General features: G+C 39.7%; 56 protein-coding genes, 1 tRNA gene and 1 riboswitch (1 of these 58 running past the window's edge). Of the genes, 19 read left to right on the top strand and 38 right to left on the bottom strand.

All coding sequences use genetic code 11. From position 1 onward, the window contains the following. Window positions 1–145: 145 nt before the first annotated feature. The 3 genes from CE058_RS16595 to CE058_RS16605 all read right to left on the bottom strand — a co-directional run bounded on the left by CE058_RS16595 (window position 146) and on the right by CE058_RS16605 (window position 4,330). Window positions 146–868: an SDR family oxidoreductase gene (locus CE058_RS16595; RefSeq protein ID WP_048011211.1), complete on the bottom strand. Its 723-nt coding sequence runs from the start codon at window positions 866–868 to the stop codon at window positions 146–148. A gap of 38 nt (window positions 869–906) precedes the next feature. Continuing rightward, window positions 907–2,652 carry a phospho-sugar mutase gene (locus tag CE058_RS16600; protein ID WP_163144189.1) on the bottom strand — a complete coding sequence of 582 codons (1,746 nt, stop codon included), beginning with the start codon at window positions 2,650–2,652 and terminating at the stop codon, window positions 907–909. Window positions 2,653–2,827: 175 nt separating this feature from the next. Next, entirely contained in the window at window positions 2,828–4,330 is a 1,503-nt protein-coding gene (locus CE058_RS16605; protein WP_048011218.1) for a bifunctional GNAT family N-acetyltransferase/carbon-nitrogen hydrolase family protein, read from the bottom strand. 450 nt (window positions 4,331–4,780) lie between these two features. Between CE058_RS16605 and CE058_RS16610 the strand changes: the two genes are divergently transcribed. Both CE058_RS16610 and CE058_RS16615 read left to right on the top strand, forming a co-directional pair. Further along, window positions 4,781–5,221: a disulfide oxidoreductase gene (locus CE058_RS16610; RefSeq protein WP_048011212.1), complete on the top strand. Its 441-nt coding sequence runs from the start codon at window positions 4,781–4,783 to the stop codon at window positions 5,219–5,221. Next, complete coding sequence (locus CE058_RS16615) at window positions 5,221–5,691, top strand: thioredoxin family protein (RefSeq protein ID WP_048011213.1); 471 nt, start codon at window positions 5,221–5,223, stop codon at window positions 5,689–5,691. Before CE058_RS16610 ends, CE058_RS16615 begins: the two co-directional genes overlap by 1 nt. Window positions 5,692–5,722: 31 nt before the next feature. On the opposite strand, the gene CE058_RS16620 is transcribed toward CE058_RS16615, so the two are convergent. After that, entirely contained in the window at window positions 5,723–6,121 is a 399-nt protein-coding gene (locus CE058_RS16620; RefSeq protein WP_048011214.1) for a YhcU family protein, read from the bottom strand. 343 nt (window positions 6,122–6,464) lie between these two features. Between CE058_RS16620 and CE058_RS16625 the strand changes: the two genes are divergently transcribed. Continuing rightward, window positions 6,465–7,385, top strand: coding sequence for an RluA family pseudouridine synthase (locus CE058_RS16625; protein WP_163144191.1), 921 nt, complete (start codon window positions 6,465–6,467; stop codon window positions 7,383–7,385). A 106-nt stretch (window positions 7,386–7,491) separates the two neighbouring features. Here CE058_RS16625 and CE058_RS16630 read toward each other — a convergent pair whose 3' ends face one another. The 3 genes from CE058_RS16630 to helD all read right to left on the bottom strand — a co-directional run bounded on the left by CE058_RS16630 (window position 7,492) and on the right by helD (window position 11,326). Beyond that, the gene (locus tag CE058_RS16630) at window positions 7,492–7,752 is read right to left on the bottom strand and encodes a GlsB/YeaQ/YmgE family stress response membrane protein (RefSeq protein WP_035326710.1); all 261 of its coding nucleotides are present in this window, start codon (window positions 7,750–7,752) and stop codon (window positions 7,492–7,494) included. A gap of 207 nt (window positions 7,753–7,959) precedes the next feature. After that, entirely contained in the window at window positions 7,960–8,787 is an 828-nt protein-coding gene (locus tag CE058_RS16635) for an aldo/keto reductase (protein WP_163144193.1), read from the bottom strand. 271 nt (window positions 8,788–9,058) lie between these two features. Then, complete coding sequence (gene helD / locus CE058_RS16640) at window positions 9,059–11,326, bottom strand: RNA polymerase recycling motor HelD (RefSeq protein WP_163144195.1); 2,268 nt, start codon at window positions 11,324–11,326, stop codon at window positions 9,059–9,061. A 390-nt stretch (window positions 11,327–11,716) separates the two neighbouring features. Between helD and CE058_RS16645 the strand changes: the two genes are divergently transcribed. The 4 genes from CE058_RS16645 to CE058_RS16660 all read left to right on the top strand — a co-directional run bounded on the left by CE058_RS16645 (window position 11,717) and on the right by CE058_RS16660 (window position 14,579). Beyond that, window positions 11,717–11,980, top strand: a complete 264-nt coding sequence (locus CE058_RS16645; RefSeq protein WP_048011741.1) for a CD3324 family protein — start codon at window positions 11,717–11,719, stop codon at window positions 11,978–11,980. A gap of 140 nt (window positions 11,981–12,120) precedes the next feature. Beyond that, window positions 12,121–12,759, top strand: a complete 639-nt coding sequence (locus CE058_RS16650; protein WP_048011740.1) for a FusB/FusC family EF-G-binding protein — start codon at window positions 12,121–12,123, stop codon at window positions 12,757–12,759. Window positions 12,760–12,950: 191 nt separating this feature from the next. Further along, the gene (locus CE058_RS16655) at window positions 12,951–13,568 is read left to right on the top strand and encodes a DUF47 domain-containing protein (protein WP_048011739.1); all 618 of its coding nucleotides are present in this window, start codon (window positions 12,951–12,953) and stop codon (window positions 13,566–13,568) included. 12 nt (window positions 13,569–13,580) lie between these two features. Then, window positions 13,581–14,579, top strand: coding sequence for an inorganic phosphate transporter (locus CE058_RS16660; RefSeq protein ID WP_048011738.1), 999 nt, complete (start codon window positions 13,581–13,583; stop codon window positions 14,577–14,579). 34 nt (window positions 14,580–14,613) lie between these two features. Here CE058_RS16660 and CE058_RS16665 read toward each other — a convergent pair whose 3' ends face one another. Continuing rightward, entirely contained in the window at window positions 14,614–15,273 is a 660-nt protein-coding gene (locus tag CE058_RS16665) for an HAD family hydrolase (protein ID WP_163144197.1), read from the bottom strand. An 81-nt stretch (window positions 15,274–15,354) separates the two neighbouring features. Further along, entirely contained in the window at window positions 15,355–17,025 is a 1,671-nt protein-coding gene (locus CE058_RS16670; RefSeq protein ID WP_163144199.1) for a M20/M25/M40 family metallo-hydrolase, read from the bottom strand. 271 nt (window positions 17,026–17,296) lie between these two features. Between CE058_RS16670 and CE058_RS16675 the strand changes: the two genes are divergently transcribed. Then, the gene (locus CE058_RS16675) at window positions 17,297–18,598 is read left to right on the top strand and encodes an NCS2 family permease (RefSeq protein WP_048011735.1); all 1,302 of its coding nucleotides are present in this window, start codon (window positions 17,297–17,299) and stop codon (window positions 18,596–18,598) included. Window positions 18,599–18,733: 135 nt separating this feature from the next. Next, window positions 18,734–19,306: a YitT family protein gene (locus tag CE058_RS16680; RefSeq protein ID WP_048011734.1), complete on the top strand. Its 573-nt coding sequence runs from the start codon at window positions 18,734–18,736 to the stop codon at window positions 19,304–19,306. A gap of 36 nt (window positions 19,307–19,342) precedes the next feature. On the opposite strand, the gene CE058_RS16685 is transcribed toward CE058_RS16680, so the two are convergent. Together CE058_RS16685 and proC are read right to left on the bottom strand one after the other, a co-directional pair. After that, on the bottom strand, window positions 19,343–20,731 hold the full coding sequence (locus tag CE058_RS16685) for an L-cystine transporter (protein ID WP_163144201.1): 1,389 nt from the start codon (window positions 20,729–20,731) through the stop codon (window positions 19,343–19,345). 209 nt (window positions 20,732–20,940) lie between these two features. Further along, window positions 20,941–21,756, bottom strand: coding sequence for a pyrroline-5-carboxylate reductase (proC, locus tag CE058_RS16690; RefSeq protein ID WP_048011732.1), 816 nt, complete (start codon window positions 21,754–21,756; stop codon window positions 20,941–20,943). A gap of 121 nt (window positions 21,757–21,877) precedes the next feature. On the opposite strand from proC, the gene CE058_RS16695 reads away from it, so the two are divergent. The 3 genes from CE058_RS16695 to CE058_RS16705 all read left to right on the top strand — a co-directional run bounded on the left by CE058_RS16695 (window position 21,878) and on the right by CE058_RS16705 (window position 23,487). Further along, window positions 21,878–22,483 (top strand): DNA-3-methyladenine glycosylase, encoded by a 606-nt coding sequence (locus CE058_RS16695; RefSeq protein WP_163144203.1) that lies wholly within the window; start codon window positions 21,878–21,880, stop codon window positions 22,481–22,483. A gap of 143 nt (window positions 22,484–22,626) precedes the next feature. Continuing rightward, window positions 22,627–23,154: a CBO0543 family protein gene (locus CE058_RS16700; protein WP_048011730.1), complete on the top strand. Its 528-nt coding sequence runs from the start codon at window positions 22,627–22,629 to the stop codon at window positions 23,152–23,154. A gap of 138 nt (window positions 23,155–23,292) precedes the next feature. After that, complete coding sequence (locus CE058_RS16705; RefSeq protein ID WP_035326689.1) at window positions 23,293–23,487, top strand: hypothetical protein; 195 nt, start codon at window positions 23,293–23,295, stop codon at window positions 23,485–23,487. Between the two features lie 61 nt (window positions 23,488–23,548). Here the strand turns inward: CE058_RS16705 and CE058_RS16710 are convergent, their stop codons facing one another. Both CE058_RS16710 and CE058_RS16715 read right to left on the bottom strand, forming a co-directional pair. Continuing rightward, window positions 23,549–24,766, bottom strand: a complete 1,218-nt coding sequence (locus tag CE058_RS16710; protein WP_163144205.1) for a homoserine dehydrogenase — start codon at window positions 24,764–24,766, stop codon at window positions 23,549–23,551. Between the two features lie 403 nt (window positions 24,767–25,169). Next, window positions 25,170–25,271, bottom strand: a riboswitch (SAM riboswitch). A gap of 77 nt (window positions 25,272–25,348) precedes the next feature. Next, the gene (locus tag CE058_RS16715) at window positions 25,349–25,987 is read right to left on the bottom strand and encodes an NUDIX hydrolase (RefSeq protein ID WP_163144207.1); all 639 of its coding nucleotides are present in this window, start codon (window positions 25,985–25,987) and stop codon (window positions 25,349–25,351) included. A 208-nt stretch (window positions 25,988–26,195) separates the two neighbouring features. Between CE058_RS16715 and CE058_RS16720 the strand changes: the two genes are divergently transcribed. Then, the gene (locus CE058_RS16720) at window positions 26,196–26,807 is read left to right on the top strand and encodes a general stress protein (RefSeq protein WP_163144209.1); all 612 of its coding nucleotides are present in this window, start codon (window positions 26,196–26,198) and stop codon (window positions 26,805–26,807) included. 59 nt (window positions 26,808–26,866) lie between these two features. Here CE058_RS16720 and yhbH read toward each other — a convergent pair whose 3' ends face one another. Together yhbH and CE058_RS16730 are read right to left on the bottom strand one after the other, a co-directional pair. Next, complete coding sequence (gene yhbH, locus CE058_RS16725; protein ID WP_048011725.1) at window positions 26,867–28,039, bottom strand: sporulation protein YhbH; 1,173 nt, start codon at window positions 28,037–28,039, stop codon at window positions 26,867–26,869. 281 nt (window positions 28,040–28,320) lie between these two features. Beyond that, complete coding sequence (locus tag CE058_RS16730; RefSeq protein WP_163144211.1) at window positions 28,321–28,506, bottom strand: hypothetical protein; 186 nt, start codon at window positions 28,504–28,506, stop codon at window positions 28,321–28,323. A 123-nt stretch (window positions 28,507–28,629) separates the two neighbouring features. Here CE058_RS16730 and CE058_RS16735 point away from each other — a divergent pair, with 123 nt between their 5' ends. Next, window positions 28,630–28,770, top strand: a complete 141-nt coding sequence (locus tag CE058_RS16735) for a hypothetical protein (protein WP_156185216.1) — start codon at window positions 28,630–28,632, stop codon at window positions 28,768–28,770. Between the two features lie 93 nt (window positions 28,771–28,863). Here CE058_RS16735 and CE058_RS16740 read toward each other — a convergent pair whose 3' ends face one another. From CE058_RS16740 to queG, 5 genes are all read right to left on the bottom strand, one after another. Next, on the bottom strand, window positions 28,864–30,759 hold the full coding sequence (locus tag CE058_RS16740; protein ID WP_048011724.1) for a PrkA family serine protein kinase: 1,896 nt from the start codon (window positions 30,757–30,759) through the stop codon (window positions 28,864–28,866). A 395-nt stretch (window positions 30,760–31,154) separates the two neighbouring features. Further along, entirely contained in the window at window positions 31,155–31,904 is a 750-nt protein-coding gene (nfsA, locus tag CE058_RS16745; RefSeq protein WP_048011723.1) for an oxygen-insensitive NADPH nitroreductase, read from the bottom strand. A 99-nt stretch (window positions 31,905–32,003) separates the two neighbouring features. Then, complete coding sequence (gene trmL / locus CE058_RS16750; RefSeq protein WP_163144213.1) at window positions 32,004–32,477, bottom strand: tRNA (uridine(34)/cytosine(34)/5-carboxymethylaminomethyluridine(34)-2'-O)-methyltransferase TrmL; 474 nt, start codon at window positions 32,475–32,477, stop codon at window positions 32,004–32,006. Window positions 32,478–32,539: 62 nt separating this feature from the next. Next, window positions 32,540–33,418: an amidase domain-containing protein gene (locus tag CE058_RS16755; protein ID WP_048011721.1), complete on the bottom strand. Its 879-nt coding sequence runs from the start codon at window positions 33,416–33,418 to the stop codon at window positions 32,540–32,542. A gap of 151 nt (window positions 33,419–33,569) precedes the next feature. After that, window positions 33,570–34,703, bottom strand: coding sequence for a tRNA epoxyqueuosine(34) reductase QueG (queG, locus tag CE058_RS16760; RefSeq protein ID WP_163144215.1), 1,134 nt, complete (start codon window positions 34,701–34,703; stop codon window positions 33,570–33,572). Between the two features lie 108 nt (window positions 34,704–34,811). On the opposite strand from queG, the gene CE058_RS16765 reads away from it, so the two are divergent. Continuing rightward, window positions 34,812–35,480, top strand: a complete 669-nt coding sequence (locus tag CE058_RS16765) for a B3/B4 domain-containing protein (protein WP_163144218.1) — start codon at window positions 34,812–34,814, stop codon at window positions 35,478–35,480. A gap of 123 nt (window positions 35,481–35,603) precedes the next feature. On the opposite strand, the gene CE058_RS16770 is transcribed toward CE058_RS16765, so the two are convergent. The 10 genes from CE058_RS16770 to CE058_RS16815 all read right to left on the bottom strand — a co-directional run bounded on the left by CE058_RS16770 (window position 35,604) and on the right by CE058_RS16815 (window position 45,702). Further along, window positions 35,604–35,677 (bottom strand) — tRNA-Gly (locus tag CE058_RS16770). A gap of 306 nt (window positions 35,678–35,983) precedes the next feature. After that, the gene (locus CE058_RS16775; protein ID WP_048011718.1) at window positions 35,984–36,952 is read right to left on the bottom strand and encodes a sugar phosphate isomerase/epimerase family protein; all 969 of its coding nucleotides are present in this window, start codon (window positions 36,950–36,952) and stop codon (window positions 35,984–35,986) included. A gap of 21 nt (window positions 36,953–36,973) precedes the next feature. Further along, complete coding sequence (locus CE058_RS16780; protein ID WP_163144220.1) at window positions 36,974–37,999, bottom strand: Gfo/Idh/MocA family protein; 1,026 nt, start codon at window positions 37,997–37,999, stop codon at window positions 36,974–36,976. A 9-nt stretch (window positions 38,000–38,008) separates the two neighbouring features. Further along, a complete protein-coding gene (locus CE058_RS16785; protein WP_048011716.1) occupies window positions 38,009–39,037 on the bottom strand; it encodes a Gfo/Idh/MocA family protein in 1,029 nt (342 codons plus the stop codon). Between the two features lies 1 nt (window position 39,038). Then, window positions 39,039–39,779, bottom strand: a complete 741-nt coding sequence (locus CE058_RS16790; RefSeq protein WP_048011715.1) for a ThuA domain-containing protein — start codon at window positions 39,777–39,779, stop codon at window positions 39,039–39,041. 15 nt (window positions 39,780–39,794) lie between these two features. Next, the gene (locus CE058_RS16795; RefSeq protein ID WP_163144222.1) at window positions 39,795–40,523 is read right to left on the bottom strand and encodes a response regulator transcription factor; all 729 of its coding nucleotides are present in this window, start codon (window positions 40,521–40,523) and stop codon (window positions 39,795–39,797) included. Beyond that, window positions 40,501–42,315 carry a sensor histidine kinase gene (locus tag CE058_RS16800; protein ID WP_163144224.1) on the bottom strand — a complete coding sequence of 605 codons (1,815 nt, stop codon included), beginning with the start codon at window positions 42,313–42,315 and terminating at the stop codon, window positions 40,501–40,503. Before CE058_RS16800 ends, CE058_RS16795 begins: the two co-directional genes overlap by 23 nt. A gap of 264 nt (window positions 42,316–42,579) precedes the next feature. Next, the gene (locus CE058_RS16805) at window positions 42,580–43,866 is read right to left on the bottom strand and encodes an ABC transporter substrate-binding protein (RefSeq protein WP_163144226.1); all 1,287 of its coding nucleotides are present in this window, start codon (window positions 43,864–43,866) and stop codon (window positions 42,580–42,582) included. A gap of 67 nt (window positions 43,867–43,933) precedes the next feature. After that, window positions 43,934–44,761 (bottom strand): carbohydrate ABC transporter permease, encoded by an 828-nt coding sequence (locus tag CE058_RS16810; protein WP_048012034.1) that lies wholly within the window; start codon window positions 44,759–44,761, stop codon window positions 43,934–43,936. Beyond that, window positions 44,761–45,702: a carbohydrate ABC transporter permease gene (locus tag CE058_RS16815; RefSeq protein WP_163144228.1), complete on the bottom strand. Its 942-nt coding sequence runs from the start codon at window positions 45,700–45,702 to the stop codon at window positions 44,761–44,763. Before CE058_RS16815 ends, CE058_RS16810 begins: the two co-directional genes overlap by 1 nt. Window positions 45,703–45,948: 246 nt before the next feature. On the opposite strand from CE058_RS16815, the gene CE058_RS16820 reads away from it, so the two are divergent. Then, window positions 45,949–46,797, top strand: a complete 849-nt coding sequence (locus CE058_RS16820) for a nuclease-related domain-containing protein (RefSeq protein WP_286168039.1) — start codon at window positions 45,949–45,951, stop codon at window positions 46,795–46,797. An 885-nt stretch (window positions 46,798–47,682) separates the two neighbouring features. On the opposite strand, the gene CE058_RS16825 is transcribed toward CE058_RS16820, so the two are convergent. Then, the gene (locus CE058_RS16825) at window positions 47,683–48,081 is read right to left on the bottom strand and encodes a hypothetical protein (protein WP_163144233.1); all 399 of its coding nucleotides are present in this window, start codon (window positions 48,079–48,081) and stop codon (window positions 47,683–47,685) included. 86 nt (window positions 48,082–48,167) lie between these two features. Between CE058_RS16825 and CE058_RS16830 the strand changes: the two genes are divergently transcribed. Continuing rightward, window positions 48,168–48,656 (top strand): hypothetical protein, encoded by a 489-nt coding sequence (locus CE058_RS16830; protein ID WP_163144235.1) that lies wholly within the window; start codon window positions 48,168–48,170, stop codon window positions 48,654–48,656. A 101-nt stretch (window positions 48,657–48,757) separates the two neighbouring features. Here CE058_RS16830 and CE058_RS24815 read toward each other — a convergent pair whose 3' ends face one another. Next, window positions 48,758–49,336: a GIY-YIG nuclease family protein gene (locus tag CE058_RS24815; protein ID WP_204260549.1), complete on the bottom strand. Its 579-nt coding sequence runs from the start codon at window positions 49,334–49,336 to the stop codon at window positions 48,758–48,760. A 677-nt stretch (window positions 49,337–50,013) separates the two neighbouring features. Between CE058_RS24815 and CE058_RS16840 the strand changes: the two genes are divergently transcribed. Then, window positions 50,014–50,715: a hypothetical protein gene (locus tag CE058_RS16840; protein WP_163144236.1), complete on the top strand. Its 702-nt coding sequence runs from the start codon at window positions 50,014–50,016 to the stop codon at window positions 50,713–50,715. 4 nt (window positions 50,716–50,719) lie between these two features. Next, on the top strand, window positions 50,720–51,223 hold the full coding sequence (locus tag CE058_RS16845) for a Pycsar system effector family protein (protein WP_163144238.1): 504 nt from the start codon (window positions 50,720–50,722) through the stop codon (window positions 51,221–51,223). Between the two features lie 25 nt (window positions 51,224–51,248). Here the strand turns inward: CE058_RS16845 and CE058_RS16850 are convergent, their stop codons facing one another. From CE058_RS16850 to CE058_RS16875, 6 genes are all read right to left on the bottom strand, one after another. Continuing rightward, window positions 51,249–52,565, bottom strand: a complete 1,317-nt coding sequence (locus CE058_RS16850) for an adenylate/guanylate cyclase domain-containing protein (RefSeq protein ID WP_163144240.1) — start codon at window positions 52,563–52,565, stop codon at window positions 51,249–51,251. A 462-nt stretch (window positions 52,566–53,027) separates the two neighbouring features. Beyond that, complete coding sequence (locus tag CE058_RS16855; protein ID WP_163144242.1) at window positions 53,028–53,249, bottom strand: hypothetical protein; 222 nt, start codon at window positions 53,247–53,249, stop codon at window positions 53,028–53,030. A 62-nt stretch (window positions 53,250–53,311) separates the two neighbouring features. Then, window positions 53,312–53,731: a phage major tail protein, TP901-1 family gene (locus tag CE058_RS16860; protein ID WP_163144243.1), complete on the bottom strand. Its 420-nt coding sequence runs from the start codon at window positions 53,729–53,731 to the stop codon at window positions 53,312–53,314. Window positions 53,732–54,612: 881 nt separating this feature from the next. Further along, entirely contained in the window at window positions 54,613–56,262 is a 1,650-nt protein-coding gene (locus CE058_RS16865; protein ID WP_163144245.1) for a phage major capsid protein, read from the bottom strand. Window positions 56,263–56,268: 6 nt separating this feature from the next. Next, window positions 56,269–56,442, bottom strand: coding sequence for a hypothetical protein (locus tag CE058_RS16870; protein WP_163144247.1), 174 nt, complete (start codon window positions 56,440–56,442; stop codon window positions 56,269–56,271). An 848-nt stretch (window positions 56,443–57,290) separates the two neighbouring features. Continuing rightward, on the bottom strand, window positions 57,291–57,671 hold the final stretch of the coding sequence (locus CE058_RS16875; RefSeq protein ID WP_163144249.1) for a DEAD/DEAH box helicase. The gene runs 1,050 nt beyond the window's last position; the window shows 381 of its 1,431 coding nt (coding positions 1,051–1,431); its start codon lies beyond the right edge, outside the window — the gene reads right to left on this strand; its stop codon occupies window positions 57,291–57,293.

Genomic DNA, 57,671 nt, shown 5'->3' on the forward strand with positions numbered 1-57,671 from the left:
TGCCGACGCGCAGGCAGAGGCTTAGTTGAACCAATCGGGTTCGTAGTGTCGATTGATCGAAGCGCTAGCGGAGATCTTAGCGACACTAGAACGCGACTAACAATCAGTGGGGATAAGGAAAACCCCCACTGATTGAAGTTTCACTTTATGCTATTGGATAATTTTGAACAAATGGATGAAGAACGATTTCGTCTATCATCATGTGTTTCGGTGCTGATGCCATGTAAACAACAGCATTTGCGATATCTTCGACTTTCAGCCAATCTTTTTTCTCTTCGAGTCCCTGCTTGGATTCTGCAAAGAACGTATCAACCATTCCAGGATTTATCGTTCCGACGCGGATACCGTATTCTCTGACTTCCTGAGCTAAAGATCCCGAGAAGCCTTGAACTGCATATTTTGTTGCCGTATAGGCTGATCCATTCGGTATAGTATACCTGGCTACATCTGAAGAAATGGTAATGATTGTACCTGATTTCCGCTCTTTCATATGCGGCAGTACTGCCCTGCTTCCGAGAAAAACTCCCTGCACATTGACTTCAAAGACTTTTTTCCACTCTTCCAGTGTCGTTTCATCAACCTGTTTAAAAAAGCCCATACCTGCATTGTTCACAAGAAGGTCAAGCTGCCCGTATGTCTGAAGAGTTTTTTCAACTGCTGCCTTTACTTGTGCTTCATTTGAGATATCCGCCTGAATGGGCATTACATCTGAAAATCCCATTTTATTGAGGTCTTCTGCAGATTGATGTATTTCCTCTGAACTTCCAATCAGGGTTAGCTTCATGCCCTGCTGAGCCAGCTTAACAGCGATTTCCTTGCCGATCCCTCTGGATGCACCTGTTACAATTGCCGTTTGTCCCTTTAACATCGAATCTTCCTTTCTGTTGACACTTCTGGGTGTGAAATTTATTTTGATAGTGAAATACCCATTCTTTCTTCGACGATGCCCATAAATGCTTTTTGAACGGATTCCAGTTTCTCCTTGCTGCCGGCTAATGAAGAGTCATTGATTCCAAAGTAAAATTTAATTTTCGGTTCTGTACCTGATGGCCTTAGGCAGATCCAGTTACCTTCTTCGAAGAAATACTTAATAACATTGGACTTTGGCAGGCCGATATTCTCCTCTGTTCCATCTGCTTCCGTTCTGATTCCTGTTAAGTAATCTTCTACAGCCTGAACTTTCATGCCTTCAAGTTCCTTTATCGGATTAGCACGGAAAGATGCCAGTGTCTGCTGGATTTTTTCAGCTCCTTCAATTCCTTTGAGTGTCATTGAATTTAATCCTTCAAGGAAATAGCCAAACTCATCAAATAAGCTGAGCAATGCTTCATATAGGGACATGCCTTTCTTTTTATAATAAGCAGCCATTTCTGTCGCAAGCAGGGCTGCCTGGATAGCGTCCTTGTCCCTTGCAAAGTCGCCGATAAGATATCCATAGCTTTCCTCATATCCGAACAGGAAGCTGTATTCACCCGACTCTTCATATCCCTTGATTTTTTCTGCAATGAATTTGAAGCCAGTTAAAACATCAATGGTTTCTACTCCAAAAGAAGAGGCAACCCTGCGGCCAAATTCAGATGTAACGATCGTTTTTAGCATGATGCCATTGTCAGGCAATGTATTCTTTTCTTTTTTCTGAGAAAGTATGTAGTGAAGCAGCAACGCCCCTGTCTGATTCCCTGTCAAAAGAACATACTCACCTTCTTTGTTCTTCGCAGCGATTCCAAGCCGATCGGCGTCCGGGTCTGTAGCAATTAATAAATCTGCATTGGTTTCTCTTCCATCTCTCATTGCCAGCTCAAAAGCATCTTTTTCCTCTGGATTAGGGCTCTTTACTGTTGAGAACTCAGGATCCGGGAGCTCCTGTTCCTTTACCACATGCACATTTACATAACCCAGCGCTGATAAAGCCTCTCTGACAGGCTTGTTGGCCGTACCGTGAAGAGGCGTAAATACTACACGCACATCCGCTTCGTTCGCAGCACCGGGATTTTCGGAAATGGTAAGGAGCTGCTTCTGATAGGCCTGATCAACTGTTTTGCCGATCATGGTGATGAGCCCTTTTTCCTTTAATACATCTTCATCCATTACTTCTATCAGCAACTCGTTTTCTAATTCATTTACTTTGCTTATAACAATGTCAGCTTCCGAGGGAGTCAGCTGAGCCCCATCAGATCCATACACCTTATAACCATTGTATTCCGGAGGATTATGGCTGGCTGTAATGACTATACCTGCATACGCATGCAGGTACCGGACTGCGAATGAAAGTTCGGGAGTTGGACGAAGCTCGTCAAATACATACGTCTGTATGCCCCTGCTTGCAAGTGTTTTAGCCGCTTCCATTGCAAATTCCGGAGACATCCGGCGTGAATCATAAGCAATAGCCACTCCCCTATTTTTTGCTTCCAATCCTTTTTCCTCTATGTAAGCCGCTAATCCTGCAGATGCCTTCCGGACAGTATAGATATTCATGCGGTTTGTTCCCGGGCCAATTTCCCCGCGCATGCCTCCTGTTCCGAATTCCAGTCCCTTATAAAATGCTTCTTCAAGGAGCTTTTCATTTCCCTGCAGACCTTTTAGCTGTTCTAATAATTCATTGTCCAGATCCTCATGGTTTATCCATCGTTCTGCTGCTGTTTTCCATTCCATTGTATAACCTCCTAAAAAAAGCTTCTGCATATCCTTTTCGAGTTTCAGATGGATATTCCTTTTAATAATATCCGAGTTATTTTGACAAAATTCCACCCTGAGATTATGATTATGTATTCTTCCATGAAAAAGCATTTGAGCGCCAGGTGAAAGGCGCTCAAGCTGCAACTATATATTACTTCTTATATTTAATGCTGTAAATATCATGCCGGCGGTCTTTTAGCTGGCGTACTGTGCCATCCTGCCTCTGGCGGCGGAGGATTTCCAGATCAACATCCCCTATCAGGACCATTTCGATATTCGGATTTGTTTCCCCCACTATGCCATCCCTTGCAAACTCAAAATCGGATGGGGCAAAAATCGCAGATTGTGCATACTGAATATCCATATTCTCTGTTTGCGGAAGATTGCCTACCGTACCTGAAATAACCGTGTATACTTGATTTTCAACAGCGCGCGCCTGAGCACAATAGCGTACCCTTAAATATCCCTGGCGATCTTCGGTACAGAAAGGGGTAAATATTATTTTTGCCCCTTTATCAGTAGCAATTCTCGCCAGCTCAGGAAATTCGATGTCATAGCAGATTTGAATGGCTATTTTTCCGCAGTCCGTATCAAATACCTTTACTTCATCTCCGCGGCTGATTCCCCACCATTTGCGCTCATTTGGCGTAATATGGAGCTTATACTGCTTTTCAATCGTTCCATCCCGGCGGAAAAGGTAAGCAATATTATATATCTCGTCATCATCTTCTTTAACAAAATGAGAGCCGCCAATAATATTGATATTATACCTGACTGCCAAATCCGTAAATAACTCGATGTATTGCTCAGTGTATTCTGTCAGCTTTCTTACCGCTAGGCTAGGTGAACGTTCTTCCAAAAAGGACATCAGCTGGGTAGTAAATAACTCGGGGAAAACCGCAAAGTCGGACCCTGAGTCAGAAGCTACATCTGTAAAATATTCCACCTGATGAGCAAATTCATCGAAGGATTTTATCTGCCGCATTAAATATTGAACCACGCATATACGTACCGGGTAGCTCGTTTTATAAAAGCGTTTGCTCATTGGTCTGTAGTCGACATTATTCCATTCCATCAGGGTGGCATATTTATTTGACTGCACATCGTCAGGCAAATAGTTGGGATTAATCCTCATCAGGGTAAATCCATTCAGGAGCTGAAAGGATAAAACCGGGTCATAGATTTTATGAAGCGACACCTCGTTAACATATTCTCGCGGGTTCATTTCATTGGAGTATTTATGATAGTTTGGAATTCGTCCGCCTATGATGATGCTTTTTAAATTTAAAGACCTGACAAGCTCCTTCCTTTCTTCATACAGGCGATGGCCGATTTTCATTCTGCGGTAATCAGGATGAACCATTACTTCTATTCCATAAAGGTTATAGCCTTCCGGATTATGGTTCGTTATGTATCCTTTGTCTGTCACATCATCCCAGGAATGACGGTCATCATACTCATCAAAATTTATAATAAGGCTTGAACAGGATCCAATGATTTCCCCGTCATATTCTGCAACAAACTGGCCTTCAGGGAAAATTTCCAGATGGCTTTCAAGCTGATCCTTCTTCCAGGGAACCATGCCGGGAAAACATAACTCCTGAAGGGCAATGATATGATCTATATCTGAATGCCGGGTATTTCTGATAATCATTTTCTTCTCAAACTTCGTTAAATCAAGCTTTGTCAATGGTGGTGCACTCCTTTTGTCAGAAAAGCGGAAGCGCCTTGCCCACCCCCGACATCTCGAGGGGGTAGGCTGCTTGCGCTAGACAGTTTTCAAAGTTAAGATTTTATACTTGCTTTCTCTCGTAATAAATCTCCTGGGAGCTGTTACAAAGATCAGCCTCTCCAGAGATGTACAGATTTCTTTTCCCTTTTTTGCTGCATTCGTAACTTCTTAAGTAAATTCCCTCTTAATTATCTTGCTTCTTTTCCTTTGTATATATTTCTATAAAAGTGTTAAATGTCTTCTTTTAATTTATAACCCGTTAATATCTTTGCCACAAAAGCCCTATTTCTGCTGATTGTCTGCACATGTTGATTTACAAGGGATGTCCAATAGCTTTATAATTTTAGAGTACATATTAATAAGGAGATTATTATGGAGAAAACACAAACAGACCGGCGGGAGAATTTGCTGTTTATTGCCTGGGCAGCTTCGATTCTTGCTATGTTCGGCAGCCTTTATTTTTCGGAAATCAGGCAATATGAACCGTGCGAGCTTTGCTGGTATCAGAGGATTGTCATGTATCCCTTTGCTGTCATACTAGGCTTGGGTGTGGTTAAAAAGGATTATCGCATCAGCTTATATACAATGGTGTTATCTGCTGTTGGAGCCGGTATTTCCATCTACCACTACTCAATTCAAAAGATTTCATTTATGGCTGATCATGCAGCAGCATGCGGGAGAGTTCCCTGTACGGGGCAGTATATTAATTGGCTGGGATTTGTTACAATTCCATTTTTAGCATTAGCAGCTTTTATTATTATTTTTATTTGCAGTTATCTTGTCTGGAAGAAAACGAAGGAGGCAGCAGAATAATGAAAAAGGTCATTATATTTCTTGCCATTATCGTTGCATTATTTGCAGCAGTTGGAATGTTAACTAAAATGCAAAACGAAGAAAAAGTGTCTGAGAAAAATCCATATGAAAAGGATTCACTTCATCCTGAAACAGTCAAACAGCTTGGAGACCCGAATTATCAAAACCTGATCCTTCCCGAAGAATTGGACAAAAAGTTAGATGAAAAAGAAGATGTAACGGTTTATTTTTATAGCCCGACATGCCCTCATTGCCAAAAGACTACTCCAGTGGTGGCTCCGCTTACAGAAGATATGGGAATTGATCTGGTGCAATTCAACCTGCTTGAATTTGAAGACGGCTGGGACAATTACGGAATAAAGGAAACTCCAACAATCGTTCAATTCAAGGACGGCAAAGAGGTTAACAGAATTACCGGTTCACAGGAAAAAGAAGTTTTTGAACAGTGGTTTAATGAGAATTCCAAATAACCCAAAAACGCCTGCTGCAGCAGGCGTTTTTTCATACAAGCAATTCATTTGCGGCTTTAGCATAAACACTGAATAAATCATTCCGGGGCATTCTCTCTCCGCAAAAATGACTGTAATCAAACGGAAATGATAAGCCGAATTCTTGAAGTATTTGAACATTTTTGAAGAATATCGTTTCATATTTGCCGCTGATTGGGCGGGATTCCAGGATAGCCATGAGCGTCTGCAGCCCTGCTATAACCTGGTAAGCCTCCTTTAATGTTCCAAAGTATTCAAAGTGTCTGGTAGAAGTATGTAAAATCTTCTGCTGTTCAAATTCTCTTATATCATCGTCTGTGAAATAAAGAGGAAACACATTTGAATAGAATTTTCCTATTAATTCTTGAATTTTTAGTTCCTGATCAGGAGTTGATGCAAATACAACCTTCACTGATAACCCACCTTTGTAATCCTTGTAATCAGTTCGTAATATATACATAAGAATATCATATTCTAAAAGCCCTTTAGGGTGGTAATTATACCCATGGAGTAGGGATTTGTTGGTATTTATTCCTCCTCCGGAAATAGATGGCACAGGTATAATGCTAAATAATTAGTTCTAAAGATCTATAATAACCCCCTTTTCAGCAAAAAAAAAGGTGATTTTAAATATTACAATAATTTTTCGAGGACCACTATTCCTTTTATCAGCTGGCTTTAAAGGCTAAAATATTATTGTCATTAATTTATATGTAATAAAGGTCAGATTATTCAATCAGGATAAGGAGTAATTTATGGTAAAACTACAAAGGTTTGGTGAATGGTGTGAAATAGAAGTACCTGCCCACTGGGAGGGATATTCAATCGAATATATTGTCAGGACATTATGGGGAGCACCAAAGAAACAAACACACAATATGAGAATGAAAAAACAGGTATTATCCAATGATGAACCTGCCAATTGGACAAAACCTGTGCATGCAGGAGATAAATTAAAATTTCAATTTTTCGAGGAGGAAGATCCAGGCGTTATCCCATCATATTATGAGATTGATGTTCTTTTTGAAGATGACCATATGCTTGTTTTGAATAAACCGGCCGGTATGGACACGCATCCTAACTTACCGGATCAAACGGATACCCTCGCAAACGCTGCAGCTTTTCATATACAAATGCAGGGGGAGTATAGAGGCATAAAACATATACATCGCCTGGATCGTGACACAACCGGAGCCATTTTATTTGCGAAACATGCATTAGCTGGTGCAATTCTGGATAAAGAGCTGGAAGAAAGAAGAATTAAGCGCACATATTTAGCTTTAGTCCATGGCAAAATGTCAAAGAATAGAGGGACCATAAGGGAACCAATTGGGAGGGACAGGCATCATCCAACCAGGAGAAGGGTATCCCCCGGCGGTCAGCCTGCTTCAACGAACTATGAATTAATTGAGTACTATCCTAAACAAAATCTTTCACTTATTAAGTGCCGTTTGGATACAGGCAGAACACACCAGATCCGTGTTCATCTAAGCCATATTGGACATTCTCTTGCAGGGGATACTTTATATGGCGGTAAACCTGTTTTTGCACGTCAGGCACTGCATGCAGTAAAGCTTGAGATTCCGCATCCATTCTTAGAGGAGGCTATAGTCTGTCATGCGCCTTTCCTGGATGATCCCGGGATTTTTAAGGGAATTGACCCATATCGTTTTTAACTTAGAGCTGCCTTATCTTAAGGCAGCTTTAGTTTTCTGCTAAAAAGCAGAGGGATTGATGCAAAAAAAAAGAAGCCCCAAACGGGACTTCTTTTGATTAATTCAATTAGTCATGAGATTTACGCATAGCCTTCATGATGAAGCCTACGATGAATACAAGCACGATAGCACCAATTAAAGCAGGAATAATAGCAAAGTCAGCTACGACTGGTCCCCAATCACCAAGAATTAATGACCCTAACCATGCACCAATGAAACCAGCGATGATGTTACCGATAATTCCGCCTGGAATATCTCTTCCCAAAATCATACCTGCTAACCAACCAATAATACCACCTATAATTAATGCCCATAAAAAGCTCAACATTGAAAATCACTCCTCGTTTTAATTTATTTTAGCTTTTGATCAGATAAAGAATTTCATTCAGCTGCGCAGCTTTTGGTGATCTTATCTGCTTGTACAATTAAATTACCCAGGATTCATTATCTAAAACCAAAAATTTAAAAACTATTCTACTGGAAAAATTTTATAAAATAAAAAAACACCCGTTAGGATGTTTTTTGCAATATGATTTTAGAAATCAAAATTGTCCGGATCTGCTCCAAAGCGATGGTTATTATTTAATGCATTTATTTGTCTCATTTCATCTTCAGTTAATATAAAATCAAATATATCTGCATTTTCCCTTAGTCTATCTTTTTTCACAGATTTAGGAATGACCATTATGCCGTTTTGGAGATGCCATCTTAGAATAATCTGGGCTGCTGATTTACCGTGCCTTTCGGCAATTTCTTTTATGTCACTGTCCTCGAGCACTCTTCCCCTGGCAATTGGAGACCAGGCCTGTACTTTTATATTATGTTCACTGCAAAATGCCCTCAATTCTTTCTGAGAAAGAAGAGGATGCAGCTCAACCTGATTGACTGAAGGCTTTTCAGAAGAATTCTCCAGAATATCCTTTAAATGATGAATTTGAAAATTGCTCACCCCTATGGCTCTTGCCTTGCCATCCTTATAAAGCTTTTCAAGCGCCTTCCAGGTTTCGAGGTATTTCTCCTTAACCGGCCAATGGATAAGGTATAAATCTATGTAATCCAATCCCATCTTTTTCAAACTATTATCAAAAGCATTAAGGGTCTGATCATATCCCTGATCCGTATTCCATACTTTTGTCGTAATGAACAGCTCTTCTCTGGTCACTCCGCTTTCTTTTATTGCCTTGCCAACACCCTCCTCATTTTCATAAAAAGCCGCAGTATCAATCAGCCTGTATCCTATGTTAATGGCATCTTTTACTGTGTTTTCAATCTGCAATCCCTTTTCGACTTTATATACTCCGAGCCCGAATTGAGGCATTTCAACTCCATTATTTAAGGTTAAAGTGCCGCTGATATCCTTCATATGATGGAATCATCTCCTTCCTTGTTTTAATTCATTTTATCATTTCCAGGAGAAGGGGACCTACTGTTTACACTCCAAAACAAAAGCGATTGCCTTTGAGATGCAATCGCCCATCTATATAAACGGCAGATGCCGGGATTTTATATTTCCGCATTCTTTACCAGTTTTTCTCATGTAAAAATGATTTTCCCGGTGAAATTTTGTCCTAAACAAGGGACAGGATCATTTTTCAAAAAAAGAATAAGCAGCTGACAAATCAGCTGCTGAAGTTTTAAACTACTATGAAATTGCCTTGTTTCAATCCATAAAAAAATAATCGGTGAAGAGGCCGTGTCATGGCGACATAAAGCAATTTAATGTCCAGTTCAGAATTTCTGGAAAACTCCTCTTCCATGGACAGAATCATAACAGCATCAAATTCAAGTCCCTTGGCCAAGTAAGATGGCACGATAACGATTTCATCCTTCGGTATGCTTTCCTGTTCCTGCAGCAGTTTAAAAGGGAGCCTGGCATGCTTTTCAAAAAGGCTGTGAATGAGCTGACAGTCTTTCATCGTTTTCCCGATCACCGCAAATGTTTTATACTCTTCTTCTTTCAATGAAATGACCTGTTTCTCAAGCTGTTTTACCAGTTCGCTTCCATCTTCCCTCCTGATAAACTCAGGATTTCTGCCATGGCGGACGACCGGCTCCACCTCGGGGAATGAGTAAGGAAGAAGTTTAAGTAATTCATTTGCTTTTTCCATAATTTCCACTGTAGTACGATAGCTTTTCTGAAGCTCTGTATATGTTGCACGGGGAAAAATAAAATCCAGGACCTCCTGCCAGCTTATTAGCCCCCTGTAGGAGTGAATTCCCTGGGCAAGGTCCCCCACTAGTGTAAACATATCTGTATCAAGTGACTTTTTTAATGAGAGAAGCTCCATAAAGCTGTAGTCCTGGGCTTCATCAATGACAATATTTTTCGCCTTCAGCTCTTTGGGAATGCCAAATAAGCTTTCCTGCAGATAAAGCATTAAAGCTAAGTCTTCCCTCTCATAAACTTTTTTTCTGAACAACTCCCGGCAATATTCACAAAGTTTATGTGCATCGTCAACAGGCAATTTTCCGCCTGATAATCTTGAAAGACGTACAGGGTCTTCGAATAGGTCTTTGTAATACCGGACCAGGCTTTTTTTCGGGAATTGCTTCATGTATTTAGGCACAGCTGTCCTGAAGCTCCTCTTTAGTTCTTCCAGTCTGGATGCTTTTTTATCAAGAGCATCTGAAACATATTGTCTTCTTTTCTCAGGGTCCCTGCCTCTATAGAGGGCCCTTTCGATTCTTTCGTCATAATACGTTTCGATTTTCTTAATGATATTTTTCTTTTTCTTTGCAAGATCGTTTTGAAGCACAGCCTTCAATTTTTCCAGCCTGCGGTAAAGAGGGAGATAATTGTAGTCCTCTAAAAAAAGCTGGAAGAATTTCTTGCGGCCAAAAAGCCTGAACTTATCTACCATAAAATCATCACTGGGGCAGAAGCTATTATATATTTCTCTGAGGTAATTAGTGAGAATGGTTTGAAATACCTGTGAACCTTTAATGGATGATGCCCAGGCTGCAAGTTTTACTTCCTCACTGCCATGGTCTTCAAGCAGATTCACTAATTTATTGTCTTCCGCCAATTTCAGGTTTTCGCCAAGACATGCCAGGACGTATTCCTGGTAGGTTGTCTGACGGACTCTCTCTACCCCAAGTTCAGGAAGCGCCTCTGAAATATAATCAATGAAAAGCCTGCTCGGCGCCAGTATCATCAGCTGTTCAGGGGCAAAATTTTCTTTGTACTGATAAATGAAATAACTTATTCTATGCAGGGCAATGGTTGTCTTTCCGCTGCCTGCCGCCCCCTGAACAATGATGGGCTTATTCAAATCAGCACGTATTATTCTGTTCTGTTCTTCCTGTATGGTTGAAATAATTTCAGTGAGGCGGTTGCTTGAGCTTTTTGACAGTGATTCCTGAAGCAATTCGTCTGTGGTCGTGAGGTCAATATCCCGTATTTCATCCAGAATCCCGTCTTCAATCATATATTGCCTTTTCAACGACAAATGTCCCGTAAAGCTTTCTTCGTAGGAATGGTATTGAACTTCTCCCAGCCTGCCTTCATAGTATAAATTGGCTATCGGAGAACGCCAGTCAACTATAATCTGCTCCTGATTTTCCCTTGAATACAATGAAGTTTTGCCTATGTACAGTATCTCTTCTTCGTTTAAATCCTGCCGTAAGAAATCAATTCTGGCAAAGTAAGGCTTTTTCCGGGCTTTTTTCAGCTGCATTAATTCATCTTTGGACATTTCAAAAAAACGGGCATTAGTCAGGAGCGAAGAGTAACTCAAACTGGATTCAAGCCAGTCAACGTCCTCGAAAGCTTCTTTCATATTTTCCTGAAACTTGTCTTTGTTGGATTCGGATGTTTTAATCACGACATCAATATAACGTTTCGTGAATTCAAGCCGCTGGACTTCCTTTTGAAAATCGGGGTGTTCAAAATCAGATGACATATGTTTCTCCTTTCAAATATTTTTCAGCCGCAATGGAGAAATACATATGAGCGTACGCGTGGGCAGAAAAATATATTATCAGAAAAGTCTGCAAGAATCAAGTGGTGACAGGCACCACCCGAAATTTGTCGAATTGAACAGATATATACATCAGCAATCATTTTAATTATAATATGAAAAAATACATTCTAGGAGGTGATGGGAATGGCCATTGCAGCTGCAATGCCTGATAATGCAGCGTCTCATGCAAAGCCTGATATTGGTGGCGATACTTTGCATGAGGCGGTAATGTACTAAACTATTATCGCCCATTCAGCTAAAACCATTTCTGATATCGGCTTTGCACCTTATTCATTTTTTATTATCAAAATAAATAAGGAGCTGGCAGAAATGAGTTATGTAAAAGCACATGCTGTTTTACCGGACAATCTGATCGCAGAGATTCAAAAATACGTTCAGGGTGAGGCTATTTATATCCCCAAACCGGAAAAGGACTACCGAAAATGGGGTTCCCGCTCTGGAGCAAGAAAAGCTCTGGATGATAGGAACCATTCTATAAAAGTCGCCTTTCAGAACGGCAAAACCATCACCCAATTGGCGGAGGAATATTTTCTTTCCGCTGAAACAATCAAAAAAATAGTTTATAAAAAATGAATTTTTCGCACTGAACTTTGTTCAGTGCTTTTTCATATGCCAAGTTCGTTTCCAAATCATTTTATACATTTACATTTTTATGTAATTCTTATAAAGTGAAGTTGATATACAGAGGTGCTGAAGGTATAGGAGTGTGTATAATGGAACCTTTTATCAGGAATGATCAATATAATTTTATTAAATATCAGACCCAAGTGCTAATTAACGGCCATGCATCTGTAAATGATACAGGGGTGCTGAATGCACTGAAGTCTCTTTCTGCAGAAAAGGTAATGGGCCTTTTTGCAGAGCTGAGTGAAGAACAAAACCAGCTTCTTTCCCCAGTCAGCGATATAAAAGAAAGAGATCAGGCTGATGCCTTCTTAGCGCATATTAGGGAATATGTAATACCCTTTCCGTCTATAACTGAACAATCAATCAAAAAACTGTTTCCCAAGGCAAAAAAACTAAAAATGCCAGCACCTGAAAATATCGATTTCAGGGAAATAAGTTACTTGGGATGGGACGACAAAGGTACAAACAGGAAATATATGATCAGCCTGCTGGATGGCAAGCTGACTGGCATATATGGAACATTTAAACCGCTTGGCAAAAAAGGAATCTGTGCCATCTGCAACAAACTCGAAGAAACAGGCATGTTCTTAACTGAAATTAAGGGTTCTCAGTTAGGCACCTATACCAAAAAAGGGAATTACATTTGCCAGGACAGCCGGAAATGCAATGAAAATTTGATTTCACTTGAAAACCTGCATGATTTTATTGGAAGGCTGAAAGGGTAGATTGTCATTTCCCATAATTAAGGCACCGCCGAATTTGGCGGTGTCTTTTTTTCAGCTGAAAATAGTCTTTTCGTTTATTCTTATTAAACTAGGGAATATTACTGTAATAAAAAAAACTATCATATTTTGTCGATTTCGTATAAAATAATAACGTTTGATTGAAGTTTTCCTAAAATATTGGGGGTAAAAAAATGGTTTTTAAGAAAAAGGACAAGTTTAACACGCTGTTAAGCAATATTTCCATGAATCTAAAGGATAGTGCAATTTATTTTGCCGACTATAAGATCAACAATGTCAGTGATTTAAAAACCTTTTCAAAAACGATGAAGGACTATGAAACAAAAGGCGATTCCTATGTACATGAAGTCATTAAGGAATTAAATAACGCTTTTATTACACCGATCGAAAGAGAAGATATTCTTCACCTCGCCATGAGCATGGATGATGTGCTGGATGGATTTGAGGAATGTGCTGATTTATTTGAAATGTATTCCATGACACAGGCAGATGAATTTATGCTGAAGTTCGTGGATGCGATTAAGAACTGTGCAATTGAAATTGAAAAGTCTGTTGAACTTCTTTCAACTAAGAAATTACTGCAAATAAGAGATCATGCGATCAAAATCAAAGATTACGAATCCAAGTGTGATGGAGTCCGCCGTCAGTCAATCAAGCATCTTTTTGCTACTGAAAAAGATCCTATCCGGATTATTCAGTATAAAGAAATTTATGAAACTCTGGAAGATATTGCTGACAGCTGCCAGAATGTCGCCAACACGCTTGAAACCATCATCATGAAAAATGCTTAAGGGGCGATCACAATGGATGCAGTATTTATTATTACAATCTTAATTGTCATTGGAGCTCTGGCATTTGATTTTATCAATGGATTTCATGATACGGCAAACGCAATAGCTACCTCTGTCTCCACGAAGGCTCTTAAACCAAGGCATGCCATCATATTGGCTGCCGTCATGAACTTTGTTGGTGCCATGACATTTACTGGGGTTGCCAAAACCATAACAAAGGATATAGTGGACCCTTTCACTTTGCAGAATGGTTCTCTTGTCATTCTGGCTGCTTTAGTTGCTGCGATATTCTGGAATCTGCTGACTTGGTATTATGGCATCCCAAGCAGCTCTTCCCATGCAATCATAGGCTCAATTGCCGGTGCTGCGATTGCCGCAGCAGGATTTTCAGCTTTAAACTATCAGGGATTTTTAAAAATCCTTCAAGCACTTATCTTTTCGCCGTTAATTGCATTTGCAGCCGGTTTTATTGTTTATAGCATCTTTAAGATTGTTTTCAAAAACAACAACCTGACTAAAACAAATCGGAACTTCAGGCTGTTCCAGATTTTCACAGCAGCTCTGCAATCTTATACACATGGAACAAATGACGCACAGAAAGCCATGGGTATTATTACAATGGCACTTATAGCAAACAACTATGTCACTTCAACTGATATACCATTTTGGGTACAGTTTTCCTGTGCATTAGCAATGGGTCTCGGGACTTCCATCGGCGGCTGGAAAATCATTAAGACAGTCGGCGGAAAAATCATGAAGATCCGCCCGATTAATGGAGTGGCTGCTGACTTAACAGGTGCAATGATCATCTTCGGCGCTACATATATTCATTTACCAGTCAGTACTACTCATGTTATTTCCTCTTCTATCCTGGGTGTAGGATCTGCCCACAGACTTAAAGGTGTTAAATGGGGAACAGCACAGAGAATGCTTATTACATGGGTTATCACATTGCCGATATCAGCAACATTAGCGGGTATTGTTTACCTCATCTTGAATGCGATTTTTTAAATTTAAAAGGAGCGGGCTTAGCCTGCTCCTTTTTTTATCTGCTGCTTTGCCCTATTATCAGTTCATCAATGGGTATTTCAGAAAAAGCCTTGTACCGATTAACCTTCTCATGAAAGGAAAGAAAATGGGTCACATCATTAGGAACGGCCACACAGTGCATTCCTGCCTGAACAGCAGCAATTGACCCATTTACAGAATCTTCGATGGCCAAACTTTCTTCCGGTTCAACGCCCATTTCTTCAAGTGCCTTTATGTAAAGAGCAGGATCAGGTTTTACCTTTTCAACATCTTCTTTTGTTTTGACCGTTTGAAATAGAGACTCGATTCCAAAGTGTTTTAAATAATGCTTAACCCACTCTCTTCCTGAGCTGGATGCAACTCCAAGCTTTAGGCCTTTTTCAATGCATTTTCCTATCAGTTCCTGAACCCCTTCTCTCAGAATTAAAATATCTCTTTGGCTCTGGAATGCTCTTTCTGTTTTTTCCTGTATAGATTTACGATTAACTTTAATACCTAATTTATCATCAATGTAATTAAAAAGAATATCATCTGAGGTGCCAATGCCCTTCGCAAAATCCTCCAGCCTAAGATCAAATCCGTAATCTTCAAATAAAATATGCTTAAAGACCTTATACCACAAAGATTCTGTGTCTACAATGGTTCCATCAAAATCAAAAATTACAGCCTTTATCATTCTGTCACCGCCCCAAATTCTCTCCTTACATTAGACGCTTTTTTCCAGTTAAAGTTACTTCTGCCTCGAAAGGCGAGAGATTTAATTTACCTGCTTTTCAAGTATTCTTTTTGTAAGCTTTCGGATAACCTCAGGCAAAATGTCAAATGTATACGGTTTATAGACCCGCTCAGTCCACTTGTGGCCAGCTTTGCCATAAACACCAAGGTTAATTACAGATATATTCAAATCCCTCATCGCCTTTAATGGAATCGGAAACAGGCTGTTCAATGCGGGGAAATTCTTTTTAAGAGATTGTATGTCCTCATCCGAGCCGTCAAAAGATAAAAAGCTTCCATCTGATAAATAAGGGAAATATTTGCGGACTTTGAATGTTTCGCCTGTTTTCTTAGCCTCTTCAGCAAGCACTTCCTCCAGACAACTTTTTAAAAAGATGCCTCTTTCTGCAGTCACATCAATTGTGTTGGCAGGAAGAAAGGGTGTTCCATAAAAAAGAATCACTCTGGGTTTTTTCTCAGGGTCTGATTGGTGAAGGGCTTCTACAATATCAAAAGCAATCATTCTGGCATCAGTTTCATGAAGCGAGCTCTTATTCCGTGCTTCTTCCATAACACTCACAGTATCGATACCCTTTTCTTCAAGATAGACAAGAAACTCATCTAAAGCCGTCACTTCTGTTCCCCAGTCCAGCTGTCTTTCCGGCAGCTTATTGACGGTCCGAAAATCCTTATAGGCACCTTCCAGGCGGTGCTCAACAGCTATGGCCGCATCTTCTGCAATCATTTTCAGTTCTTTCGAAAGCTGCTTCAGAGGTTTCTCATAGAAAAAATAATTGAAATAAACCCTGCAGCCCACTGCCGTCTGAACGTCATATCGTTTTTTATCATCCCTCATATATAAACAGCTTGGCGGAAGCACCAGTTCTCCTTCCAGCTTCTCAGTCAGCTGAAAATTCTGGCTGATGCGCGCAGTCAGCTCTGCAGCAATTAATGTAGGATCAATTCCTGCAAGACTTTCACCAGCGTGGGTCTCCCTTCCGAAAATGGAGAAACACGGCAAAATCTTGCCTGCTGTACCCGTGTAGATATACTTAGTGGTATCTCCGTCATACAATGGCGAGATAAAATCATTATTTATGGCAGCCATATATTCCAGGCCCATCTTTTCTTTCAGTCTCAGCAATTCGGAAAGCGCTGCTCTGCTTCCTTTATGCTCACCCTCCTCATCAGCGTTGAACATAACCAGCAAATTGCCTTCCAGCTCACCGGGATTTTCCGAGAAATACAGGAAATTGGCCAGATGGACAGCAATTCCGCTCTGCATATCCAACGCCCCTCTCCCAAAAAGCCACTCATTGGACCGGGCATCTTCCTGCACTTCCGGATCAGAGTCGTATTGTTCAAAAAACTCCTGAAGTTTATCTGGATTATGGGCCATGCCCTGGATGGGACCAAAGTCCTCTGTGCCGACCGTGTCCAAATGGGCCAGATATATAATGGTCTTTTTGCTCATCTCCCTCCCCTTGAGGAAGGCAAACACATTCTTGCGGCCCAATTCATCTCCGGGGATTTCCTGGGTCCATACTAAATGATCTTTATTCTGAAAAGATGGAAACGCACAGATTACTTCCTTTAGAAATTCAGCTTTATGCCCTTCTCCATCTGAATGGTTATAGCTCTCCATCTGCACAAGGGCCTTTGTTAAATATTCGGCCTGCTGACTAAGATTCATGGTTTTAAGATTTGCAAACATAGGCCAACCCCATTTCGTTATCGTTTGACCTTAGTTTATAAGCATCCTCTATTGAGAATCAACTCTTTTTTATTTCAGGGGGAAGCAAAATTGTATTAGAGTAGCTTTTTTCTATATATTAGGATGAAACAGCCAATATATAGAATAATAACATTAAGGTCTTGAAATTTTCATTAAAAACGAATATTATATAATTTGTGCTTTCTAAACGTTCGTATTTATCAATAACACATATAACCTGAAAGAAGTTATAGTTTATGGGGGACTTTTTATGTTCAAATTAAAAGAAAATCAAACAAACGTAAAGACTGAGGTCTTGGCAGGCATCACAACTTTCTTAACAATGGTTTATATTGTGGTCGTAAACCCTGTCATCTTATCTGATGCAGGTGTACCTTTTGAGCAAGTCTTTTCTGCAACCATTATTGCAACTGTCGCAGGTACTCTATGGATGGCACTGTTCGCCAATTATCCAATTGCCATCGCACCGGGAATGGGCCTGAACGCCTATTTTGCTTACTCTGTTGTCGGCACCCATGGAAATATAGATTACATGACTGCATTCTCAGCAGTATTTATTGCTGGTATTATCTTTATTATATTGTCACTTACCCCTTTCCGGGAAAAGCTGATTATTGCAATACCGGATAATTTAAAGCACGGAATTACCGCTGGAATCGGGTTGTTTATCGCCTTTATCGGGTTGCGCTTAACCGGGCTGATTACAAGCCACCCAACAAATCTTGTGGCACTCGGAGACTTGCATTCTCCTCAATCCATTCTTGCGCTTGTCGGCCTTGCTGTAACATTAATTCTCATGACGCTCGGGATTAACGGGGCTTTATTTTTCGGCATGATTATCACTGCCCTGATTGCCTTCTTTACAGGACAGCTTTCTTTTGACCAGGGATTTGTTTCATTGCCTTCGCTTCCGGATGGGATCATCATTTTAAATCCATTCGAAGCAATCGGAGATGTTATCCAGCACAGTTTATACGCCGTTGTTTTCTCCTTCCTGCTTGTAACGATTTTTGATACAACCGGAACGATGATTGGTGTTGCCCAGCAGGCCGGATTAATGAAAGGCAAAACGATGCCCAGAGCACGTGAGGCCCTTTTGTCGGATTCCATCGCTACTTCTATCGGTGCCATGTTCGGTACAAGTCCGACTTCAGCCTATATTGAATCTTCAACAGGTGTGTCAGTCGGCGGAAGAACAGGATTAACAACCTTGACTGTTGCAGGTCTGTTCCTGCTTTCAGCTTTCTTCGGACCTCTTGTCAGTGCGGTATCAGGTCTTGCTGCCATTACTGCACCTGCCCTGATTATCGTTGGAAGTCTGATGATGGGCAGTATTTCTCATATTAAATGGAATGAACTTGATGAAGCATTCCCTGCATTCCTGATTATCTTAAGCATGCCGCTGACATCCAGTATTGCTACAGGTATTGCACTTGGATTTATCGCTTATCCGCTTATGAAAGTGGTAAAAGGGAAATGGAGAGACGTTCATCCCCTTGTATATTTATTTGCAGTATTATTCTTTTACCAGCTTGCGTTCCTGCCTCACTAACCGGAAGCGCCAGCTGAATAGATCAAAAGCTTGTCCAATCCGGACAAGCTTTTTTTTGCATGGAACCGCTTCTATTTCATCCCTGAACCTTCATATTCTAGAAGTAAAGAATGGACAAGTTAGGGTGATAGGCTTATGTTTGAAAAGCTGCTTGTAACTTTAATAGGAAGTTTATTATTAGGCATTGGCATTAACGGCTTCCTTGTCCCCCACCATTTACTTGACGGGGGCATTATTGGCATAGGGCTGATCCTTCATTATTACTACGAATTTCCCACTGGATTGAGCATGATTGTCCTAAGCATTCCATTATATGTACTTGCCTGGTTTTACGAGAAAAAATACTTCTTCTATAGCCTGCATGGCCTTCTGATTTCATCCTTCATTATCGATTTGCTCTCGGAAATACGGGGGGATTTTGAGCTTTCCATATTGCCCAGCTCCATTTTAGGGGGATGCCTGGTGGGTTTTGGGATCGGCCTAATGCTCCGTTATGAAACCAGCACAGGGGGCACAGACCTGCTGGCACAGCTGATGACAAAGCTCTTTCCTATTAATATCGGCGCTTTAATATTCGCAATTGATGGATTGGTTATTTTAAGCGGATTAAAGATAGTCGGTATTGAAAAATTCCTGTACTCGTTTATAACCATACTATTCGTGGGCGCCATGACGTCCTTAACGGTTATTAAAAAGACGGTCAAATGAAAAAATCGACAGGTGCCTGGCACCTGTCGATTTTTCTTATGCTTCTGCTTCAATTTTTTCATTCATATCGTTATAAAGGTTCCCATCCATTTCACCTGTGATTCTGCTCGTTAGGATACCGGAAGTCATAGATCCGCTGACGTTAAGGGCTGTGCGTCCCATGTCGATTAGCGGCTCAATGGAGATCAGCAAACCAGCCAGTGCAATAGGCATATCAAGGGCAGATAGTACCAGGATCGCTGCGAATGTCGCACCGCCGCCGACCCCTGCCACACCAAAGGAGCTGATCGCTACAATGAGAATGAGAGTAAAGATAAATCCCGGTGACAGCGGGTTAATGCCCACAGTCGGAGCAATCATTACAGCAAGCATGGCCGGATAGATTCCCGCACATCCATTTTGGCCAATGGAAAGGCCGAATGATCCTGCAAAGTTGGCAATTCCTTCAGGAACACCGAGTGACTTTTGCGTTTTAATATTCAAAGGCAATGCACCCGCACTTGTTCTTGACGTAAAAGCAAAGGTCAATACCGGGAATGCTTTTTGCAAGTATGTGATTGGATTTAATCCGCTTAATGTTAAAAGCAGCAGGTGGATCAGGAACATAATGGCTAGTGCCACATAAGAAGCAATAACAAATTTCCCTAAATTCAAAATGGAGTCAAAATCACTCATGGCGACTGTTTTCGTCATGATTGCCAAAACTCCATATGGTGTCAAGCGTAAAATTAATGTAACAACTCTCATGATGATTGCATAGAATGCATCCACAATTTTCGCAAAGAGTTCAGCTTGCTCTGGTGATTTCCTTCTCACACCAAGATAAGCGATCCCTAAAAAGGCTGCAAAGATAACGACTGAAATCGTAGATGTTGGTCTTGCCCCTGTAAAATCAAGGAATGGGTTGGCCGGAAGCAAATCAAGCATTTGCTGCGGGAACGTTCTTCCTTCAATGCCCTGATAGGTTTCTTCAAGCTGTTGGCCGCGGGCAGTCTCAGCATCCCCTCCGCTGATTTGGACAGCCTCCAGGTCAAAACCGACAGCTGTTGCAATTCCGACAGCAGCAGCAACTGCAGTGGTACCTACAAGCAGTCCAAGGATAAGGACACTTATTTTTCCAATATTATTTGTTAATTTCAGTTTAGTAAAAGCACCTAAAATCGAAATGAAGACAAGCGGCATGACGATCATTTGCAGGAACTTCACATAACCTCCGCCAACTAAATTAAACCAGTCTGCTGATTTGGCAATAACCTCAGCACCCGGTCCATATATCAGCTGAAGTGCGAAGCCAAACAGGATTCCTAAACCAAGCGCTGTAAACACACGCTTTGAGAATGAGATATGCTTTTTCTGCATAAAGAATAATGCGCCTAAAAGAAGCAGCATTACGATAATATTTAAAACTAAAAGTCCTGTACTCATCGGACTGAATCCTCCCCAAAAGATGTTATCATAATGACTTACTATAATACATGTATTCCTATGAGTCAAGTCGGAATTAAAATTTAAATTTTCTTATTATATATTCCATTTAGCTGTGGAATGTTCTTGTTTTTCTTTTAATTTGTGCCTAAAACCATTTAAAAACCCGGCAGTATAAAAAGTGCCGGGTCCAGATAGATAATTCTTGTCTAATTATTTTTCCGGGAAAGTGCCTTTGTCTTTTCAAAGCATTGTTCCATCGCACTCAGGACCGCTGAACGGAACCCTTTTCTCTCCAGTTCGGCAACAGCTTCTATTGTTGCACCTCCTGGAGTACAGACCTCATCCTTCAATTCCGCAGGATGCTTGCCTGTTTCCAGCACCATCCTGGCTGCCCCCAAAATAGCCTGTGCTGCAAGCTCATAAGACTGATCACGGGGCAATCCGGCTTTTACACCTCCATCTGCCAATGCTTCAATAAAGATATAGGCATAAGCCGGCGAAGAACCGCTGATAGCCGGAATTGCGTCCATCATCTTTTCTTCCATAACCGCTGCTCTGCCAATACATGAAAATATTTTGATTACATCTTCCATCTCCTCAGGAGATAGCGATTCATTCGCTGAAAGAACACACATGCCTTCACCTACCAATGATGGGGTATTAGGCATGGAACGGACTGCTTTAATCTTTCTGCCAAATGACTTTTCCAGAAAAGAAAGACTTATGCCTGCCGCAATCGTTATGATAATTGTATGGGAAGTAATGCTATCTTTAATTTCTTCAATAACCGCAGAATGCGCATCAGGCTTAATAGCCAGAAACAGTATATCTGCTACCTCAGCTGCCTCACTATTAGAAAAGCGTGTTTGTATATCCCACCTGCTTTTAACGTCAACAAGCGTCTTCTCCGTTTTCGCTGAAGCAATAATCTGCCTTGCATTCACCAGATCAGATTTTAATATACCCCCGATTATTGCCTGAGTCATTTTTCCGCATCCGATAAAACCGATATTTTTATTCATTAATCCACACATCCTGTCTTGTATTCCTTTTGCTATTATACTGCAGGTATGGTTATGAAAAAATAGCACAGGGTAAAAACATAAGACTGAACCTCATAAAATACTATTGGAGAGATTGACTATGAAGGAAATAACACAATATGCTCCTCTTCCAGAAAGTTTTTACCGGCAGCCGACGCTTCAGCTGGCTGAAGCACTTCTGGGCTGCTTATTGATCAAAGAAACTGAAGAAGGAATGGCATCAGGCTATATTGTTGAGACAGAAGCTTATATGGGCCCGGAAGACAGAGCAGCCCACAGCTTTGGAAACAGGAGAACAAAAAGGACCGAGATCATGTTCAATGAACCCGGTTTTGTCTACACTTATGTGATGCATACCCATTGCCTTGTTAATGTGGTAAGCGGCCCAAAAGAAAAGCCGGAAGCTGTATTGATCAGAGGGGTTGAACCTGTCGAAGGACTTGAGTTAATGAAGAAAAGACGTAAGATGGAAGATCTTAAAAACCTCACTAATGGTCCCGGTAAATTAACTAAAGCCCTTGATATAACAATAGATGATTATGGCCGCCATTTTACCAGCCCTCCTCTAATGATTGCTAAAGGAATCCCTCCCGGGGAAATCAAACGGGGAAAACGAATAGGCATTGATAATTCCGGTGAAGCACGGGATTATCCCTGGAGATTCTGGATGGCGGATAGTCCTTATGTATCACGGAACAGAAAATAACAGCTATGTAAAAAAACGACCGGAAAGCCCCCTTCTGATTGGGTTTTCCGGTTATTTATCTGCCTTAACCTGTTAGTTTTTTTATTTTTTTTAAAATTGGATAGGATAGGAATAACTGTGCGTTCTCTGAAGAGGTGAATGGAATGAATGCTCTTTATGCTTTTTTGTGGATTTTCGCTCTATGGAAGTGGGGTGACTGGAGAAATTGGAAAATGTATTATCCCACCATCCTTTTTTACATATTAGGGGATTTTTTATATTTATATCTGCTCTCAGATTTTTATCCGATGTGGACATATGATCCACAGGGGGTCGATGAGAAGGTGAATCTTACAAATACCCATGTCAGTTTTTCCATAATGGCTGTAAAGTATCCGGTAACCATTTTGATCTATTTATACAGATTTCCTGGTGGCAAACTTATTAAGAAACTGCTTTATATCTTAGGCTGGGTCCTTCTCTATACTGTAAATGAGGTTGTTGACATCAAATTAAATTTGATAAAGTACGATAATGGCTGGAGTTTAAAATGGTCGATTCTTTTCAATGCTGTTATGTTTACCATTCTTTGGGTGCACCACAAGCGGCCAGCTGCCGCATGGGGACTGTCCATTCTTTTCATCCTCTTCCTATGGAGGCAGTTCGATGTACCATCAGCTGTTTTTAGATAAGTGTCTAATTTCATTGCAATTTGTCGATAAAAAAACAAGCTATTTTACTGGACTTTTTTTATTAAAGCGTTTATTTTACTATAAAAAGGCAATATTCTATGTATAAGTTTCAATAAATTGGAATGGGATGGTGTTACGATGGCAAACAAGAAAAATGTTAAATCTCCCGGCAAAGATCTAAATATTGGTGCGAATGTTTCATTAAACGGCCTGGTAACAGCTGTTTTTGATAATATGGTCCATGTCCAGATTGGCGCTAAGATAGTAACAGTTCATGTTAAAGACCTGTATTCCGGATTAAATAATCCATTATTTAATAAACAGCAGGCTTAGTATCCACCATCTCTAAACATACTTCAGGAGGGGCAGCTCAAAGGCTTGCCCCTTCTGTTTTTTAGACCGGCTGTACCTGCTTATACTTCCCTGCCGTGACTGCATAATCTCCAAGCACTTGATAAGCCTTCAAACCGGATTTGTCTAATAATGACACAGCTTCTGCAGCTCCCTTAACGATCAGGGCCTGTTCTGACACTTTGCTGGCGATTTCAACTCCCTCAGGGAATTCATATCCTTCAGCATCACCCAATATAACCCAGAGCGGCTGTTCAGGAACAGTTTCTTCCGATCCAGCTTCCTCAAATACTGAAGGTAAATCGGCTTTGCCCACATGAATCAGATCTTCAATAATCGCACTCGCTGTCGGGAACATGCCTGCTCCAGGTCCCTGCAAACTGATATTTCCGACAATATCCGCATCGATTGAAACGGCATTCTGCACGCCTTCTACTCTGTATAAAGGATGAGATTCTCCTGTCAGGACCGGCTTTACTGTACAGCGGACAGAATCTTTTTCCTTCTGAATTGATGCTATATGTTTAAATTTCAGCCCCAGCGAATCAGCCAAACGGATTTGTTCAATCGTAATATCAGTAATGCCTTCTCTTACAGAGTATTCCTGTTCCGGCGCTTTCCCGAATACAAGCTCGCTCAGAACAACTGCTTTGTAAAAGGCGTCATATCCTTCGATATCGTTTTTAGGATCGGCTTCTGCATAGCCTTTTTCCTGAGCGATTTTCAATGCTTCTTCAAATGATAAGTTCTCCTCGCGCATACTTGTCAAAATGAAATTGGATGTGCCATTTAAAATTCCTTCAATCCGTTCGATCCTGTTGGCATTCAGCAGCTGCCTGATGGTCTGAATGATGGGGATTCCGCCGCCGACTGTTGCTTCAAATCCCAGTGATACATTCTTTTCTTTTGCCAGCCTCGCAAGCTCACTTCCATGAAATGCAAACATCTCTTTATTCGCTGTAATGACGTGGCATCCTCTCGATATGGCCTGGCGCAGATACGTATAGCCCGGCTCCCTGCCAACAATGGCATCAATTACGACATCAAGCTTTGGAAGCTCAATAATATCCTGAAAGTCATCTGTTAAAAGCACCTCATCATCAGGCAAAGAATGTTTATTCACATTTTTGACCAGGATAGCGGAAACCTTCACTTCTTTCCCAAGTATCGCCTGAAGCCTTTCCTGATGCTTTCTGATTGTTTCATACACTCCTTTTCCTACAGTTCCAAATCCCAATAGCCCGATCGTTATCGCTGACATTATTTATTCCCCCTTGTTAAAATTTATGGCTCTTTTCATAAATAAAATGTTGTTTTTCGCCTATCAAAGATGTCCGTTGATTTCCGCTCCAGGCACTCAGCAAACCCGCGGGGCAGGCGGTGAGCCTCCTCGACGCTCCGCGTCTGCAGGGTCTCACCTGTCCCGCTACTCCCGCAGGACGTTGAATATGCTTCCTCAGATAAACATCGCACGAAGAAAATGCGATAGCATTTTCGAGGATCTCGCACCTTCCGCTACAATCAACTCAGTAAATAAGATAAAATTAGCAAAAAAACTTATGAAAATAGCCAGATTTAAAGTGCGTATTCCAATTAAAACAAAAAACCCCTTCCGTCCATTACAGACAAGAAGGGGTTTGAATTAATATTCCGTTCATTCCGCCTTCTTATCTTCGGAAAATGTATTCCTCTGAATTTGGCACCGTGCATGAATGCTGGTTGCCGAGGCTTCATAGGGTCAGTCCCTCCGCCTCTCTTGATAAGAAGTTTCTAAGTATTCAATTTATATGAATCATAAACATTTATCAGGTCTGCGTCAACCTTTTTTGAAAAATTATTTTCTTCAAAAGCTTTCACTTTCATTGAAATCTTCCGTTATGATCTCAAGAAAATGCTTAAGAATTCTGGCAGTCAACCCCCAGATGACCTTATCCTGGAAATAGTAAAATACCTCTTCCGCTCTCCTTGTCTGCCAATTGTAATTTTCACCTCCGGCAATCAAATCAAAAGGAAAATTTTCTTCTGGCTCTACCTTAAAATTCACGTGATACGTTTCCGGTTTTACTTTTTTCAGAAATGACAGAGGCACAGTAAAAACCTCTTCTACTTCATCAGGGTTCGGCACAATCTTGTCCGGGTTTTGGATAATGCCTGCATAAGGGTAAATAATTTGACCGAAGGAAATCATGTAATCCAGCGGGGAAACATTTGTGATGCTGTCTTCGCCCACACCGAGTTCCTCAGAGGTTTCACGGATGGCCGTATGTTCTTCATCCCTATCTTCCGGATCTATCCTTCCGCCGGGGAAACATACCTCCCCAGGCTGCCTTCTCATTTTTAGTGAACGTACTTCAAATAGGACATGTACCTCATTATTGATTTCAACCAGCGGAAGCAAAATAGCGAACTTCGAAAATCGCTCACTCCCCAAAATGATTGGGGTTCTGTTCCTTAACCTTTTAGCCAGTTTCTCAATCTCCATATCTGCCCACCTCCAGCAGCAATTCAATTCAGTTATTATCTCTTTATCATACTGTATTCTTTGCATTTTATTAATTTTTACGGCTTGTGCCAAGTAATGATTCCGGACTATATGCTATTGCATCCTGACTTCAAAAGTAAAAGAACGTTTCTCCACCTGCAAATCAGGGAAAATAAAAAAAAATCATAATACACTGGGAGTGAAAAATATGAAGAAGAATATATTAATAGGCGGATACGATACACAGCAAGATCTTAAAGAAGCCATTGAAGGTGCAGGGTCAAATGGATATCAGAAGGAAAATCTTGTGATCGTCTCAAAGGATGGCGCAAATCTTGAAAGCTTTGCAGACAATTACGGAGTGAACTTGCGAATAGTCGGTTCCCAGGAGCTGGGCAATCAGCGCTTTCTTGATTCTGTTAAAGCTCTTTTCATGGGAGAAGACCCCGCCACAAGTTCAGGAATTGATCCCGATAAAAAAGATGGTACACGGTTTGATGAACATGACCTGGAACAATACGCAGGCATGGTTTTTGACGGAAAGTATGTTTTAATCGCTGACTATTATGGGAAATATCCAAACTCCACTCAGGACAACCAGAGAATCACTGCCGAAAACTCTGAAGGATACATGGAGAGTGCTTCAGCCCGGGAGGTTGTCCATGAATCGGATATCAAAACACTGGCAGATAAATCCGCTGATACATGCTGTGTCAACGAGAATCCCAGTCGTGTACAGCATTCACATACTTCAGCAGAGGTGAAAACCAGCGGTGAAGTAAATCGGGAAGAAGTGCTTACAAAGGACAGGCTTAAATAGCAGCAGCCCCCTGAAAATGGGGGCTTTTTGCTGAAACAAAAAGAAAGGTTTCCCTCTCTTTAGGCATATTTCTTCTTATCCTCTTCCTGTTTGAAAAAGCTTTTCATTGCATGGAATACATCTGCTTTTTGCTTAAGAATAAAATATCGGAAATCATCATTTTTGATATTTTTATAGGCGGACATCAGGGTCGAGTGGCGGTTGTACTGGTTGACCTCACCGTATCCAAACATATTGGACACCTTCATCAGGTCTTCCACCAGCTTGACACAGCGGGCATTATCAGAGGTCAGGTTATCACCGTCTGAGAAGTGGAAAGGGTAAATATTAAATTTACGCGGATCGTACTTGGCATCTATCAGCTCAAGTGCTTTTCGGTAGGCAGATGAACAAATCGTTCCACCGCTTTCTCCTTTTGAAAAAAAGTCCTCTTCTGAAACCACTTTTGCTTCTGTATGGTGGGCAATAAATTCAATTTCAACTGTCTCATATTTGGTTCTCAGGAACCGCGTCATCCAGAAGAAAAAGCTTCTGGCCATATACTTTTCCCATATCCCCATCGATCCGCTCGTATCCATCATCGCAAGCACGACAGCCTTTGAATCAGGCTTTACAATTTCGTTCCAGGTCTTAAACTTCAAATCTTCCTTATAAATCGGGTGGAACGCTGCCTTTCCCTTCATTGCGTTGCGCTTAAATGCCGACATCATGGTCCTTTTCTTATCAATATTGCCCATTAACCCTGTCTTTCTGATGTCATTAAATTCAATATCCTCTATCACATTTTCATCCTGTTCTTTTCTCTTTAAATTAGGCAATTCCAATTGTTTAAATAAAGCTTCTTCAATTTCCATCAGTGATACTTCTGCTTCAAAATAATCCTCGCCTGCCTGGTCGCCTGCTCCTTGCCCCTTTCCGGGTCCTTTCTTGCTGCCGGATCCGTCACGGGCCACTACATCTCCAATCTGGCTATCTCCATCGCCTTGGCCGACATGTTTGTTTTTATCATAGTTATAACGGATTTTGTATTCATCCAATGAGCGAATCGGAATCTTTACCACTTCCCGCCCATTCGACATTACAATGTTTTCTTCCGTTATTAAATCAGGCAAATTGTTGCGGATTGCTTCCTGGACTTTATCCTGATGACGCTGCTGGTCATCATAGCCTTTGCGATGGAGGGACCAATCTTCTTGGGAAATCACAAACTGATGGTTATTGACATTCGTCATGTTAACCCCTCCTTTTAAATTAAATTTCACACATTACAGCTTTCCAACATACAATATCGCGAGTGTCAAAAAAGATGAAACATCCCCATTTCAGCAGTCTGCCTTCATTTCATAGATTCATTTCCCGGCAGTGATTTTGATATTCATGCACCAATACAAAGAAATGTTTATTACTCTATCATATGCGGGAAGACAAAATAATTTACAAATAATTTTGACAATAAGACATTCGAAGCATCTTTTGGACAAGCCCATTTTTTATACAAAATAAACCTCCGCGGTTAGCGAAGGTTCTTGTCTTTGTTTTTACTCTGAATAGGATCCGGATATTTATCGTAATCCTCTTTTAATTCTTTATTGGTCCGGAGATTTTCCATCTGCTTGCCCAGGTTTTCCATTTCCTCAATATTTTCTGCCATTGAGCTGTTTCTCGGTGTATAATCCTTATCTAATTCTTTCTTTTTCATGAATATCACCTCTGCTGTATATATACCCCTAAACGGGCTAATCTAAACTTTTATACTGATTCTGCAGGCATAATTATGGCCAAGTGTAAATAGGATTATACAAATACAAAAGGGGGGGATTTTATGAGTGAAATCCTTTGCTGCAGCTGGTGCGGTGAATTATCGATATTTGAGCGGACCGTTTACCTTGAAAATAAGCCAATCTGTCCGGAATGCCAGAAAAAAAAGAAAGAACCCGCATTAAAAATCGACAAAAATGGATGAAGAGGCTTTTCGAAGCCTCTTTTTTATATGTATTAAATCTATTAATTACATACTAAAAAATAAGCCTGGCAGCAATACTGCCAGGCCCTCCTTTTATCGATTCAGCAAGCTTCCCACATAGCGGAGCAGTTCGTTTGCTGATGTGGAGTTATATCCATGTTCGTCGATCAGACGTGCTACTACCTCATTCACCTTCTTCAGCTGCTGCTCATCCGGCGTTTTTGAAGATGTTGTGATTTTCACGACATCCTTCAGGTCGGCAAAGAGTTTCTTCTGAATGGCTTCGCGCAGACGGTCATGCGAATTATAATCAAAGCGCTTGCCTTTTCTGGCATAAGCGGAGATGCGGATGAGGATTTCCTCCCTGAATGCTTTCTTCGCATTTTCGGAGATGCCGATCTGCTCTTCGATTGAGCGCATCAGCTTTTCATCCGGACTGATTTCCTCACCGGTTAATGGGTCGCGCAGTTTCGCTTTATTGCAGTATGCTTCAACATTATCAAGATAGTTTTCCATAAGCGTTTTCGCAGATTCTTCATAGGAATAAACAAATGCCTTTTGGACTTCTTTCTTAGCGATATCATCATACTCTTTGCGGGCAAGAGAAATAAAGTTCAGATATCTTTCCTTAAGCTCTGGAGTAATGGATGGATGCTGATCCAATCCTTCTTTTAGCGATCGCAATACATCCAGCGCATTGATGCTTGTGATATTTTTGCGGATGATTGTCGAAGAGATCCTGTTGATGACATAACGCGGGTCAATTCCGCTCATGCCCTCATCTGCATGCTCTTTTTTCAATTCTTCCACATCTGCTCTATTATAGCCTTCTACACTCTCTCCATCATACAAACGCATTTTCTTAACTAAATCAATATCGCCTTTTTTCGGATCCTTCATGCGGGTTAAAATCGTAAACATCGCTGCCACTCTTAAAGTATGCGGTGCAATGTGCACATTGGAAACATCGCTTTCACGGATCATTTTATCGTAAATCTTCTCTTCCTCTGAAACCTTTAAATTATATGGGATTGGCATAACGATTATCCTGGAATGCAAAGCTTCATTCTTTTTATTGGAAATGAATGAACGATACTCTGTTTCATTCGTGTGAGCGACAATTAGCTCATCTGCCGAAATCAGGGCAAAGCGTCCGGCTTTAAAGTTGCCTTCCTGAGTCAGAGATAATAAATGCCATAAAAACTTCTCGTCACACTTCAGCATTTCCTGGAATTCCATCATACCGCGGTTTGCTTTATTCAGTTCCCCGTCGAAACGGTAGGCACGAGGATCGGATTCTGAACCATATTCAGCAATAGTTGAAAAGTCAATGCTTCCAGTCAGATCAGCAATATCCTGGGATTTCGGATCTGAAGGGCTGAAAGTTCCAATCCCCACCCTGCGGTCTTCGGAGAAAATGATTCGTTCAATTAAAACATCTTCTATGCGGCCGCCATACTCCTGTTCGAGACGCATACTATTCAATGGCGATAGGTTTCCTTCAATTCTTATTCCATACTCATCATAAAAATCCTTGCGGAGGTGATGCGGAATTAAATGAAGCGGATCTTCATGCATTGGGCAGCCCTTAATAGCATAGACCGCGCCCCTTTCAGCGTGGGAATATTGCTCCAAACCTCTCTTTAGCATTGTCACTAATGTTGATTTACCGCCGCTGACAGGACCCATTAATAAAAGGATCCTTTTACGGACATCAAGGCGTTTGGCAGCAGGGTGAAAATACTCTTCTACCAGCCTTTCCAATGCTTCTTCTAATCCAAAGAGCTGATTGCTGAAAAATTGGTATCGTTTTTGCCCTTTCACTTCTTCGACACCGGCATCCTTAATCATATTATATACCCGCGAATGTGCTGACTGGGCAACCCATGGCTTCTCTTTGACAATTTCTAAATACTCTCCAAAAGTCCCTTCCCATTTAAGCTTTTCTTCCTCGTGTCTGTACATCTCAATTTTTTTTAGAATATCCATAAGGACCTCCCCCTGTCGCATTATCAGAGACGATTAATATACTCTATGCGCACCGGCAATCGAACATGCGTAAACTATTAAGAGTTTGGTTTGTACTTTTTACGGGGATTAATTATTAGGAATACTTTGCTGCAGGAATCTTACTGTAAAAAAAACTCCATACTTTTCATTCACAGTTATTCATTTTTGGGCTATAATAAGCTTATATTTACATGCTTGCCTATTGAGATACCGCTAAAGGAGGATTACATATACATGGGTACAATTATTATTATCGGTGTAATGGTTGCTTTCCTTGCTGCTATTTTCACTGCCGGCTATGATGACAAGCCAGGCGTAAGCAAAAAATAAGCTGCTGATCTATTCAGCAGCTTTTTTCTTATTTCAATATTCTCCTAGCTTAAATCCATCTTGTTTTTCTGAACAAAATCCTTCATATACATGCGTGTCTGCTTTTCGAGCATGCTGGCAATTTGACTGGTCCAAGTGTCCTTCCGCTTGCCGCCTGTACGCTCATCATAATACTCGGAAATGATTTTATTATACACTTCCAGCTCTTGGCGGTATGCTGTTTCATCCTGATTATACTCATTTTCATGATAAATGTGCTGAAAAGGGAGCCGCGGTTTTTTGTCGTTCTTTTTGGAAGGGTAGCCAACAGCCAGTCCAAACAAAGGAATCACACGATCTGGTGTTTTTAATAGCTCAGCCACTCCCTCCAGATTATTTCTTATTCCGCCAATATAGCAGAGTCCAAGTCCCAGCGATTCTGCAGCAATGGCAGCATTCTGCGCAGCCAAAGCAGCATCAATGACAGCCACCATAAACTTCTCTGTGCTTTCGATTGATGGGATTACATTTTTATTTTCCATTTGTCCGATGACTTCATGACGATGCAGATCAGCACAAAACACGAAAAAATGGCCATTTTCAGCTACATAATTCTGATTGCCTGCCATTTCAGCAAGTTTCGCTTTCTTTTCTTTATCTGTCACTCCGATTATTGAATAGGCCTGGACAAAACTTGAAGTGGAAGCAGCTTGAGCAGATAGTACAATTGTTTCAATCTGCTCTTTAGACAGAGGCCTGTCTTCAAAATTCCGGACGGAACGATGGTCCATCAGCAAGTTGGTAACTTCATTCATCACATCTCATCCTTTCCATATGTACTTTTTCATTTTACCCAGAGAAGAAAGTTTTCTCCAAAGAAAAAGGCCTGATAATCTTTCAGGCCCTGTGTTTTCCTATGATAAATGTAAGTATTCCTGCTGGCGCAGTGCTTCATAGACAAGAATGGCAGCTGTGTTGGATAAGTTAAGCGAACGGATATTATTGTTGATTGGTACCTTTAACAAGCGCTCTTTGTTTCTTTCAATAACATCATTGGGAAGACCGGTCGTTTCCTTGCCGAAAATAAAATAATAATCCTTCTCGACTTTGCTATAGTCAAAAGTGGAATATGGCTTGGTGCCATCCTTCGTTAAATAGAAGTATTCACCATGTTCAGTGCTTTTAAAGAAATCATCCAATGAATCATGATAAACAATTTTTACAAATTGCCAGTAATCCAGGCCAGCCCGCTTCAGCATTTTATCATCTGTTGAAAAGCCGAGCGGCCGGATCAGATGCAATGTCGTATCAGTAGCCGCGCAGGTACGGGCTATATTGCCTGTGTTGGCCGGAATTTCCGGCTGATATAATACTACATGCAATCCCACTTTTTTCACCTCTAAATTAAATCTGCATGTGTTATTATATCACGTTGAAATCACCATACAAATTACTGATCATCGGTAATTGTCAAAAATTTATATTTAATATTTGGTGTATAAGCTGTTGAATCTTCGTAAGCCCAATAGCGCATTCGGCTGTTATAGGTGTGGGCATTGACGAGGGGCATTCCTGATGCATCTTTGCCCGTCACGATTGTTGTATGGTCAAAGCGCCCGTCTCCCTGAAAATCGTAGCAAATAACATCTCCTATTAAGAGCTGATCCGCACTGGAGACTTCCTCAGCCCTTAACCCTGAATTTGAACTGGGCAAATACCACCGCATTGAATTCGCTACTGTCCAGCTGTAGCTCCAATTCCCGCTTCTCATCCACCAGCCTTTACCGCGGTTGGGGTATCCCCTCATTGGGCCGCCGCCTGCATGAAGGCACTGGGAAATATAATTGGTGCAATCCACATCAAATTTCTTATAGGCCGGATTATAAGTGTTCCACCATTTTTCTGCATACTGTACAGCCTTCATGCGGTCATATTCATACTCATACCTTTCTTCTTCTTCAAATACCCGGTCTGAAGATACTTCTTCTTTTTTACTATCTTTAAAAGGATTTTTCTCCCGGTCTTCAACAAATACTCCTTTATAGAAGTCGGCTATCCGCTCTTCAATCTCTTCTTCCAAATAAAATATGCCTTTTTGTTTAATTAGATATTTGAAGTGAACTCTATATTCGACCGGAGTCACATCTTCCTTCTCCTTGCCGACCCTGATCACATTTCCGGTTGCCTGTGCTTTCACAATCTCACCGGAGCGGCCGGAAAGAGATTCTTTCTTTTTCTCAATCTTAGGGCATGTATGAATTGAACTTCTTGAATGGGAAACGCACTGCTGCACTCTTTTCTTTAACAGCTCATGAAGCTGGTCCCTCACGCACCTCACTCCTCTCCTATTCAATACATATGAGAAGAAGCAAAGGACTTTGCTTAATTTTTCGCGCAATCCTGCAGTAAATCAGCCGGGCTGACCAGTTTCTGCGGTCATACAGAAAAAAAGCTATAAAAAAAGGGGGGATTTCTCCCCCTCATTGTTCAAAAAAACTCAAACCTTTTTCTATTTCAGCAATGACTTCTCCGTCTTTCTCCTGCTGCAATGCCTGTTTTAGTGCAGGGAGTGATTTTTCCCCGCCTATTTTCCCGAGCGCCCATGCGGCCGTTCCCCGTATTACCGGCCTCGGATCCTCTTTCATAACTTTAATCAGGTCTTCTGCCGCTGTCTCATCTTTGTAGTGAGCCAGGGCGATGATGGCATTTCGCTGGATCGGCTTTTTCCCTCTCCAGGAACCTGAGACCGGGCCATATTTTTCTTTGAATTCACGGTTGCTGATAAAAAGAAGCGGCCTTAAAAGCGGCTTTGCCACTTCCGGATCCGGCTCCATTTCATCATGCAGATGAAAATCCTTGCCTTTATTTTCAGGACATACAGTTTGACAGGTGTCGCAGCCATAAAGCCTGTTCCCCAGTTTTTCTCTATACGGCTCTGCGAGAAAACCCTTTGTCTGTGTCAAAAAGGCAATGCATTTCTGTGCATCAAGCTGACCTCCCTGAATTAAAGCCCCTGTCGGGCAGACCTCAACACATTTATTGCAGCTTCCGCATTTGTCTTCCATTGGCTTATCAGGCTCAAAAGGCAGATTTGTTATCATTTCTCCAAGATAAACATACGATCCGAATTCCGGTGTGATGATGGAACAGTTTTTTCCGCTCCAGCCGATTCCGGCACGCTGTGCAACGGCCCGATCCACCAGCTCACCTGTATCCACCATGGATTTGCATATCGCCTCAGGAATTCTTGACTGAATGAATTCCTCAAGCTTCTGAAGACGTTCCCTCAGGATATGATGATAATCCTTCCCCCATGAAGCCCGGCAGAAAATCCCCCTTCTTTCACCTCTTTTGCTGACAACCCTTACCTTCATTTTGGAAGGATAAGCAACCGCAATGGAAATAATAGACCGGGGCTTGTCCATTAGCAGGCCGGGATTCACCCTCTTCTCAATATCAGGCTCTTCAAATCCTGACTGATATTGAAGCTCCTGCTGGCGAATCAGCCTATTTTTCATTTCATCAAAAGTGCCCGCTGTCGTAAAACCGATTTTATCAATGCCAATTGTTTTGCTGTATTCAATCACTTCCTGCTTGAATTGTGCAAAGTCCATTGTATGACCTCCTTTCGCGGAGAATTTAATTTATATGAAAGTCTTTAATTTATTGAATCACCGCTTATTATGATAAACTATTTTAAAGTAATTTTGGAGGTGGAAAGCTTGGAAATTATGATAGCTCCAGAGCTGTGCAAATTATTGCCCCATTTTAAAGTCGGATTTATTACATATAAAAATATCGAAGTCGGACAATCTCCTCAAATGGTAAAGGGCAGACTCCAATTATTTCAGGAATCTATTTATTTTGACTTAGAGGACAAGAGTGTTACAGAATTTGAAGGGATCAAAGAATGGCGGCAGATCTTCAAAACGGCAGGCAAGGATCCAAACCGCTACCGCCATTCTGCAGAAGCACTTTACAGAAGAATTAAAAAACAAAATTATCTGCAGCCGGTCAACAGCTCCATCGATATTAACAATTTCTTTTCCCTGGAATACCAAATACCGATCGGCGTATATGATGCTGATAAGCTTTCAGGCCATCTGACTATCAGGTTAGGCAAAGAAGGCGAAGAATATAACGGCTTAAACGGAAGGTCCAATTCGCTTGCCAATTTAATAATCAGTGAAGATGCGGAAGGGCCATTTGGCAGTCCGTTTGTGGACTCTGAAAGGACAGCTGTCACCGAACAGACTAACAATGCCGTTCAAATTGTTTATTTGCGCCCCTCTTTGGAAACGGATAAGGCTGAAAAAATGACAGAGTCATTAATGCACATGTATACTCAAGTGCATGGCGGAGAAGGAAGCTTTAAGGTCATTGAATGTTAGTCACTTCTATAGAAATCGAGTGGAATCTGCGGATGCCGCCCGATTTTTTTATTTAATAGCCAAAGAACATGAAAAAACGCAATACCTCGTTCTTTTTGAACGAAACACTGCGTTGGCTATGTATGGAGCGGGTGAAGGGAATCGAACCCTCATCATCAGCTTGGAAGGCTGAGGTTTTACCACTAAACTACACCCGCGTTTATATAAAGTTACAGATTACTGATTTCGTTCCCGTTCTTGCATGCCTCTTCCTCTGAAAGATTATTCAAGGAAGCCTATGCGTCGAGGCAACTCGCTGATGATTCATGGATGTATTGCTCGTGGCTGAGGTTTTACCACTAAACTAGACCCGCGTTTGTGAATGTATATTCAATCATAAATGCAAATATGAATATACATTTTGTCGAATCAACTATTTAATAGTACTAAAATCAGCGTAAATGGTCAACCCTTTTTGAGAAATTTGTCGAAAAAACAGAGAGGGGCTATTTCCCCTCCCTATTTTATACCCACCACATTTCCGAAGGCTGCTCTTCGATTAAGATGGATTTTAGGTTCCTTACTGCTCTTGTAAATCCTTCTTCAATCGACATAAGCGGATCTTCGTGCTCGATGCTGACAACATAGTCATAACCAAATGTGCGCAAAGCGCTCATCATATCAGACCATTCCTGCAGGCTGTGTCCGCACCCGACTGACCTGAATGTCCACGCCCTGGTCTGCACATTGCCATACGGCTGCATATCCGTTAACCCGTACATATTCACATTTTCCTGGTCAATATAGGTATCTTTTGCATGAAAATGATGAATGGCATTTTCTCTTCCCAGTATCTTGATTGCTGCCACAGGGTCGATGCCCTGCCACCATAAATGGCTTGGATCCAGATTGGCCCCAATGGCGTCACATGTTTCTTCCCTTAATTTTAAAAGCGTGTAAGGAGTGTGCACTAGAAATCCTCCATGCAGTTCGAGACCAATTTTCACATTATGGTCTTTGGCAAATTGTCCTGCTTTCTTCCAGTAAGGAATGAGCTTCTCCTCCCATTGCCATTTCAGCACTTCTCCATACTCATTCGGCCACGGTGCGACCGGCCAATTCGGATGCTTTGCTCCATCCCCGTCACCTGCAGTGCCGGAAAAACAGTTAACAACCGGAACATTCATTAAGCTGGCTAACTTAATCGTGTCGTATAATACACGGTCTGACTCCTTTGCAAATGCTTTATCAGGTGAGATCGGATTGCCATGACAGCTGAATGCGCTGATTTCTAGCCCCCTCGACAAAACCTTGTTAAGGTAATCATCCCGGAGTTCATTGCTTTCCAAAAGCTCCTGCAGGCTGCAGTGAGCGTTACCGGGATAGACTCCCGTTCCGATTTCAACAGCCTTAAGTCCTGCAGCTTTCACATGATCGAGCATATCTTCAAAATTTTTCTCAGCAAATAATACGGTAAATACGCCGAGCTTCACAAAATCCCCTCCTGGCTTCTCTTAAATTTCTCGATTGCTGCTACTGTAAATCGCATCAATAATCCTGGTTGTCTGCAGTGCTTCTTCTGCTTTAACCATAAATTCTTCGCTGCCCAAACAGCTGTTAATAAAGTTCCGTGCCTGCTTTAAAGCATAGTCATCTTCTCCCGGGAGCCATTCAGAACGTGTATTCAGGAGCATTCCATGTTTGGATTGATTTAAACTGAAGGGAAATAAATCAATTCCTCCATACTGCCCTGAAAGACTGAGGCTTTCATCATCCTGTTCAATATTGGCAGACCAGGAAGTCTCAAAAAGAAGGGAAGCGCCATTCGCAAATTTTATGTAAGCTGTCACATGATCATCTACTTCAAAGGATTGATGGTCAAAACTGCCCCATAGATTCACCTGATCAGGCATTTTGCTTAATGTATTGTAAGCTGTACCGGATACCTCCGTTTCAGCCGGGTTTCCCAAAAGCCAAAGCGAGAGGTCAAGCAAATGGCAGCCATAATCAATCAAGCTTCCTCCGCCCTGGAGTTCCTTATTGGTAAAAACACCCCAGCCCGGCACCTTTCTTCTTCTCATCGCTCTTGCCCGGGCTGCAAACGGAGTGCCAATTTCATTTTCTGAAATGAGTTTTTTGGCAGCCTGTGCCTCTTTCATAAACCGGTAGTGATAAGCAATGGCCAATACCTTCCCGGACCTGTCTCTTGCCTCAATCATTTTCCTGCATTCTTCCGCCGTCATGGCCATCGGCTTCTCACACAAAACATGCAGCCCGGCCTCCAGCGCAGCAGCAGTAATTTCAGCATGAAACTTATTCGGTGTACAAATAACCACGGCATCTGTTTCATTGAATACTTCTTTATAATCTGTAAAAGCGCTGCTGATTCCAAACTTCTTTGCAGCCAGCTGTGCAGTATCCTCATTCACATCGCAGATAGCTGTTATGGAAGCACTTTCCGATAATTTCATTAAAACGGGAATATGCCGGGATTGGGCAATTCCGCCAGCACCGATAATTCCGATCCGAAGTTTTTTCATGGATGCACCTCAATTAATTCTTACAATCTGCTTTGTTTCGCTGGACTCCAGGGCAGCAAGAATCACTTGGAGCGACTTCATTCCCTCGGAACCGGAGATGGCAGGCTCCTGTTCATTTAAAATACTTTCAATGAAGTGGTCAATGACCCCTGAACTCTTTTGCCCGCCTTCTTCATTTGTCTGGATTCCGCCGAGCTCGTACTTCACTGTTTCACCGTTTGCATACTGAACAATGAGAGAGTTCACCGGATCATCCTCGAGTCTCAAAATAGCTTTCTCACCATAAATAATTGTAGAATTGTCTTCTTTAGATACGTAAGACCAGCTTGCAGCCAATGTACCGATCACACCGCTTTCCGTTTTCAAAACGCATACGGCTGTATCATCGACATCAGCACCGGCTTTGGCACTTGTTTCGACAAATGCTCCGACCTCAGCAAACTCTTCTCCCAGCAGGTAACGCAAGAGGTCAGTCTTATGGACACCAAGGTCACCCATCGCGCCAATAAAAGCCTGATCCTTTTTGAAGAACCAGCTTTCTTTGCCATCTGCACTCCATCCCTCCGGCCCGCCATGTCCAAAAGCAGTCCGGAAACTGTAGATTTTTCCCGCTTCCCCCCTTGAAATCAACTCCTTTGCTTTTTTATGAGATGGAACAAAGCGCTGATTATGAGCAATCATTAATTTCTTTCCATTTTTATGGGCCGCTTCTATCATATCCTGCGCCTCTTCCATAGAAGTGGCCATTGGCTTTTCACATAAAACATGCTTGCCCGCGTTCAATGCTGCAACTGAAATTGGAGCATGCAGATAATTCGGGGTGCAGACACTCACTGCATCTATATCCGTGTCATCCAACAATTCCCTATAATCGGTGTACGCCTTCACCTCGTAAAGATCTGCAAATCCTTTTGCACGCCCTTCATTAATATCACATACTGCTGCAATGACAGCCCCGCTGCTTGCATGATATTCAGGCATATGCCGATGCCTGGCTATACTTCCGCATCCAATGATCCCAATCTTGAGTTTTTTCATCTTAATTCTCCACTCCTTCATGTTTCACACTGATACTCTCAAGCGGCTCCGCATTTCCATAGACCGGTACCGGAAGATCAGCCGGCTTCGCCCATTTAACAGCATTTTTAATAACCTGCTGGACGTCCTTATGATAATAGGTTGGATACGTTTCATGTCCCGGACGGAAATAAAAGATTTTTCCTTTTCCCCGCTTGTATGTGCAGCCGCTCCGGAAAACCTCACCGCCTTCAAACCAGCTCACCATTACAAGCTCATCCGGTGCAGGGATATCAAAATGTTCTCCATACATCTCTTCTTTTTCCAGTTCAATATATTCTCCAAGTCCTTCTGCAATCGGATGGCTCGGGTCTACAATCCAAATTCGTTCCTTTTCATCCGCTTCTCTCCACTTTAAATCACAGGAAGTTCCCATCAGCACTTTAAAAATTTTAGAAAAATGGCCGGAATGAAGGACAATCAGCCCCATTCCATCGAGTACTCTTTGTTTTACTTTTTCGACGATTGCATCCTCAACTTCCCCATGCGCCAGGTGCCCCCACCAGACTAAAACATCTGTTTCCTGTAGAACAGCATCACTGAGTCCATGTTCGGACTCATCCAATGTCGCTGTTTTCACCTTAAAATCTTCTCCACTTAAAAAATCCGCAATGGCACCATGGATACCATCAGGATAGACTGCCCTTACCTTTTCATCCTTCTGCTCATGGCGATTCTCATTCCAGACAAGCACGTTAATCATGGATCTTCCTCCTTCTTAATTCATACTTCTATATTCATTTGGGGAAATTCCCTCAGTCTTTTTAAAGACTTTGCTAAAATACTTTTCATCCTGATAGCCAACCTGAAAAGCAATTTCATAGATTTTCAGTTTATGGTTCTGCAGAAGTTCCTTGGCCTTGTTCATTCGGACATTCGTTATAAAGTCTGTAATAGTAGCCTGATATTCCTGTTTAAACTTCCTGGAGATGTACTCCCTGCTTAAATAAAATCTATCTGCAATTTCCTGCAGATTAATATCTTTGTTATAGCTTTCCAGCAGAAACTGTTCTATTTGCTGGATCACATTCATTTCCCTGTTTTGCTCCTGATGGCATTCTACTGGAGAATTTTGCTGCTTCCATTCATTAATGGCTTTTTCCAGGATTTCATTCAAAATGTCCGGATCGATAGGCTTCAAGATATAATCAAAGCTTTTATAACAGATGGCATTCCTCATATAGTCGAAATCATCATATCCGCTGACAACAATCGTCTTGCTGGATAGATCTGAAGAATGTATCCATTTTAAAAGGCTTATGCCATCTCTCTTTGGCATGCTCATATCTGTGAATATGATTTCCGGGCGATGCTCTTTAATCAGCTTTATGGCCTCATTTCCATCTGCCGCCTCCATGATCGTGTCAATCCCAAAACGGCTCCAATCTCCAAGAAGCATTAAACCTTCCCGCACATGCTGTTCATCATCCACAATAATTGCTTTCATCTTTTCCACCTTCCATCCTTTTTGGAAGTTTAATAGAAACCAGCAGCCCGCCCTGCTCCAAGTTCTTAAGCTGCAGGTAAGCCCGTCTGCCATAATAAAGTTTTAACCGGACATAAACATTCTTCAGTCCGATATTCATTGACTCACCATTTTGCCCTATCCAGTCATTCATCAAATGCATCCGGATTTCCTCCAGCCTGCTCTCAGAAACGCCTGTGCCATTATCCTCAATAAGAAGATCCAGGTAAAATTCATCCTGTCTGCAGGTTATTTTAACCTCTCCAGTTTTTTCGCGTGCATCAAAGCCGTGTTTAAAGTAATTCTCCACTAAAGGCTGTAATATCATTTTCGGGACAGGGAACCCCAATGCTTCATCATCAAGCTGAAAATTAAACTGAAGCTGATCACCAAATCGTTCCTTTTGGAGCAGAAGGTAGGCCTTGGTATGGTCAATCTCTTTTTGAAGAGGAACCATCCCCTCCTCCATATTCATGCTGTACCTCATGATTTTTGAAAGGCGGGTAACAGAAGAATAAATTTGCGGGCCCTGATTTTTCAAGGCCGCAGTTCCAATTGACTGCAATGCATTGTATAAAAAATGCGGATTAACCTGTGACTGCAGAACCTTAAGCTGATTTGTCTTGTTTTCAAGCTGAAGCTTATACTCCCGATTAATCAGATCATTAATTTTATCGATCATTTGCCTGAATCGATCCCCGAGATGACCAATCTCATCATTACCGAAAGATTTAAAACGGACATCAAGATTTCCCTTTTCAACCTGATCGATATTTTTGAGGAGAATTCTGATGGGAGAGGTAATTCTGACAGAAATAAATAACGTGGCGAGAATAACCAGGCACAGCCCGATTACGCCAAACATGATATTGATTTTCGCCACACTGAATGCACTTTCATATAAAGTGGTATATGGGACTCGCTTAACAAGATACCAGCCGCCTGAATTTTTCGATAATTGATCGTATATCATTACACCGCTGAATGTATCTTCCTCCCATTCAGCCGTGCCATTTTCTTTATTTGCCCCTATCACCCAATCAATCCACTCAGGTGTTTTATCTCCGTTATCAGCTTCATCCGTTGAACGGTAGATCATGTCACCTTCAGGAGATATAATATAAAATTCTTCATTTTCCCCCGAATAAAGATTGCGGCTGATATTGGTTATTTGATCCGGTGAAAACTCCAATGATATATAGGCCAATAGATCATCCGCTGGAATATTGATTAAAGACCGGTGAAGCGTAATTACATTCTCAGGCTTCTTTTCATCAGGATCCTTTATCTTATGGACCGGCTCAAGAAACATATTGTTTGGACTTTCTTCCGCTTTTTCGTAATATTCCTGATTGGCATTTGTCAGCCTCTTTGAAAAAACAACAGTAGAGCGGCGGCTCGCTGTTATGAGCCGATCTTCCTTTGCAACTGCAATATTAACCCGTTTGATATTTTCCTCAGCATACAATATGGTCGAAATTACATTTCTTACAGCTTCGACAGCCTGGTAATTATTTTCCTTCCTCGGATCTTTTAAAAAGTTTATAAAACCTGGATTATTGTAGAGAGATAGTGTCAGCCCATCCAGTTCATTTATGTACCCCTCCAGGTTCACTTTTCCTTGATATAATAGGTTGCTATTTTCTTTAATGGCCTGGTCCTTCAAGGATTCGGCTGTATGGTAGTAAGTGATGATAATGGACGCCCCAAATGGAACGATTGTGGCAACCATTAATAGAACAATCAGTTTATTCCTAATGCTCCTTTTGAACATTTACATCCCCCGCTGCTATCTCTTTTACAATAGTATAAAGCAACTTCCCTTTTTGGGGATGCCTTTTTTCTATGGGATTTTCCGGATTATAAAGTGAAACTTCAATCAGTGGGGTTTTTCCTTATCCCCCACTGATTGTTAGTCGCGTTCTAGTGTCGCTAAGATCTCCGCTAGCGCTTCGATCAAACGACNNCGTTAGACTGCGATAAAAATAGAAAACAGAAAGCATATCTTTTGCAGACATGCTTCCCGTTTCACCAAAATTTATTTCAAGTTATCCCAGGATGCCTGGAAGCGTTCAACAACCGTATCATAATCAATCTTTCCGGCAGCATATTCCTGGATTGTTGCTGCAAACTCTTTATTTGCACCATCCGGCCATCTGAACCATGTCCAAGGAATCGTTTTCTCTTCCTTAGAATACTCAAGAATATGCTTTCCAAGTGGCCCTAAACCTGTTGGCTCAATATTGTCAAAGGCTGGAATGAAAGCAAACTCTTCTGTGATATAACGTTTGCCTGTTTCAGATGAAACCATCCAGTTAAGGAATAACTTGGCTTCTTCAAGATGCTCAGAGTTTTTGTTAAGAACCCAGTTGTTCGGCACGCCTACCGGTAAACGGTCTGCCTTAGCTTCATCATCAGTCAGAGGAATCGGGAGGAATCCCATATTAATGTCAGGGTCAATTTCAAGAATCATGTTCTCTGTCCAGTTCCCCTGCTGAAGCATAGCTGTTTTGCCGGAAGCAAATAGTGTGACTTGCGTATTGTAATCAGTTGTTAACGGATTGTCATTTCCGAAGTTAATTTCAGTATCAAGAACTTCTTTGAATTCTTTAAATTTATCATTGCCGGTTAACTTTTCAGATCCGCTGTATAAGCCTTCAATAAATGCAACAGGATCCTCCTGCTGTGCAAATGGAATGTTTAACAAATGCTGCCCAATGACCCACCACTCACCGTAACCGGCAGAGAAAGGGGTAATTCCTTTATCTTTGAGCTTTTTAGCAGCATCCTTCAATTCAGAAATCGTATTAGGCGGTTCAGTAATTCCCGCTTCTTTAAATAAATCCTTGTTATAAATAAACCCGTATCCTTCCAGGTTTACCGGCATTCCATAAAGCTTGCCATCTGTATCGGTCGTTGGCACCTTTCCAATTGGAAGTACATGCTCTGCCCACGGCTCATTTGAAAGGTCAGCAAGATGCTCTTTCCAAAGCTCCAGTTCCTTAAATCCGCCATTATTAAAAATGTCAGGCTGTTCTCCGGAAGCAAACTTCGCTTTTAATGCGGCACCATAATCAGCTCCGCCTCCGACAGACTCAAGCTTAATTTTAATATTTGGATGCTCTTTTTCGAATTCGCCAATCATTTCCTGAAGCTGATCGGCAATCTCCACTTTAAATTGGAACATGTTCAGTGTTACCACTTCATCACCATTTTTTGAATCATCCTTTGGCTTTTCATCCCCTGAAGAGCTGGAAGAAGAACAGCCCGCCATAATGCCGGCCATCAGAATCAATGACAGCAGTAATAGAGCAAAGCGTTTCATTTTGTTTCCCCCCTGAATAATTTTATATAAACTTTCACAGCCTCTTTGGATGTAAAAGTCTCTACCATTACTTAATGGATCCTTGTGCAATGCCTTTTATAATATGCTTCTGCAGGAACAGGAAGAAAATGATGACCGGTGTAATGCCCATCACAAGGGCAGCCAGTCCCATATCCCACTGCTTTGTATATTGTGCGAAGAATGAGCTTGTGGCCAAAGGAATCGTTCTAAGCTCTGCATCCTGAAGCACCAGAAGCGGCAGCAGATAGTCATTCCAGATCCACAATGTATTTAGAATGACAACCGTTACAGTTATTGGCTTCAGAAGCGGAAAAACAATTCTCCAAAAGACGCCAAACTGGCTGCACCCATCAATTCGGGCCGACTCTTCGATCTCGATTGGAACTGTTTTAATAAAACCGTGATAAAGGAAAAGTGATAATGGTACACCAAAGCCAAAGTACATAATGATGAGACCAGGTATGCTGTTTGTCAGATTCAGCGTGCCACCGAGTTTCATCAGAGGAATCATAACGGTCTGGAATGGAATAACCATCGCAGATACAAATAAAACAAACAGGATTTTGCTGAATTTCCCCGGAGTCCTAACCATCTTCCAGGCAGCCATAGAACTGATGACAACCAGTCCAATATTGCTGATTACCGTTATTATAAGCGAATTCCAGAAGGCCCGAGGGAAATTAATGATATCCCATACCTTCAGATAATTGGAGAATAAAAATTCCTGCGGCCATGCTGCAGCATCAATCAGGATATCTGCAAAACCCTTTACAGAATTAATGAACACGAAGTAAAAAGGAATGAGGAATATGATTCCTAATAGAATTCCGATGATCTCCAGCAGCAGCGTAACCTTCGTATATCTGGGATTCATTATGCCTCAACCTCCCTTTTCTTCGTCATCATCACCTGAACCGTTGTAAAAATAGCTACCACAAGGAAGAATAAAATCGATTTTGCGGTACCAAGACCATACCGGTTATTCTGGAATGCCTCTTGATAAATGTTAATCGCAACCGATTGTGTCGAGTTAAATGGCCCGCCGCCTGTCAGTGAAATATTCAGGTCAAAAATCTTAAATGCCATTGATATCGTTAAGAAGAAACAAATCGTAAATGCCGGTAAAATAAGCGGAATGATTATTTTTGTCAGCAGTGTCCAGCTTGATGCTCCATCGATTCTTGCTGCCTCAAGCAGTGTCTGATCAACCCCCTGCAGTGCTGCAATATAAATAACCATCATATATCCGCTGATCTGCCAGGCAAACACAATTACAATGCCCCAGAATGCTGTTGTCTCATCTCCAAGCCATGGAAGCTTAAAAACTGAAAGATCCGTTAGATTACCGATAGCAGCAAACCCTTTTACAAAAATAAACTGCCAGATGAACCCAAGCAATAATCCCCCGATAACATTCGGAATGAAAAACACAGTCCTCAATAAATTCCTGGACTTCAAGGCTGCGTTCAATAATAATGCAAGTCCAAATCCTAGTAAATTACTAATAATAACCGAAGCTAACATAAATTTAGTAGTAAAAATAAAGGAATCAAAAAACTTAGGATCACTCTTAAAAATCTTTATATAGTTTTCAAGCCCAACCCACTCAACCACAGAACTAACGCCATTCCAGGACGTAAACGAATAATAAATCCCCATCAGGAAAGGAATGATCTGTATCACCAGGAAAAAAATTAATGCAGGCCCTACAAAAGCAAGGTATGTTAAAATCTTTTTCAAATTTGCTTTTTTCCTGGAAACTGTTTTAATCTCTGACTTAATTGCCGGTTCCCCGATCTCAACCTTTGTCTCCAATTCTCTTCACCGCCCCCTATCTTCTTGCAAACACTTTCCTACATTATATTTGAAAGCGTTTGCCTATATAGGTGACTGAATTGACTAAATGGTGCAATATTTTGACTTTTTCAAAGGGTATAACTTGTGTTAATGGAAAACATTGCATAGAATGAAGCTATCTTGAATATAGGGATGTGAATTATGATAGTAAAACTTCGGTATGAACCAGAGGAATTAAAGCTGCTTCGCTGTTTACAGGGAAGAATGCGGCTTTCCCCTAAAGATTACAGCTACTTTCTTAATTTAGAAAAAGGTTTTTCAGGTGAGCAGCAATTTGATCAACTGCTGGAACAATCGTCTGAGGAATGGATTATTCTTAATGATTTATTGTTCGATTACAGTAACACCCTTTTCCAAATAGATTCACTATTAATCACTGGAGACTGTATTTATATTTTTGAAGTCAAGAATTATGAAGGAGACTTCTATATCGATCAAGACAGATGGTATACAGCACCATCAAAAAACGAAGTGAAAAACCCCCTTCTGCAGCTGCAGCGAAGTGAATCACTCCTGAGAAGACTTCTGCATGAATTGAGAGTAAAAACCCCACTTAAGGCTCTTCTTATTTTTATTAACCCCGAATTTCATTTGTATCAGGCCGCAATGTATCTTCCTGCTATATTTCCAGCGCAGCTTAATCGCTTTTTAGACACATTGAAAATGAAATCCCAGCCGGCAACTAAAAATCATTTTATGCTGGCGGAAAAGCTAATGTCGCTTCATATGAAAGATATTCCTTATGGCAGGCATTTTAAGTATACTTTTGAAGAATTAGAAAAGGGGGTTAAATGTACTTCTTGTGGCTTGTTTATGTCTTTATTAAATAAAAACAATTTAAAATGCGGCTGCGGATCAATTGAGAAAACCGAATTTGCTATATTGAGGAGTGTTGAAGAATATAAAATACTATTCCCTGAAGAAAAAATAACAACCAAGTCTATTCATATGTTTTGTAATATTCTAAACTCAAAAAGATCCACTCAAAAAATCTTATCTAAGCAATATCAGATCAATGGATTTGGTAAGACATCCTATTATGAACCTTTTTGAAATGTATTTTGGTCAAAGTATTCAAATTCCCTTGAGGTATAGAGAGTAGGCTACCTTGTATTTATTCTATGCTTTGAAGCTGCCCTTCTTTTGGTTTTTAGTGGAGACCTGGTTTCTATGCTTTGATGCAGCTTCTTTTGGATTTTAATGAAGATGTGGTTACTATCCTATCCTTTGACGTACCTTCTTTTGGTTTTTAGTGAAGATGTGGTTACTATCCTATACTTTGATGCAGCTTCTTTGGATTTTTAGTGAAGAAGTGGTCTCTATCCTGTACTTTGATGCAGCTTCTTTGGGTTTTTAGTGAAGATGTGGTCTCTATCCTATACTTTGACGCAACTTCTTTTAATTTTGATGAAGATGTAATTTCTATCCTATGGTTTGACGCAACTTCTTTTAATTTTGAGAAGATGTAGTTTCTATCCTATGCTTTAACTCTTTCATTCTCGTTTGCTAATAAAGAGTTATCTACTTTGGAGCTACACCATATCCATTACTTGCTTCATTAATTCAAACTTGGTTTATCTTGTAGCATAGGAAGCTTCCGAACAGTTCAGAACTCTATTTCAAAACCACCCTCTGAACCGTTCGGAACTCCGCATTGAAACAATTGGTGATAATCAGAAAAATGGCTGTATGGATGATTAATGTCCTTCAAAATCAGCAGGGATATAAATTAACAACAAAAAAAGGCTTCCTATTAAGGAAACCTTTTTTTCAGATACCGGTGGTCGGGGTCGAACCGACACTCCAGAAGGAACACGATTTTGAGTCAAGACTCTCTTACGACACCCCACCGATACAGTTATATCAACAGTTCATTAAATTTTAACTAAAACCGACGCATACGATTACTTACTATTATGCTTATACTTGTCTGAATAGTCAAGAAGTTTGTTTGTTAAATTTCGCTTGTCCCATTTGTTTATACTTCTTAATAAGGACTCTTTCATAATGTCTTGCATCCTGAACGGTGTCAAATTCAGCTACAATTTTATAACCTACCAGTCCTTCCTCCATTAGTCTTCTATGTTCCGAATTCCTTCTATTAGTATACCTTCTACACCTATACCAAAACCCACTTCCAACATAAACGACTTCATTACCTAGAAGATGACAGTAAACTGTTTGTTTATCGACTTTTCTAAGTTCGTCAGGCTTAAGTTCGTAGTTCTTTATAAGCTGTTGTATCTTCTGGAAATTTATTCCATAAACCTTTGCGATGTCCTGATTTGTCATTTTGTTTGATAAATGTTTAATTAACTTCTCTTTAGTCGGATACAAGATAACCACCTCGCTACTCTTATATCAACAAAATAAAAAGTGTAAAATGAAGCTATCAAATTTAATAAACTGAAGGGAAATAGAAAATGAGCAAAAGGTTTTTTACTGAAAAGGATTTAACAAGAAAAAGACAAGCCTATTATAATTTTTATAAAGATGAAGAGAGCGGAGGTTTAAGAGCATTTAACGGATTAAATGAAGAGCTTACCCTTAAAGAAGTTGAAGAGTTAATAGCAGGACTAACGACTTCATATCCAAATATAAGTGATAAAGAATATAAAGAGCGAACTTTGGACCAAATAAAAAATGATGTTGATTATTCTTTTTCTGAATTTAATCAAGGTCCAGCAATTAAAAAGTATTTTAGAAAAGATTTAAAAAGGCATTATACTATTGAATGTGTTAATTGTTTAAAAGAAATTTCAACTAAAACTAATGAAGGATATTGGATGGCACAAAATTGGCACAAGGAGATTCATGGTGAAAAGTTTTGCTCAGAATGGTGCGTCAATAAGTATATTGACGAAATTAAACAAAATACAATTAAAGAGAAAAAAGTCCGTTATGGTTTATAAACGATTTAATCAAAAAACCTTGAAATCGAAATCAAGGTTTTTTGTATTATAAAATTTAGATTTTATGCTAAAAAACCTCATCCGGAGACAAGTCCATATTTTTATATAGCTTCTTCTTCATACATTTCATTTCCACCAGGAACACAGTTGTAGAAGTTTGGATCTTGTACTGCTTTGAATTGGTCGATGTAAAATTTTTCCAAATCACAAAGTTGTTCGTGAGAATATCCAAAAGCTATATCTTCTCTTACAAAGTTTTCACTTCCGTATTTTTCAATTGCTTTCTTAAAAACTGTTCCACTTCCAAGGTAATCATCACCAAAAACTGTGTGCTTTCCAATGTATTGTTTTCCATTGATTAGATTAGTAGTTATATAAATGAAGCCATACTTCATGTTAGTATCGAATTCTTCATTTTTGATAATTTTCTTTTTCTTACCGAGAACAGGAGTTATGTCTTTCCATCTCCCTTCACCTTCAAGTATTGTTTTCAAAAAACTGAAAAGTTTGTTATGAGTTCTTTTCATTTGATTTCCATGATATTGATCGCTATGTTCTATTCCAGTCATTTTCGGTTTGTCCAAGTGATCAGAATAAATTGTCATACCAATAAGATTGTTAGTCTTCTGAAATATTTTTACCATCATATAATTTTCTTCATTTGATTTTCTAGTCATCATTCATTCCTCCAAAATAGTTGAATCTCTATTCATTAGATTAGCATAATTTAAAAACTAGCCCCCACATATATGCAATTGATTGGATAACAAATGAAAAATGAATTAGTAAAAAAATCTATTTACCCTTTTAAGATTTTATGATATTAATATATTGGGGGAGGAAACTCCCCGAAACATATGTATTACCAAAGTGAAAAGAAACATGTGGTGCTAAAGCAAGCGGGCAAAGACCCAAAAGGGTGCGCGAGGTGGGTTACCTTCGGGGTAGGCGTAGGTGTTTCGTTTTTTTTTCAACGAGGTGTACATATGAAAAATTTCAAGAATTTTAGTTTTATCTTATTAATCGCCCTAGTGGTCATTGTGACTGCAAATATCATTGTTTCAAAAATTCCTTTAGCTGAGGAAAGTACCCGATGCTCGGATTTGGTTTTTAATCTTAAGCAAGGCGAAATCAGACATACTACTGGAGAGGGCGTAAATGTTTCTTGTTACATTACAAAGACGGGTAAGTAACGTTTTTGGACCCAGGGCTAAAACCCTGGGTTTTTTTGTTTTAAATATATAAAATTGATATTTAATATTCGTTAGAATATTACCAAACCTGTAAAATATTGATATATTATAATTAGAACTTTAGATTTATAGTTTCATATTACTAATGGGTGGTGTAAATTATCATGACAAAACTAAGAATAGTTAACCTACCTAACAAGGAGGCATTGACTGAAGAAAAAATCATAAAGAGTTTAAATGCTACAGAAGTACTACATGAACAATTCTCTATTACTGATTTACCAAATGGGATGATTGGGTTAGCTGCAGCTTTACCTGCTGCGACTGCTGTTTTTGACTTAGCAGGTTCATCTCTAAGTATTCGAAATAATGGTGCATTAAATTACGCCGCTGATTCTCAAGATTTATTTAGAGGTTTAAGTAATATCATATATATGCATGATGGAATTATAGAAAAATTTCCCGGTGATGGAATAAGCATGCACTTTCCAGCGACTAATATCACTAAGGAAACTGCTATAATAAGAGCTTATAAAGCAATAAAGGAAATGGATTGGTTTCTTCGTGACAAAAAGAAAATGAACAAAAGTCAGTATAGATTTACTCTTACCTATGGAGAAGATACAATAGTAACTAAATTTGGAAATGCTCGACACGAGGAAATTATTTCAATAGGTCATGCAGTTAATGTTGCACACAAATTAGAAAAACAAGTAAAATCTGGCGGGTACTATATAGGTATGGATGATCAATGCAAACCTATTATAGAAAAAAAATGGTATGATGAAAATTATCAACGCGAATGGATGCCTGATGATCTTTGTAGAGGTGATAAATTAATCGAATTCTGGTATGGAGTGAAGTAATTAAATGAATTTTTCATCAAAAGACGATCGCGACCGCTTATATGATTATCACAAGCACAATTTAGTGTATATAGGTGATTATATTAAATTTGCAGATGCAAAAGCTGGAGTTGCATTAAGTGTAACATTATTGATGTTGGGTTTCTTTGGAAAAATAGCTAAAGAAAATGGATTTAGTGGTTTGAATTTTTGGGAGTATAGCTTATTGATTGGTTTAATTCCTTTACTTGTGGCTTGCTTTATATTCATTCTGAGGATACTCTGGCCAAATTATCCTACTGGTACAACTGCTTATATGTCCTGGGGTGGAATTGGCTCCTTCGAAAATAGCCGAGAATATTTAAATCGTTTAAATTCCTTAAGCGATAAACAATTGATTAATGATATGGCAAAACAAAATTACAGCCTTGCTGATGTCTGTTTAACAAAGTATAAAAATTTAAAACTTGGTTTTAAATTTTTAACTGCAGGGGCTATTATTGAAACTGTTAGCTGGTTTTTTAGCTAATTAAAAAAGGGATAAACCAAAATGTTTATCCTTTTTTATTACTAATTAATTCTGACTGTTCAGTAATTCCTAGCTCTTTGATTACATTCATTTCATCATTAACAAAAATACCAAACCTATCTTGTCCAATTAATGTTCCTTGTGAATCATACAATGAACATTCCATATAATGATGTCCATTGTATGCAGTACTTTGCTCACAAGTGTATTTATTTTTAAATTTATCCATATAAAAAGTTAATCCACTCTCCGATTCGCTTGCTTCCTTGCCTCTATTTATTACTTTCCATTCAATTCGGCTAGGTTTTAATTGTATTAAGGCTCTCTTTAGGACTAATTTAAATCCTAATCCCGCCTCCTTTTGAATGGTTCTGGAATTACTTTTTAATGGAATAATGGTTTCTAAATCCTCTGATACTTGAGATATAATTTCAAAATCATCTGGAGATTTAAATCTAGTCGCCTGTTCCTTAGGTAGAAAAGAGAATGAATTTAGATATTTTTCCCAATCAAAAATTCTCATCTGATAATATGCTTTTAAATGAGTATCATTTAAGACATATTTATCCTCCTGCTTTTCCCCATCCTTAATAAAGGTTTTAACTTTTATAAATTCATCTGGCAAATCCAAAAATGAAAAAACATTCTCACCAATTAAGATGTTATTTCTCGGGGCTTTCGCCTGAAGCTTGGCTGCCAAATCTGTATGAATACTAGTAGAAGTTACTTCCGTGATTTCGCCCAAACCATACGAGGACCATAAAACTTGATGATCATCACCGATATCAATGCCTATTCTAATCCGCAAAGGCTCTAAGTCATTTTTTATAAAAAAATCACTTAATGTATATTTATTATAAGATTGCATTAAAGAAGCAGCATTCAAAGCATTAATAATTGCATCTGATTTTTTCATATCCTTATGACCAAAATAAGCAAAAACTGCATCCCCTTGTAATCGGTGGATATGACCATCAAATACCTGGAAAATTTCAATAGCTGACTTTAAGATAGCATTTTTATAAAAACGAACCGTTGACAATGGAAATTTTAGACCTAATTTAGTTGAACCGGATATATCTAAAAATAAAGAACAAACGTACTGATTCCGAGATTCTGTTTCTAATAAATCCTCGAAGTCTGGGTGAATTCCAATGGTACTTGAAAACGGAGCCCCACTTTTACCAAACAATAAACGTAATTGCTCTTTTGCAGGCAGAACAGTATCTAACTCAGTGGCATTTGCCATTTTTTCGAACACATCATAGTGTGATTTCTTTAGTATTTCCTTAGGAACCTTCTGTGCAAACAACTGGTCAAATATAGGTTTTAATTTATCCATCTTTACCTCCACTAAAGAAAAATATATATAGTTATATTCTACCATTAATAAACCCTAAATTAAGTAGTATAAAAGAATAATTAAAGATGTAAATATAATGAATTGAGAATGTATAAGCAATATTGCTTGACCAAAACGAGCAAAAAAATAAGTAGCCTAACCAAGATTGTTAGTCTCTATTAGGCTTTACTGTCCTTCAAATTCTTTTGAAATCAACTTAGCAAGCTCATCTGGACTATAAGATGATTCAAGAGAGAACTCATAAGTCTGAAAATAAACAAAGTTTCTTCAAAAAATTTTTTAAATAGAAACAAAAATTTTCTGGTCATACTTGTCTAGTATGGCCTTTTTACTTTCAACACAAATATGGTCAAATAGGACGATCACCAAAAGAGCCCCTCCCACAGTTATTATGAGATTGAGAGAGTTTTTTTTCTATCAAAGAGGCGGATACTTACATACTTATAACCAACCTCTCATAAATCCATAACTAACCTCAGAACAACCAATTGATCTTAATGATAAGTTAACTCTATCTAGCATCTTAGTTCTCTCTATGTTCTTACCTTGATTGTTCATCTCTTCTAAGAAGTACTTAACTAAGACTGAAGCTGCTGCTAACTTAAACAAATCTTTATCCATACTATCTTTAAGATGTTGTAAGTGATGTAACTTCTCTTTCATACATATCATTCCTTTCATATAAAAGTAAGAACTAAGGTAGTTAGCCTTAGCTCTTATATCTGTTATGCTAACTCTGTTCCTGCAGGTGCTACTGTTAATGCTCCATTGCCTTGTAAGCTAACTGAATATGTGGCAAGGTCATCATACGGAAACTCCAAAGGCAGATCAGTTATAACTGCATTTCCAAAATACTTTGAACCATTTGGCATTTCTAAGTAAACATCTACCGTATTACCATTTATAAATTCTTCTTCCAATACAATGTAAGCACCATCATCGGTAACGAATGCTCCATCACAATCAATACTGAACTCTTTAAAGCCAGGAAGACTCTCTTTCCAGTTTCCTTCTGAACTCTTACTTGTCGCATCAATAGTCTCAGCGCTACGATTTAATGTAGCATTTCGTTGTCCTGCGAGAACCATTGAAGTTCCTGCCTTATGAATAAATACCTTACATTTCATACCTTGTATTTTTCCCACTTCTATATCAATCCTTTTCGATTATTTGAAGTAAAAAAGAGACCAGAAAAAATATTAACGGGTTCCGTTTCCTATCACAAACATAAAAAATGTACGTTAAAATGAGTGCCAATTCACATAGGAAATTGACACTCACTTTTTATTGGTGTAAAGCCATTTGAGCGGAAATTACATATAAATTTGTATAGGAAAATGCACCCTAAATTGTAGGGGGTACAATGACTGGTGTACCCTTACCATTTTACCTACAATTTGATATACAAATTGTCTTACCATAAATGCTTAGAAAGCAAGTTATAATTGGATATATATGTTAAGATGAAATAAAGTTTGTTAAAAAATGTACTCACACTAACGGAGCAGGTATGGTGAAGAAGGAATTGTATTTTTATGTTAAAATTTATTAATGAAAGAAAGATAAGAGCGGGAAAATGGAAGATGTTTATGGAATAGAGGTGAAATAATGACTACTACTACTACTCCAATTATATTACTCATAATACTCATATCAATTTTAGTATTTAAAGGAATAAAGAACGGAAGCATGAAATTTACTGGTAAAAGATTTTTATTGGGTTTAATTATAACTATCGTAGTTATTAACGTGACTATGTTCTTCATCTTGTAAATACTATGTGAACTATTGTACTTAAAGTAAAAGGTGGTTTACTTCAACAGGAAACAAAAAATGGATATTTTAAAAATGGGCTCAGTGTGAACTGAGCCCATTTATTTTTTATTGCAAAAACATCTACAAAAGGCAGTACAAATTGGGTTGTATTTTCGACTGCATTTTCGGATTTTGTGATAGGAAACGGAACCCGTTAAAAAAATATCTGATCTCTTAAAAGATTGTGAAGAATTCCACATAAGGCGGTATATTAAATCGCAAATACGTAGCCTTTAGCAATTGCACTGTGATTTGTTACTTGTCCATCGCCATAGAAGTCTGCAACGAATCCAACTGTTCCACGATAAGCATGAGCAGCATCATTTGTAATCTGTTGGACGTTAACTTCCTTTGAAACTCCAATAGTATAAGCATCTTCCATACTTCCAAATACAACAGGATATTGCCCAATATCATTTCCAGCATCTAAAGCATTAGTTACTTCAATCGGAAAGCCATGTAGCGTTGGAGTAATTTTCCCATCAATTACGACATATTCCATAACTAATTGCCCTTCTAAGTCTTTAAGTTGAGCAATTTTTTCAAAGAATGGTCTGCTCATATACCATGAACTATTAGGTAAAAAGTCTTCATGGACTTTTGTAGGCATTTCTCGAAGAGGAGATGGGGTAATCACAGTTCCAAAATCACGAGTTGGAACATTCTTATCATGAACAATTCCATTGAATCCATTAGTTCCTGTACCAGTGAAAATTGACTTTTCAATAGCTTTGACTACTCGCTTAGCAATTTTCTCTTTTGCATAACTTGATAGGTCTGCTCCAGAATCATACATCAGTTGCTTAGAAAAACTCATTGATAATCCGACACGTTTTTTCTTCAGCGTTCCGAAGTTGTCTAATTTAAGACTAATTTCAGGAAGTGAATCAAATTCCCCTTCATCTACGAAAGCAGCATCTTCTAGTTCAGTCTCAACAGCAATTTTCATTGTGTGTCCAGTAAACGGAATCTTTCGAGCCTTTAAATATGATTGAGAAGTGCTTTCTGCTTTTTTGATGATCTTTGCATCAACTTGCTCACCCAATATTGAACCATTATATTCTAATCCTTGTAAGGCACGTTCTTCAGTTTGTTTTGTCATTTTGATTTCCTCCATTTGATTTTTTATATCTTCGAGCTCAGATTTAAGCCCTTCTAATTTTCCTTTTTCACGTTCTAAAGCAAATGCAAATCCTGTGTTTTCTGGTGAAAGCTTAGACATATTTTCAAGACTACGGATCGTTCCTTCTGACTTTTGAATATCAAGCTTAAGACTTGCTTCACGAGTATCTAAAGGAACCTCTCGAGCTTCTTCTTCAACCTCTTCTTGAACATGAATCTCAGGTTCTTCAATCAATTCAATAGATCGAGCTGCTATTGTTGATTGAGCGTAAGCTGGGTCTTTAACAACTGAAACTTCATATAACTCAAGTTCATCAATTGTTCGTTCGTACAAATTTGATTCAATTTGTTTCCATGAATCTTTGATGGTACGAAAACCAAAGCTCATATTTCTGAAGATTCCAGAGTTAATTAGCTCGAAAGCATCCTTACCCCAGCTTGTAGGTGTAATCGTAGCTTCCATATAAAGACCCTGTTCGTCTTCACGTAGATTCAGACTTCCATTTCTAGTTGAAGCAAGAATCTTATCTGCTTTATGTTCTGACAAGAAATCAATGTCTCTTCCAGCACTTTTAATTGCTCTAGCAAAAGCACCTTTAGCAATCTTTTCTTTAAACCTCTTTGTAACTCCAAGCACATGACTTAATTGCTCAGTCTTATTGACGTAACCAGAAACTTTTAATGAACCATCTTCGTTGCTAGTTAGCTGTGCTGAGTTTACTCGTAATTCCATTTCCATTGACTATCAACTTCCTTTCTGATTTTCTTCGAAGTACTCTTTTTCGTACTTCTCAAGAATTTCTTTTGTTACTACATTTCCGTTGCAAGTTCGATCTTCAACAGTAAAAAGAACTTTGCCATCAGACTCTATCAGATTATAAATTCGTTCACTTTGAATCCATTGAGCTTTATTGGTCATCTATTTCATCCTTTCAAAATTGCTTTCAAAGCAAATCTAAAAAATCGCAAAATAAAGAGTATGGCCGCATCCGAAGATACGACCAATCTTAACCATGAACTGTCGGAAGAATGGCCAAAGACTTCCAAACAAAATTTTAAAATAAAAAAGACAACCGTAAGGCTGTCTCGGTGTTGATACAGTTGACAAGGCTGTATCATTACAAATGGTTAATTCTTCGTGTCCTCAACTACAAGAGGAGATTGTTGGCTGATAAGACCAACAACAAAATATATGATAATTTATGTTAATTTTAAGAGGAGGTGAGAACTAACTATCTATCGAATCGTAGTATGAACTAGTAAACAATAGTAATTAGTTCTCTGTCTTTTATGACGCTAAAAAATCGAACAGCCTAGTTCTAACTCTGGATAAAAAAAATCAAATCCTTAGAAGCAGAGAGTAAGTGTTTCCGCACTTCGCCTCTCTTATTATTAATATATATAGATGAAAGATAATGTACGTATATTTTGCTTTTAAAGCAATATTTTTATCTCTCTATATTTATTATACTTTGTAGGCAATTACTAGACAGATTTCGTACTATTTCTCCAACTTTCTTTCAATCTTTTCACATGCTCATTATCTTCTTGTTTGATGGGTTTAACTCTGACTTGTTTGACTTTGCTACCAAGAGTCTTAGTAAATTCAACTCTTTGGCCGAAGCCATAATTATCAATAAGTTGGAACATCTTTGGCTTCCTCCGAAAAGAAATTATTTTTATTATCATATCTGTTCGTTTTAAAACGTAAATGAGAATTGGTAACTTTTTATTAAAATAGAAAAAAATAAGACAGCCATAGCTGCCTTAAATTGAATTAAATTGCCAATATCTTTGTTTCTTTCCATCTATATTCTTTGAACCAACTTCAAGGACATAATTATTCTTTTGATACAAATAATCTCGAACAACTTTTGGTCCTACAGTTCCAGAACTACTTACAATACCCGATTCCTTAAATAGTTCTTTTATTTTATCTTGATCTTCACGAACAAGGAATTTTCCTTCAATTATTCCTAGAACTTCTTCAACCGATTCTGAATGTTCTTTTAACATTTTTACATAAGTGTATGGATAAAACTTTTCAACAATTCTCTTGTACGTTCCAACCGTATCTCCACTCATTGTAGCAAAGTCAGATATATCGGACTTAAGTTTAGCTAGTTTCAGTTTGTTTATTTTAATATG

Origin of the sequence: Bacillus sp. 22-7 (genome assembly GCF_010628845.1) — a bacterium.
In the GTDB taxonomy this organism is placed as follows: domain Bacteria; phylum Bacillota; class Bacilli; order Bacillales; family Cytobacillaceae; genus Cytobacillus; species Cytobacillus firmus_B.

What these genes read in the sequence shown, in the direction of transcription:
- CE058_RS16595 (WP_048011211.1), bottom strand. Translation starts at nt 868, where the DNA reads ATGTTAAAGGGACAAACGGCAATTGTAACAGGTGCATCCAGAGGGATC.
- CE058_RS16600 (WP_163144189.1), bottom strand. Translation starts at nt 2,652, where the DNA reads ATGGAATGGAAAACAGCAGCAGAACGATGGATAAACCATGAGGATCTG.
- CE058_RS16605 (WP_048011218.1), bottom strand. Translation starts at nt 4,330, where the DNA reads ATGATTATCAGAAATACCCGGCATTCAGATATAGATCATATCATTGCC.
- CE058_RS16610 (WP_048011212.1), top strand. Translation starts at nt 4,781, where the DNA reads ATGGAGAAAACACAAACAGACCGGCGGGAGAATTTGCTGTTTATTGCC.
- CE058_RS16615 (WP_048011213.1), top strand. Translation starts at nt 5,221, where the DNA reads ATGAAAAAGGTCATTATATTTCTTGCCATTATCGTTGCATTATTTGCA.
- CE058_RS16625 (WP_163144191.1), top strand. Translation starts at nt 6,465, where the DNA reads ATGGTAAAACTACAAAGGTTTGGTGAATGGTGTGAAATAGAAGTACCT.
- CE058_RS16630 (WP_035326710.1), bottom strand. Translation starts at nt 7,752, where the DNA reads ATGTTGAGCTTTTTATGGGCATTAATTATAGGTGGTATTATTGGTTGG.
- CE058_RS16635 (WP_163144193.1), bottom strand. Translation starts at nt 8,787, where the DNA reads ATGAAGGATATCAGCGGCACTTTAACCTTAAATAATGGAGTTGAAATG.
- helD (WP_163144195.1), bottom strand. Translation starts at nt 11,326, where the DNA reads ATGTCATCTGATTTTGAACACCCCGATTTTCAAAAGGAAGTCCAGCGG.
- CE058_RS16645 (WP_048011741.1), top strand. Translation starts at nt 11,717, where the DNA reads ATGAGTTATGTAAAAGCACATGCTGTTTTACCGGACAATCTGATCGCA.
- CE058_RS16650 (WP_048011740.1), top strand. Translation starts at nt 12,121, where the DNA reads ATGGAACCTTTTATCAGGAATGATCAATATAATTTTATTAAATATCAG.
- CE058_RS16655 (WP_048011739.1), top strand. Translation starts at nt 12,951, where the DNA reads ATGGTTTTTAAGAAAAAGGACAAGTTTAACACGCTGTTAAGCAATATT.
- CE058_RS16660 (WP_048011738.1), top strand. Translation starts at nt 13,581, where the DNA reads ATGGATGCAGTATTTATTATTACAATCTTAATTGTCATTGGAGCTCTG.
- CE058_RS16665 (WP_163144197.1), bottom strand. Translation starts at nt 15,273, where the DNA reads ATGATAAAGGCTGTAATTTTTGATTTTGATGGAACCATTGTAGACACA.
- CE058_RS16670 (WP_163144199.1), bottom strand. Translation starts at nt 17,025, where the DNA reads ATGTTTGCAAATCTTAAAACCATGAATCTTAGTCAGCAGGCCGAATAT.
- CE058_RS16675 (WP_048011735.1), top strand. Translation starts at nt 17,297, where the DNA reads ATGTTCAAATTAAAAGAAAATCAAACAAACGTAAAGACTGAGGTCTTG.
- CE058_RS16680 (WP_048011734.1), top strand. Translation starts at nt 18,734, where the DNA reads ATGTTTGAAAAGCTGCTTGTAACTTTAATAGGAAGTTTATTATTAGGC.
- CE058_RS16685 (WP_163144201.1), bottom strand. Translation starts at nt 20,731, where the DNA reads ATGAGTACAGGACTTTTAGTTTTAAATATTATCGTAATGCTGCTTCTT.
- proC (WP_048011732.1), bottom strand. Translation starts at nt 21,756, where the DNA reads ATGAATAAAAATATCGGTTTTATCGGATGCGGAAAAATGACTCAGGCA.
- CE058_RS16695 (WP_163144203.1), top strand. Translation starts at nt 21,878, where the DNA reads ATGAAGGAAATAACACAATATGCTCCTCTTCCAGAAAGTTTTTACCGG.
- CE058_RS16700 (WP_048011730.1), top strand. Translation starts at nt 22,627, where the DNA reads ATGAATGCTCTTTATGCTTTTTTGTGGATTTTCGCTCTATGGAAGTGG.
- CE058_RS16705 (WP_035326689.1), top strand. Translation starts at nt 23,293, where the DNA reads ATGGCAAACAAGAAAAATGTTAAATCTCCCGGCAAAGATCTAAATATT.
- CE058_RS16710 (WP_163144205.1), bottom strand. Translation starts at nt 24,766, where the DNA reads ATGTCAGCGATAACGATCGGGCTATTGGGATTTGGAACTGTAGGAAAA.
- CE058_RS16715 (WP_163144207.1), bottom strand. Translation starts at nt 25,987, where the DNA reads ATGGAGATTGAGAAACTGGCTAAAAGGTTAAGGAACAGAACCCCAATC.
- CE058_RS16720 (WP_163144209.1), top strand. Translation starts at nt 26,196, where the DNA reads ATGAAGAAGAATATATTAATAGGCGGATACGATACACAGCAAGATCTT.
- yhbH (WP_048011725.1), bottom strand. Translation starts at nt 28,039, where the DNA reads ATGACGAATGTCAATAACCATCAGTTTGTGATTTCCCAAGAAGATTGG.
- CE058_RS16730 (WP_163144211.1), bottom strand. Translation starts at nt 28,506, where the DNA reads ATGAAAAAGAAAGAATTAGATAAGGATTATACACCGAGAAACAGCTCA.
- CE058_RS16735 (WP_156185216.1), top strand. Translation starts at nt 28,630, where the DNA reads ATGAGTGAAATCCTTTGCTGCAGCTGGTGCGGTGAATTATCGATATTT.
- CE058_RS16740 (WP_048011724.1), bottom strand. Translation starts at nt 30,759, where the DNA reads ATGGATATTCTAAAAAAAATTGAGATGTACAGACACGAGGAAGAAAAG.
- nfsA (WP_048011723.1), bottom strand. Translation starts at nt 31,904, where the DNA reads ATGAATGAAGTTACCAACTTGCTGATGGACCATCGTTCCGTCCGGAAT.
- queG (WP_163144215.1), bottom strand. Translation starts at nt 34,703, where the DNA reads ATGGACTTTGCACAATTCAAGCAGGAAGTGATTGAATACAGCAAAACA.
- CE058_RS16780 (WP_163144220.1), bottom strand. Translation starts at nt 37,999, where the DNA reads ATGAAAAAACTTCGGATCGGAATTATCGGTGCTGGCGGAATTGCCCAA.
- CE058_RS16785 (WP_048011716.1), bottom strand. Translation starts at nt 39,037, where the DNA reads ATGAAAAAACTCAAGATTGGGATCATTGGATGCGGAAGTATAGCCAGG.
- CE058_RS16790 (WP_048011715.1), bottom strand. Translation starts at nt 39,779, where the DNA reads ATGATTAACGTGCTTGTCTGGAATGAGAATCGCCATGAGCAGAAGGAT.
- CE058_RS16795 (WP_163144222.1), bottom strand. Translation starts at nt 40,523, where the DNA reads ATGAAAGCAATTATTGTGGATGATGAACAGCATGTGCGGGAAGGTTTA.
- CE058_RS16800 (WP_163144224.1), bottom strand. Translation starts at nt 42,315, where the DNA reads ATGTTCAAAAGGAGCATTAGGAATAAACTGATTGTTCTATTAATGGTT.
- CE058_RS16805 (WP_163144226.1), bottom strand. Translation starts at nt 43,866, where the DNA reads ATGAAACGCTTTGCTCTATTACTGCTGTCATTGATTCTGATGGCCGGC.
- CE058_RS16810 (WP_048012034.1), bottom strand. Translation starts at nt 44,761, where the DNA reads ATGAATCCCAGATATACGAAGGTTACGCTGCTGCTGGAGATCATCGGA.
- CE058_RS16820 (WP_286168039.1), top strand. Translation starts at nt 45,949, where the DNA reads ATGCGGCTTTCCCCTAAAGATTACAGCTACTTTCTTAATTTAGAAAAA.
- CE058_RS16830 (WP_163144235.1), top strand. Translation starts at nt 48,168, where the DNA reads ATGAGCAAAAGGTTTTTTACTGAAAAGGATTTAACAAGAAAAAGACAA.
- CE058_RS24815 (WP_204260549.1), bottom strand. Translation starts at nt 49,336, where the DNA reads ATGATGACTAGAAAATCAAATGAAGAAAATTATATGATGGTAAAAATA.
- CE058_RS16840 (WP_163144236.1), top strand. Translation starts at nt 50,014, where the DNA reads ATGACAAAACTAAGAATAGTTAACCTACCTAACAAGGAGGCATTGACT.
- CE058_RS16845 (WP_163144238.1), top strand. Translation starts at nt 50,720, where the DNA reads ATGAATTTTTCATCAAAAGACGATCGCGACCGCTTATATGATTATCAC.
- CE058_RS16850 (WP_163144240.1), bottom strand. Translation starts at nt 52,565, where the DNA reads ATGGATAAATTAAAACCTATATTTGACCAGTTGTTTGCACAGAAGGTT.
- CE058_RS16855 (WP_163144242.1), bottom strand. Translation starts at nt 53,249, where the DNA reads ATGAAAGAGAAGTTACATCACTTACAACATCTTAAAGATAGTATGGAT.
- CE058_RS16865 (WP_163144245.1), bottom strand. Translation starts at nt 56,262, where the DNA reads ATGGAAATGGAATTACGAGTAAACTCAGCACAGCTAACTAGCAACGAA.
- CE058_RS16870 (WP_163144247.1), bottom strand. Translation starts at nt 56,442, where the DNA reads ATGACCAATAAAGCTCAATGGATTCAAAGTGAACGAATTTATAATCTG.